Source organism: Variovorax sp. CCNWLW225 (assembly GCF_037204045.1).
Classification (GTDB): Bacteria; Pseudomonadota; Gammaproteobacteria; order Burkholderiales; family Burkholderiaceae_C; genus Variovorax.
Map to the genome: position 1 here is coordinate 1 of NZ_JBBCBV010000014.1, position 56,777 is coordinate 56,777.

Consider the following 56,777-nt stretch of genomic DNA (forward strand, 5'->3'; position numbering starts at 1 on the left):
CTTGCGCAGCGAAATAAAGGAGGAGGCCGCAGGCCGGGGGACATTCGCGGAGTAAGGTACCCCGTCGGCGGGTGCGCGCCCTGAACAACGCTCAGTGCGCACAATCGAAGAAGTCATCTCAGAACTTCTCCGACCACGGCCGCAGATCAAGCTCATGCGTCCACGCATCGCGCGGCTGCGAATGCAGCATCCAATAACTGTCCGCAATGTGCTCAGGGTTCAGGATGCCGTCGCTTTCCTTCAGCGCATAACGCTCGGGAAAATTGGTCCGGATGAACTCGGTGTCGATGGCGCCGTCGACCACCACGTGTGCGACGTGAATGCCTTGGGGACCGAGCTCGCGGGCCATCGACTGGGCCAACGCACGCAAGGCCATCTTCGCGCCCGAGAAGGCGCCGAAGTTCGCGGCACCTCGCAGCGACGCAGTGGCGCCCGTGAAGATGATCGTGCCGCGATGCCCGCCTTTTGGGAGTTCGCGCGCCACCATGCGCTTTGCAACCTCGCGTCCGTTGAGAAAGCCCGAGAAGCAGGCCATCTCCCACACCTTGAAATACTTGCGCGCGGTTTCGGTGAGGATGCTCTCGGGCACGTTGGCGCCGATGTTGAACACCATCACCTCGATGGGGCCAATGTTCGATTCGATCTGTTCGATCAAAGCGACCACTTCTTCTTCCTTGCGCGCATCACAGCCGAACGCATGGGCGCGGCCGCCGTCGGCTTCGATCTGTGCGACCAGCGGCTGCAGTTTGTCGAGGCTTCGTCGCGCCACGCAGGCGGCATAACCTTCGCGCGCGAAGCGGCGGGCAATGGCACCGCCGGTGGCGTCGCCGGCTCCGACGATGAGTGCGGTCTTTTGCATGGGCGTTCTCTCGCTATTCCTTGTAGTAGACGATCTGGTTCGACGTGGCGAGCAGTACGCCCTTCTCGCTCCACAGGTGTGCCGCCTGGTCGAAAAAGCCGTTGAAGAACTGCTGCCCCACCGCGCGGCCCAGCAGATAGCCCGTGCCCACCTCGGCCAGTTGCGCCGGCCCGGCATGGAAGTACGTCGTGATCGACACGGTGCCCGCCGGCACATGCTTGGCGCGGCGCAGCCACACGCGCGGATAGAACATGTCGCTCATCGCGGCGAGCGAGCAGAAATCGAGCGGCCGTTGCTCGGCATCACGCAGCCAGAGCCGGCTTTCGCTGTGCTGCAGGCCGCCGTCCCACTTCGCGGGAATGCCGCCGCTGATCGGGCGCATCTCGTAGCGGTCCAGCCAGGCCACGCCGGCGGGGCCGATGCTGAAGCGCTTGACCGACTCGGGCGGCGGCACCTCGGGCATGGGCATGTCGCTTTCGCCCCAGGTTTCGCGCCGTGCGGCCGTGACCACCGTGGCCGTGGTCGTCATGTTCGGCGTGCCGCCCGCACCCGGCTGGGTGATCTGTACCGTCCAGTGTTGCGTCGACCGGTTGGTGCGCACCGGCGTGGCCTGCACGTCGAACGGGCCGGCCTCGAGCGCCGCCGCAAAGTTGACGGTCAACGCGAGCGGCGTGCCCAGCAGGTCCGGGTGCCGCAGCACCGACTGCAGCGCAATGGCGGCCGTGGCGCCGCCGAACGGCCCGACCATGTTCCAGTAGTCAGGGCTGGTGACGCCGGTGAAATGACCGGCGCGGATGTCGCTGTGCTCAAGCGCCAGGGCTTTGTCGAAGGGATGCGTGCTCATGGTGATTTGCAGTGTGCCTCCGATGCGTGGCGTCACGCAGTCGTGTGCGGGACGCCGGGTTGCTGCACCGCGGTAAGTGCGGCCAGGCGGTGCAGCTTGTCGATGGTGCTCGGCCAGAGGCTGCTCTTGAACTGTTCGCGGAAAAAGCCGAAATGGCCGATGCGCCTCGCCTGCACGTCCGCGGGCGCAATGCGCTCCACGGCACGCGGCGCACCCGCATACAAGCTCACTAGGCTCTCGGTGCCGGCAAGCGTCATGAGTTCATCGTCCGTCATCGACAGTGCGAGCACCGGAAAGCGCACGCGCCCGTAGCTCTGCATCGCGCTCTCGCCTTCGGCACCCACGCTGTAGCGCGGGTGGAGGCACCAGCGGCGCCACTGCAGGATGACCCCGCGTGGCAGGTCACCGACCTTCTTGAGCTTGCGGCCCGGGAAGTAGCCGCAAACCCGCGTGACCAGCGGCACCAGCACGAACCAGAAATAGAGAATGCTGCGCTTGAGCTTCGGCGCGTTCTCGCGCCAGTAGCCGCTGCCCGCCGCGATGCTGACGAGGCCGTCTACCTGCTCCGGCCGCTGCAGAAAACCCGGCAGCTGCGCGCCGAGGCTGTGGCCCAGAAGATAGAGCGGACGCTCAGGCAGCGCGGCCTTCGCCGCGTCGACGACCGCCTCGTAATCGCGCGCCCAATCGAACAGGTCGGCCTCGAAGCCGCGCAGCGAGGCGCCGTTGCGCGAATCGCCGCTGCCGCGGTAATCGAAGGTCCACACGCGCAGGCCCTGGCCGGCGAGCCACTGCGCGAAGGGTTCGTAGAACGGCTGGCGTACGCCCATCGCACCACCGATGACGATGCTGGCACGAGGTTCGCCGGCCGGATCGTAGCGACGCACGGCCACCTGCACGCCGTTGTCGACCGGAAGCTGTTGCAACTGCATGTGAGCGTCTCCTTCGTTCTTTGAAATCACCGACCACAACCTTTCCGGCGTAGCGAGCGGGATGAGATGCAAGGCGCGGGTGGCGGGAAACCGGAGCGACCTTCAAGGTCGTGAGGATTTCCCGACGGGCCCCGCAACGCCGCAGATCGCCCGCGCAGTAGCCGCCCTACACGCGTTCGAAGATGCCGGCTGCGCCTTGCCCCATCCCTACACACATCGTGACCATGCCGTACTTCAGGTTTTCGCGGCGCAGTGCATGCACCACGGTAGCCGCGCGAATCGCGCCGGTCGCGCCGAGCGGGTGGCCGAGTGCGATCGCGCCGCCCACCGGGTTGACCTTGCTCGGATCGAGCCCCAGCGTGTTGATGACTGCGAGCGATTGCGCGGCGAACGCCTCATTCAGTTCGAACCAGTCGATGTCCTCGTGCTTGAGCCCTGCATAGCGCAGCGCCGCCGGAATCGCCTCGATCGGGCCGATGCCCATGATGTGCGGCGGCACGCCCTTGCTTGCAAAGCTCACAAACCGGGCAAGCGGCGTGAGCCCGTATTGCTTCACGGCCTTCTCGCTTGCGAGGATAAGTGCGCCCGCGCCGTCGGAAGTCTGCGAGCTGTTGCCGGCCGTCACCGTGCCGCGCGCGGCGAACACGGTACGCAGCTTGGCCAGGCCTTCGAGACTGGTGTCGGGGCGCGCACCTTCGTCGAGGTTCACCGTGCGTGTCTTCGCGATCGACTCGCCGGTCTCCAGGTTCGGCGTGCGATCAGTCACTTCGATGGGCGTGATCTCGTCGGCAAACTTGCCGGCCTTCTGCGCGGCCAGCGCCTTCTGGTGCGAGGCGAGCGCGAACTCGTCCTGCGCCTCGCGGCTCACCTTCCACTGCTGCGCAACCTTTTCGGCCGTGAGGCCCATGCCGTAGGCAATGCCCACGTCGCCTTCGCGCTCGAAGATCGAGGGCGACAGCGACGGCGAGTTGCCCATCATCGGCACCATGCTCATGCTCTCGACACCGGCGGCGATCATCACGTCCGCCTCGCCGACACGGATGCGGTCGGCCGCCATCTGCACGGCAGAGAGGCCCGAAGCGCAGAACCGGTTCACGGTGATGCCGCCGATGCTGGTGGGAAGGCCCGCCAGCACGGCGCCGATGCGCGCGACATTGAGGCCCTGTTGCGATTCCGGGATCGCGCAGCCGCAGATGATGTCTTCAATGGCCTTGGGGTCGAGGCCGGGCACCGCTGCGAGTGCGGCCTTGAGGGTGGTCGCGAGCAGGTCGTCGGGGCGGTAGTTGCGGAAGTAGCCGCGATGCGACTTGCCAATGGGGGTGCGGGTGGCGGAGACGATGTAGGCGTCTTGGATTTGTTTCATGGATAGCTCCTGGATTTGGCTCCTTCCCCCTCTGGGGGAAGGTTGGGATGGGGGCAAGCGGCCGTCAATTCATCAAGTCGATTGATGACCGCCTGCAACACCCCTTCAAAATTGACAAACGGATCGTTCGACCCGAAGCGCAAGACCTCAAAACCCTGCGCATGCAGGAAAGCGTCGCGCTGCGCGTCGTAGCCTTCTTGTGCCTGATGCTGCGATCCGTCGAGCTCGACAATCAGTTTCGGATCGAGACACGCGAAGTCGGTGATGTAATTTCCGAGCGGATGCTGCCGGCGAAACTTCACTCCCAATTGCTCGCTGCGCAGACCACTCCAGAGCTTTCGTTCGGAGTCGGTCATCTCGCGCCGAAGGGCGCGAGCATTCTTTTGCGCGTTGGGAGTGGATTGGTTTTGCATAGGCCGATGCCCCCATCCCGGCCTTCCCCCAGAGGGGGAAGGAGGAAGAGGAAACCTCGTCAGTTCCGCACCGGCTTCCCCGTGCTCAGCATCCCCATGATCCGCTCCTGCGTCTTCGGATGCACGATCAGCGAGCAGAACGCCTTGCGTTCGAGCGCCATCAGGTATTCCTCCGTTACCAGTGAGCCCGCGTCCACGTCGCCGCCGGTCACCACGTTGGCGATCAGGCTGGCAATGTGGAAATCGTGCGCGCTGATGAAGCCGCCGTCTCGCATGTTCACCAGCTGGCCCTTGATGGTCGCGGCGCCGCTGCGGCCCGCTACGCGGAAGGTGCGGCGCAGCGGCGGGCGGTAGCCGGCGTCGGCCATGGCCTTGGCCTGCCGCAGCGCCACGTACAGCAGCTCGTCCTTGTTCGGCACGATGACGTCACTGTCGAGCAGGTAGCCGAGCTTCTTCGAATCGAGAGCGCCCGTGCCCACCTTCGCCATCGCCGCGGCGGTGAAGCCTTCGGTGAGGAACGGCAGCAGGTCGGTGCCCGTAGAGGCCGCTGCGTTCTCGGCCGCGCGGCGCGCAATGTAGGTCAGGCCGCCCGCGCCGGGGATCAGGCCCACGCCCACTTCGACCAGGCCGATGTAGCTTTCCATTGCCGCCACGCGCTTGGACGAATACACGGCCAGCTCGCAGCCGCCGCCCAGCGCCATGCCGCGCACGGCGGAGACCACCGGCACGTTGGCGTAGCGGATCTTGAGCATCACGTTCTGCAGCTCTTCCTCCGCGCCTTCGACCGCGCCGATGCCCGCGACCACGAAGGCCGGCAGCATTGCCTGCAGATCGGCGCCGACCGAGAACATCTCGTCGGGCGACCATATGACCAGGCCCTTGTATTCGGCCTCGGCCAAGTCGACTGCCGCGCCCAGCGCCTCGGCCACGTCGGGGCTGATGGCGTGCATCTTCGAATGGATGCTGGCGATGAGCACTTCACCGTCCAGCGTCCACACGCGCACATCGCCTTCGTCGCTTATCGTGGTGCCTGCGGTGTTGGCATCGGCCGCGTTCGCGCCGAGCACGCTCTCGGGGAAGAGCTGGCGGTCATGCACCGGCAGCTTGCGCTGCGGCACGAACTTGTTCTGCGATGCGCTCCACGAGCCTTCGGGCGTATGCACGCCGCCGGCCTTGGCCACCGCGCCTTCGAACACCCACTTCGGCAGCGGCACCGTGCTCAGCGCCTTGCCCGCGTCGATGTCTTCCTGGATCCACTTGGCGACCTGCGCCCAGCCGGCTTCCTGCCAGAGTTCGAACGGGCCCTGCTTCATGCCGAAGCCCCAGCGCATCGCAAAGTCGATGTCGCGCGCGCTCTCGGCAATGCTGGCCAGATGCACGGCGGCATAGTGAAAACTGTCGCGCAGAATGGCCCAGAGGAACTGGCCCTGCGGCCCTTCGCTCTCGCGCAGCAGCTTCAGTCGCTCGCCCGCGGGCTTCTTGAGCATGCGGCCGTACACCTCGTCGGCCTTGGCGCCGGCGAGCACGTACTCGCCGCTCTGGAGGTCGAAGCGCAGGATGTCGCGGCCCACCTTTTTGAAGAAGCCGGCCTTGGTTTTCTGGCCGAGGTTGCCCAGCTCGAGCAGCTTGGCAAGCACCGGCGGCGTCGAGAAGTTGGCGTAGAACGGATCGGTTTCGACGTTCAGGTTGTCCTGCAGCGTCTTGACGACGTGGGCCATGGTGTCCAGGCCCACGACGTCGGCCGTGCGGAATGTGCCCGAGCTCGCGCGGCCCAGCTTCTTGCCGGTGAGGTCGTCCACCACGTCGGGCGTGAGGCCGAACTTTTCGACTTCTTTCAGCGTGGCCAGCATGCCGGCGATGCCGACGCGGTTGGCAATGAAGTTGGGCGTGTCATGCGCGCGCACCACGCCCTTGCCCAGCGTGCTGGTGACGAAAGCCTCGAGGTCGTCGAGCACCTTCGGTTCGGTGGTGGGCGTGTTGATCAGCTCCACCAGGAACATATAGCGCGGCGGGTTGAAGAAGTGAATGCCGCAGAAGCGCGGCTTCAGGGCTCCGGGCAGCGCTTCGCTCAGCTTGGTGATCGAAAGGCCCGAGGTGTTCGAGGCCAGGATCGAATGCTTGGCCACGTGCGGCGCGATCTTCTTGTACAGGTCGAGCTTCCAGTCCATGCGTTCGGCAATGGCCTCGATGACGAGGTCGCACTCGCCGAGCTTGGCCAGGTCGTCTTCGTAGTTGGCTTGCTCGATGAGCACCGCATCGGCCACGTCGCCGAGCGGCGCGGGCTTGAGCTTCTTGAGGTTGTCGATGGCGCGCGTGACGATGCCGTTCTTGGCCGCACCTTGAGCGACAGCTCCGGTCGCGTCTTTTGCCGCCAGGTCGAACAGCACGACAGGCACGCGCACGTTGACGAGGTGGGCCGCAATCTGCGCGCCCATCACGCCGGCGCCGAGCACGGCGACCTTCTTCACTTGAAATCGGGACATGTTGGTTGGTATTTCTTGGGTTGAAAACGCGGCGGTTTACTGGACACGATTCCAGGTCTGGGTGCGCCAGAAGGGGCCCAGGTAGCCGCGCACTTCGAGCTTCTTGCCGCCGTCGATGGGCGTGAAGCTCGCGCGGTATTCCTTGCCGTTCTCGGGGTCGAGGATCTTTCCGCCTTCCCAGACGTCCTTGCCTTCGGCCTTCTTGCCGCCGCGGATGATGTCGAGGCCCGTGATGGGCTTGCCCTTGCGGTCATCGCTGCATTCATCGCAGATCGCGTCGGGCTTGGCGTCCTTCCGGAGCGACTTCTCGATGCGGCCGATGAGCGCGCCGTTGGATTCGCCGATGCGGATCTCGGCCTTGGCCTCGCCGGTCTTGTCGTCGACGTTGCGCCACAGACCCACCGGCGTGCTTTGGGCCATGGCTGTGACGGAAATGGCGGCAAGGACGATGGCTGCAAGCGTCGATTTCATGAGCGGCTCCGATTGAACGATGACGAAGAAGGCGATGGCCTTATGCCAGCGCCGCTTCGGTGTCCATCAACACCTTGCTGCCGGCGCGCGCGGTGCGCATCAGCGTCGCGGTTTCGGGGAACAGCTTGGCGAAGTAGAAGCGCGCGGTCTGCAGCTTGGCGACATAGAACGGGTCGGTGTTGCCGGCAGCAATTTCACGCAGGGCCACCTGGGCCATGCGGGCGAACAGGTAGCCGAACACGAAGTGGCCGGCCACGCGCAGGTAGTCCACCGCGGCGGCGCCCACTTCGTCGGGGTTCTGGAAGCCCTTGAAGCCGATCTCGGTCGTGAACTTGGTGAGCTGGTCGCCCAGGCCTGCGATGGGGTTGATGAACTCGGCCATCTTCTCGTTGACGCCTTCTTCTTCGACCAGCTTGGCCACGAGCTTGCCGAACTTCTTGAGCGACGCGCCGTTATTGCCCAGCACCTTGCGGCCCAGCAGGTCGAGTGACTGGATGGTGTTGGTGCCTTCATAGATCATGTTGATGCGGTTGTCCCGCACGAACTGCTCCATGCCCCATTCCTTGATGAAGCCGTGGCCGCCGAACACCTGCATGCACGCGTTGGTCGCAATGTGGCCGTTGTCGGTGATGAAGGCCTTGACGATGGGCGTGAGCAGCGCAACCAGTTCGTCCGAGTCCTTGCGCACCTTCTCGTCGGGATGGTTGTGCGCCTTGTCGAGCAACAGCGTGCAGAAGATCTGCAGCGCGCGGCCGCCTTCGGCATACGCCTTGGCCGTGAGCAGCATCTTGCGCACGTCGGGGTGCACGATGATCGGGTCGGCTTCCTTGTCCTTGGCCTTCACGCCCGAGAGCGAGCGCATCTGCGTGCGGTCTTTTGCGTAGGCCAGTGCGTTCTGGTAGGCCACTTCGGTGAGGCCCAGCGACTGGTTGCCCACGCCCAGGCGGGCGGCGTTCATCATCACAAACATCGCCTGCAGGCCCTTGTTCGGCTCACCCACGAGCGAACCGGTGGCGCCTTCGATCACGATCTGCGCGGTGGCGTTGCCGTGAATTCCCATCTTGTGCTCGAGGCCGGCGCAGAAGATCGGGTTGCGCTCGCCGAGCGAACCATCGGCCTTGACCTTGTACTTGGGCACCACGAACAGGCTGATGCCCTTGCTGCCCTTGGGCGCATCGGGCAGGCGGGCCAGCACCAGGTGAATGATGTTGTCTGTCATGTCGTGCTCACCGGCCGAGATGAAGATCTTGCTGCCGGTGATGCGGTAGCTGCCGTCGGGCTGCGGCTCGGCCTTCGTGCGCAACAGGCCCAGGTCGGTGCCGCAATGGGGTTCGGTCAGGCACATGGTGCCGGTCCACTCGCCGCTCGTGAGCTTGGGCAGGTAGGTCTTCTTCTGCTCTTCGGTGCCGTGGGCCACGAGGGCTTCATACGCGCCGTGCGAGAGGCCGGGGTACATGGTCCAGGCCTGGTTCGCGCTGTTGAGCATTTCGAACAGGCACTGGTTCACCACGAACGGCAGGCCCTGGCCGCCGAAGGCCGGGTCGCACGACAGCGCGGGCCAGCCGCCTTCGACGTACTTGGCGTAGGCGTCCTTGAAGCCGGTGGGCGTCTTCACTTCGTGCGTGGTCTTGTCGAGCTTGCAGCCCTCTTCGTCGCCGCTGATGTTCAGCGGAAAGGTGACTTCAGCGGCGAACTTGCCGGCCTCTTCGATCACCGCGTTGATGGTGTCGGCATCGGTCTCGGCGTGGGCCGGAAGCGCCTTGAGTTCATCGGCGACGTTGAGCACTTCGTGCAAAACGAACTGCATGTCGCGTACGGGCGGGTTGTAGGTAGGCATCCGGGACTCTCCTGGTCGAAACTGAGATGAAAAGAAAAACGGGGAAACGAGAAAAGACGGGCCGCTCAGCGCACGGGCTTGAGTCGGCGGCTGGCGGGTTTGGCCGCCGCGGGTTCCGCGGCAGGCGGCGGCGCATCGGGCGTGGCGCTGCGCGCGAGGATGTTGTCGAAGCCGACGTTCGCGCGGCCGATGGAGCCCGGCACCTGCAGAAAGCGCGCTTCGTAGTGCAGCGCGAGGATCAGGCCGTGGATTTCGAAGGCAACCTGCCGCTCGTCGGCATCGGCGCGCAGATGGCCTTCGCTCTTCGATTGCACGATGGCGCGCAAAACGGCCGCCTGCCAGATGCTGACCGACTCCACGAGTGCATCGCGCACCGGGCCGGGACGGTCGTCGAACTCGGAGGCGCCGCTGATGTAGATGCAGCCCGAGTCGATCTCGGCCGAGGTGCGCTTCATCCAGTTGGCGAACATGGCGCGCAGGCGCGGCAGGCCGCGCGGCGCCTCGAGGGCCGGAAAAAACACTTCCTGCTCGAAACGTGCGTGATACTCACGCACCACCGAGATCTGCAGTTCCTCGCGTGAGCCGAAGTGGGCGAAGACGCCCGACTTGCTCATCTTGGTGATTTCGGCCACGGCGCCGATCGACAGGCCCTCGAGCCCGATCTGCGCCGCCAGCGCCAGCGCCGCGTCGACGATCACGGCCTTGGTCTGCTGGCCCTTCTGGGCGGCGCGGACCGGCTTGGCGGGAACGGCATTGACAGACATCGTGGAAGCTCCGAATAAAACGAACGGTCGTTCTATTTTGCAGGGGCTTTCCGCTTTTCGATGTCAATGCCCTTCCGCGGTTGAAGGTTAATCGATGGGACGGGGGCCGTCACCGGCCCGCCCCGATCAGAACTCCTGCGCAACCGGCCGCAGCACCACCTCGTTGATGTCCACGTCCGCGGGCTGCTCCACCGCATAAACCACGGCGCGGGCCACGGAGTCGGCCGGGATCTGGTTGGCCTCGTAAAAGGCCTGCACGCCGGCGGCGCTCTCGGCGTCGCTGCTGCCGAACTTAAGCTCCGAATCGACCGCGCCCGGCGACACGATGGTCACGCGCACGCCGCTGTTGCCCATTTCCACGCGCAGCCCTTCGGAGATGGCGCGCACGGCGTGCTTGGTTGCGCTGTACACGGTGCCGATGGGCGTGAACACCTTCAGCCCGGCGATGGACGCGACGTTGACGATGTGGCCGCTGCCCTGGGCCTGCATGCGCGGCAGCACCGCGGCAATGCCGTAGAGCACGCCCTTGATGTTGACGTCGATGGTGCGGTCCCACTCGTCGACCTTGAGCTTGTCGATGGGCGACAGCGGCATCACGCCCGCGTTGTTGACCAGCACGTCGATGCGGCCGAAGGCTTCGACCGTTGCGGCCGCGAGCTTTTCCAGGTCGGCGCGCCGGGCCACGTCGGTGGCGACGGCAATGGCTTCGCCGCCCGCCTCGCGGATTTCGGCCACCACCTTGTCGAGCCGGTCGGTGCGGCGCGCTGCGAGCACCACCTTGGCGCCGCGCGCGGCCAGGTGGCGGGCGGTCGATTCGCCGAGCCCGCTGCTCGCGCCGGTGACGATGGCAACCTTGCCGCGGATGTTGTCTTGAACGGATGTCATGGAGGTTCCTTTCGGGGGTGTTGAAGAAAAACAAGAAGTGCATGCAGTGTCGAAAATCCACGCATTCCCGTAAATGAAACTCTTGCGACTTCAGAATTCCTGAAAATGGAATACTCCAACTTTTGAGGTTTTTGAAAGCACCACCATGGCCAACCGCCTTGAAGCCCTGCGCGTGTTCTGCACCGCCGCAGATGCCGCCAACTTCCGCGAGGCTGCCGTGCGCCTGTCGGTATCGCCCCAGGTAGTGACGCGCGCGGTGCGCGAGCTCGAAGAAGAACTGGGCGAGCCGCTGTTCCATCGCAGCACGCGCGGCGTGCAGCTCACCGATTTCGGCCGGCAGCTTGCGGAGCGCGCCCGCGTCGCAGTGGGCGGCGTCGACGAGCTGTTTCACCAGATCGACCGGCGCACGCTGTCCCGCCACGCGGGCACGGTGCGGGTCACGGCGCCGCACATGTATGCGCGGCTCATTCCGCAGGCGCTCGCGCCGTTGCTGGCAGCGCACCCGGGGCTGGTGCTCGACCTGCGCCTGTCCGAGCAGCATGCCGACGTGGTCGACGAGCAGATCGACATCGGCATTCGCGTGGGGCCGATGCGCGACGCGCGCTTTGTTGCGCGCACCGTCGGCAAGATGCCGCTGCATGTGGTGGGGGCGCCGGCGCTCATCGCAAAAGTCGGCGCCCCGCAGAGCCTCGATGCGCTTTCGGAACTGCCGCTCACCGCGCTGATCGACCTGAGCTCGGGCCGCCCCTGGCCGTGGGCTTTCAGCAAGCGGCGGATCGTCACGGTGACGTCGCCGGCCTTCGTGACGGACGACATCGATGCCGAATGCGCCGCCGTACTGGCCGGGGTGGGCTTCGGCCAGCTCATTGCGCCGCTGGCCGAACCCTGGCTGCAAGCGGGCGCGCTGGTGGCCGTGCTGGAGGCCGACGCACCGGAGCCATGGCCGATTAACGTCTACCGGCCCCAACGTGCACCGGTGCCTGCACGCGTGCGGCTGGTGTACGACGAGTTGATTCGGGTACTGCGCTGAGCGTGCCAGGCAGCGCAAATAAAAAAGGCGCGGCAGGCTTTCGCCTACCGCGCCGTTTCTTGTGAGCCTGTTTGCTCAGAGCTTGAAAGGCACCACTTCCTGGCGCTGCTCGCCCAGGCCTTCGATGCCGAGCGTCATCACGTCGCCCTTCTTCAGGTAGAGCGGCGGCTTCATGCCCAGGCCCACGCCGGGCGGCGTGCCGGTGGTGATCACGTCTCCGGGCAGGAGCGTCATGAACTGGCTCAGGTAGCTCACGATCTTCGCAATGCTGAAGATCATGGTCTTGGTGCTGCCGGTCTGCATGCGCTTGCCGTTGAGGTCGAGCCACATCGACAGCTTTTGCGGGTTGGGCACTTCGTCGCGCGTCACGAGCCAGGGGCCGATGGGGCCGAAGGTGTCGCAGCCCTTGCCCTTGTCCCAGGTGCCGCCGCGCTCGATCTGGAACTCGCGCTCGCTCACGTCGTTGATGGTGCAGTAGCCGGCCACGAAGTTGAGCGCGTCCTTTTGCGAGACATAGCGCGCGCGCGTGCCGATGACCGCGCCAAGCTCCACTTCCCAGTCGCTCTTGACCGAGTTCTTGGGCAGCATGACCGGATCGTTCGGGCCCTGGATGCAGCTGGTCGCCTTCATGAAGACCACCGGTTCCGCGGGAATCGGCAGGCCCGACTCGGCCGCGTGGTCGGCGTAGTTCAGGCCGATAGCAATGAACTTTCCGACGTTGGCCACGGGGCTGCCGAAACGCGGCTTGCCCTTGACCAGCGGCAGCTTGTCGATCTTCTGCTTGCGCAGCTTGGCAATGGCGGCGTCGCCGAGTTGCTCTGGCCCGATGTCCTTGACCAGCGCGCTCAGGTCGCGCAGCCGGCCTTCGTCGTCGATGAGGCCGGGCTTTTCCTTGCCGGGGTTGCCATAGCGAACGAGTTTCATGTTGTCCTTTCTTGGGGGAGACTGATTAATTAGTAAGTGGAGCGGCCGCCGGAGAGGTCGAACACGGCGCCGGTGGAAAACGAGCAATCTTCGGTGCAGAGCCAGCCGACCATCGCGGCCACTTCTTCCACCGTGCCGAAGCGGCCCATCGGAATTTTCGAGAGCATGAACGCGATGTGCTCCGGTGTCATCTGGTCGAAGATGGCGGTCTTCACGGCCGCGGGCGTGACGCAGTTGACGCGAATGCCGGTGTCGGCCAGCTCCTTGCCCAGCGACTTGGTGAGCGCAATGACGGCGGCCTTGCTCGCACTGTAGGCGCTGGCGTTGGGGTTGCCCTCCTTGCCCGCCACCGAGGCGATGTTGACGATGCGGCCGTAGCCCTGCTTGCGCATCTGCGCCATCACTTCGCGGCAGCAGAGAAAGACGCCGTTGATGTTGACCTCCATCACCTGCCGCCAATCGTCCACCGGATAGTCCCAGAGCTTGGTGTTGGGGCCGGTGATGCCGGCGCTGTTGACCAGCGCATCGATGCGCGGCGATTGCGCCAGCGTGGCCGCGACGGCGGCTGCCACCGAAGGCTGCTGCGCCACGTCGACCTTCACCGCAAAAGCCTTGGGCCCGAGCGCAGCAGCAGCCTTGTGCGCCGCGGCCTCGTCGCGGTCCCACAGCGTGACGCTGCCGCCCGATGCGATCAGCCGCTCGGCGATGCCGTAGCCCAGCCCCGCCGCGCCGCCGGTCACCACGGCATGGCGGCCGGCGAAGTCGAGCTGGTTCATATGGTGATGCCGCCGTCTACCGTGAAGGCCTGGCCTGTTGCAAACACCGATTCGTCGCTGGCCAGGAACACCACCACGGGTGCGATTTCCTCGGCTTGCGCGAGCCGTCCCATGGGCTGGCGGGCGATGAAGGCCTTGCGGGCGGCGTCCGGGTCTTCGTTGGCGTTGATGCGTTCGCCGAGCGACGGTGTATCGACCGTGCCGGGGCACACCGCATTGCAGCGGATGCCGCGCGCCACGAAGTCGGCCGCCACGCTCTTGGTGAGGCCGAGTACCGCGGCCTTGGTGGTGCCGTAGACAAAGCGGTTGGGCAGCCCCTTCATGCTGGAGCACACGCTCGCCATGTTGATGATGCTGCCGCTTCCTGCGGCCAGCATGCCGGGCAGCGCGGCCTGAATCGTCCAGAACTGCGCGCGCACGTTCAGGTTGAACGCGAACTCCAAGTCCTTGTCGGAGGCGTCGAGCGCGGTGCCGTTGTGCACCACGCCCGCGCAGTTGAAGAGCACGTCGAGCGCGGGAAGACTCTTGAAGAAGGCACCGATGGCGTCTTTGTCGAGCACGTCGAGCCTGGCGGTGCGAACGTTGGCCACGCCGGCGTAGCGCTCGATCAGCTTCTCGTTCACGTCAGTCGCCCAGACCTGTGCGCCTTCGGCGGCCATGGCGAGCACGCTCGCGTGGCCAATGCCCTGTCCGGCTGCCGTCACGAGCACGGTCTTGCCCTTGAGTCTCATGCATGTCTCCTTGAAAGATGGGAACCGGCCCGTTCAGGGTTTGGCCTGATGGCAATGGCGCGGTGCGGATCGTATTCTGAATTGGCCTTACCACTTGTCCAATTCAGGACAACCCTTAAACCCCTGACAACAACCCCGTGCCGCTCCAGACCGTCGAACCGCAGCGCTTGTACCGCCAGATTGCCGACCAGCTCCGTGGGCTGATCGGCGAGGGCGAATTCGCGGTCGGCGCGCGGCTGCCGGCCGAACGCGACCTGGCCAAGCAGCTCGGCGTGAGCCGGCCCTCGGTGCGCGAAGCGCTGATTGCGCTCGAGGTCGAAGGCTGGGTCGAGGTTCGCACGGGCTCGGGCGTGTATGTGCTCGACCGCTCCCACCGCGCCAGCAAGCCGGTGGCGCCCACGGAATGGGGGCCGCTGGAGCTGATTCGCGCACGCCGGGTGATCGAGGGCGAAACCGCCGCCATTGCGGCCACCATCGGCAAGCGCAAGGACATCGACGCCATGAGCCGCGCCATCGAGCTGATGCGCGAACTGGCCGACCGCGAAGTGCTGCCGCTGGACGGCGACCGCGCGTTCCACGTGGCCATCGTCTCGGCCAGCGGCAATGCCGTGCTGGTGGAAACGGTGCAGAGCTTCTGGGATTCGCGCAACGGGCCGATCTTCACGCGGCTGGGTGGCTATTTCGAAACGGTGCCCTCCTGGCGCTCTGCCATTGCAGAGCACGAGGCCATTCGCGACGCGGTGGCCGCGCACGACGCCGAGGGCGCGCGCGCCGCAATGCACATCCACATGGACAACTCGCACCAGAGATTCAGCGCGAGCTGGCGCCGCGCAAAAACTTCCTGAATCGCCAGCAGCATTTCTTTCAGCCACTACAACGGAGACAAACCGATGAACAGCAGCAAACGCAACACCCTGAAAGCCATCGCCGCCTGCACCCTGGCAGCCACCGCGCTGGGCACCGCCGGCATGGCCGGTGCGCAGACCAAGCTCAAGTGGGCGCACGTGTACGAAACCTCCGAGCCGTTCCACAAGTATTCCGTGTGGGCCGCCGAAGAGATAAAGAAGCGCACCAACGGCAAGTACGACATCCAGGTGTTCCCGGCATCGAGCCTCGGCAAGGAAGCGGACATCAACCAGGGCATGACGCTCGGCACGGTCGACATCGTGCTGACCGGCGCGAGCTTTGCGGGCAACACCTACAAGCCGCTGGCGGTCACCTACTTTCCGTTCATCTTCCGCGACGCGGAGCATCTGCTGAAGTACGCCAAGAGCGATGTGTTCAAGGAGCTTGCCAAGGGCTACGACGACAAGAGCGGCAACCACATCACGGCGCTCAACTACTACGGCGCGCGGCACGTTACCTCGAGCGCCGCCAAGCCGGTGACCAAGCCGGAGGACATGAAGGGCCTGAAGATCCGCGTGCCTGACGCGCCGGCCTACCTGGCCTTCCCGAAGGCGCTGGGCGCCAACGCCACGCCCATCGCATTTGCAGAGGTCTACCTTGCGCTGCAGAACAACACGGTCGATGCGCAGGAAAACCCGCTGCCGACCATCGAGGCCAAGAAGTTCTTCGAGGTGCAGAAGAACATCTCTCTCACGGGCCACATCGTCGACTCGCTGCTCACCGTGACCTCCGGCCAGCTGTGGGGCAAGCTCTCGGCCGACGAGAAGAAGATCTTCACCGAGGTGATGCAGGAAGCCGCTGAAAAGACGGGCCGCGACATCATCGCGTCGGAAGCCCGCCTGGTCGAAGAGTTCAAGAAGAAGGGCAACAACGTGATCACGGTCGACAAGGCCGCGTTCCGCGAAGCGGTGCTGAAGAACACCAAGCCCACGGACCACGGCTATCGCCAGCAGGACTATGACCGCATCACGGCTATCAAGTAACCCCCCGAAGCGGCTCACTTCGTGTAGCCGCCTCCCCCTCGAGGGGGCGACACCAGCGGCCCGGCAAAGCCGGTTCCGCGGTGTCTCCCGAAGGGGCTTCGCTTTGCTTGCCGCTGGAGCCGACCAGGAGATTGCATTGACTGATGACAAGAAAATCATTGATGACGAGGGCCACTTCCACGCGGAAGACGAGGTCGTCGACCTTTCCCACACCATCGCCGAAGGCTGGATCTCGCTTGCGATCTTCTGGATGCTCGGGCTCACGGTGTTCTACCAGTTCGTCACGCGCTACGTGATGAACGATTCGGCCGCATGGACCGAGGAAGTAGCGCGCTACATGCTGATTGCGGTGGTCTTCATCGGCGCCGCAATCGGCGTCGCGAAGAACAACCAGATCCAGGTCGATTTCTTCTACCGCCACATGCCCGCGGCCATGGGCCGCTGGATGTCTCGCGCGGTCGACGTGCTGCGCACGGCCTTCTTCGTTGCGGCCGTGGTCATGACGGTGCAGATGATGCTGAAGATCGGCAACAACACGCGCATGACCATCGTCGATGCGCCGATGAACATCGTCTACGCGCTGTGCCTGTTCGGCTTCATCGCGATGACCTGGCGCTCGATCCAGGTGGCGCGCCTTCACTGGAAGCGCGGCTACAGCGTGCTCGAACGACCCGAGTCCACCCTGGCCGACCACTGAGCCCTGAGTCCGACGAGAACAACTGCATGCTGAAAATATTCTTCCTGATCTTCATGGCGGGCGGCATTCCGGTGGCCGTGGCCATGGCCGGCGCCTCGCTGGCCTACATCCTCGTGAGCGGCAGCCTGCCGCCGTTCGTCGTCATCCACCGCATGGTGAGCGGGATCGACAGCTTTCCGCTGCTGGCGGTGCCCTTCTTCATCCTGGCCGGCAACCTGATGAACAACGCGGGCATCACCACCCGCATCTACAACTTCGCGCTGGCGCTGGTGGGTTGGCTCAAGGGGGGCCTGGGGCATGTGAACGTGCTCGGCTCGGTGATTTTTGCGGGCATGAGCGGCACCGCCATCGCCGATGCGGCCGGTCTCGGCACCATCGAGATCAAGGCCATGAAGGAGCACGGCTACTCGACCGAGTTCGCGGTCGGCGTGACCGCGGCTTCGGCCACGCTGGGCCCGATCATTCCGCCGAGCCTGCCGTTCGTGATCTACGGGATGATGGCCAATGTGTCGGTGGGGGCGCTGTTCCTTGCGGGCATCCTGCCGGGCGCGCTACTGGCCATATTGATGATGCTGACGGTGGCCTACTTTGCCCACCGCAACGGCTGGGGCGGCGACGTCAAGTTCTCGAGCACGCGCTTCTTCAAGGCGATGTGCGAACTGGCCGTGGTGGTCGGCTGGCCGCTCCTGATCTGGCTTTTGGTTTCGAAGCTGGGCACACCGCCGCAGCTCACCGTGTTTGCGGGCCTGGCCTCGCTCTTCGTGCTCGACCGGATCTTCAAGTTCGAGGCGCTGCTGCCGATCATGACGCCGGTGCTGCTGATCGGCGGCATGAGCACAGGCCTTTTCACCCCCACAGAGGGCGCAATTGCCGCCTGCGTGTGGGCCATGATCCTGGGCTTTGCCTGGTACAAGACGCTGTCGTGGAAGATGTTCGTCAAGGTGTGCCTCGACACCGTCGAGACCACGTCGACCGTGCTGTTCATCGTGGCGGCGGCCTCGATCTTCGGCTGGATGCTCACCGCCACGGGCGTGACCACCGACATCGCCAGCTGGGTGCTGGGCTTCACCAAGGAAGCCTGGGTGTTCCTGCTGCTGGCCAACCTGCTGATGCTGTTCGTGGGCTGCTTCCTGGAGCCCACCGCCGCCATCACCATTCTGGTTCCCATCTTGCTGCCGATTGCCACGCAACTGGGCGTCGACCCGATCCACTTCGGCCTGGTGATGGTGCTGAACCTGATGATCGGCCTGCTGCATCCGCCGATGGGCATGGTGCTGTTCGTGCTGGCGCGCGTGGCGGGGCTGAGCTTCGAGCGCACGACGATGGCCATCTTGCCGTGGCTCATTCCGCTGCTGCTGGCATTGGTCGTGATTACCTATGTGCCTTCATTGGTACTGTGGTTGCCCAAAATGTTCTTCTAGTCACCACACAACACGAGTTCCACGATGAATCCCTTCATTCGCCTCCATCCGGCCGACGATGTCGTGATCGCGCGCAGCCAGCTGGTCGGCGGCGCCAAGGTCGAAGACTTCGCCGTGCGCGGCCTGATTCCCGCCGGCCACAAGGTGGCGACGCACGCCATTGCCGCGGGCGAGCCGGTGCGCCGCTACAACCAGATCATCGGCTTTGCGAGCAAGCCCATTGCCGCGGGCGAGCATGTGCACACGCACAATCTCGACATGGGCCCGGACAAGGGCGACTTCGAGCGCGACTACGCCTTTGGCGCCGACGTGAAGCCGGCCCCCGCAAAGCGCGAGGCCACCTTCATGGGCATCAGGCGGGCGGACGGCCGCGTGGCCACGCGCAACTACATCGGCGTGCTGACGAGCGTGAACTGCTCGGCCACCGCGGCGCGCGCCATTGCCGACCACTTTTCGCGCAAGACCAATCCGGCTGCGCTGGCGGACTACCCGAACGTCGACGGCATCGTGGCGCTCACGCACGGCACGGGCTGCGGCATGGACACGCAGGGCATGGGCATGCAGATCCTGGAGCGCACGCTCACGGGCTATGCCACGCACCCCAACTTTGCGGGCGTGCTGGTGGTGGGCCTGGGCTGCGAGGCGAACCAGATCAACGCCTGGCTCGCGACCGGCCACCTGGCGGAGGGCGAGAACTTTCGCACCTTCAACATCCAGGACACCGGCGGCACGCGCAAGACGGTCGAAAAAGGCATTGCGCTCATCAACGAGATGCTGCCGCGCGCCAACGCGGTGAAGCGCGAGCCGTGCAGCGCCGCGCACATCACCATCGGCCTGCAGTGCGGCGGCTCCGACGGCTATTCGGGCATCAGCGCCAACCCGGCGCTGGGTGCGGCGGTCGACCTGCTGGTAGCGCATGGCGGCACGGCCATCTTGAGCGAAACGCCCGAGGTCTATGGCGCCGAGCATCTGCTCACGCGCCGCGCGGTGCGGCGCGAGGTGGGCCAGAAGCTGGTGGACCGCATCAAGTGGTGGGAGCACTACACCGAGATCAACGAGGGCGAGATGAACAACAACCCTTCGCCGGGTAACAAGGCAGGCGGCCTCACGACGATTCTCGAAAAGTCGCTCGGCGCGGTGGCCAAGGGCGGCACCAGCAACCTCGAAGCGGTGTACGAATATGCCGAGCCGGTGACGGCACATGGCTTCGTCTACATGGACACGCCGGGCTACGACCCGGTGAGCGCCACCGGGCAAGTGGCAGGCGGCGCGAACATCATCTGCTTCACGACCGGGCGCGGCTCGGCGTACGGGTGCGCGCCCTCGCCTTCGCTCAAGCTCGCGACCAACTCGGCGCTGTGGCAGCGGCAGGAAGAGGACATGGACATCAACTGCGGCGAGATCGTGGACGGCACGTCGTCGATCCAGGAAATGGGCCAGCGCATCTTTGAACTGGTCTTGGCCACTGCATCCGGCGAACCATCGAAAAGTGAGAAACACGGCTACGGCCAGAACGAATTCGTGCCGTGGCAAGTCGGCGCAGTCATGTAGCTCGCCCCCAGGCTGCGCGCACTTCGTGTCGCTTCTCCCTCCCCTTACCGGGGGCAACACCAGCGGCCCGGCAAGCCGGTTCCGCGGTGTTTCACGAACGGGCCTTGCTGCGCGGCCCTTGATCAAACCCATGGAGTCAACTGATGCCCAAGACCCTTCCCGCCGCTACGTTGCGATCGCAATGCGCGCAAATCTTGACAGCCGCCGGCAGCACGCTGGCCGAAGCCGAACAGGTGGCGGCCAACCTGGTGCTCGCCAACCTGAGCGGCCATGATTCGCATGGCGTGGGCATGCTGCCGCGCTATGTGGATGCGGTAGCCGAGGGCGGGCTCGTGCCCAACGCGTCGGTCAAGGTCAATGCCGACATCGGCACGATGCTCGCGCTCGACGGCCAGCATGGCTACGGGCAGATCGTCGGAGTGCAGGCGACGGAACTCGGCATCGCACGTGCGAAGCAGCACGGCAGCTGCATCTTCACGCTCGCGAACGCGCACCACCTGGGCCGCATCGGGCACTTCGCCGAAATGGCGACGGCCGAAGGCTTGGTCTCGATGCACTTCGTCAACGTGCTGTCACGGCCCGTGGTGGCGCCGTGGGGCGGCGGGGACGGACGCTTCGGCACCAATCCGTGCTGCATCGGCATTCCGCTGGCGGGGGCCGAGCCCTTCCTGCTCGACTTCGCGACCAGCCGCGTCGCGCAGGGCAAGATGCGCGTCGCCCACAACAAGGGCGAACGGGTGCCCGACGGCTACCTGATCGACGAGCGCGGCGCGCCGACCAACGACCCCGGGGTGGTGGTGGTGCCGCAAGCCAACGGCCTGTTCGGCGCGCTCATGACTTTCGGCGAGCACAAGGGTTACGGCATGGCGATGGCCTGCGAGCTGCTGGGCGGTGCACTCACCGGCGGAGGAACCTGGCACCGCCCGGCCGATACCGCCCGCACGGTGCTCAATGGCATGCTGACGATACTGATCGACCCTGCCAAGCTGGGAACCCAGGCCAGCTTTGCACAGGAAGCGACGGCGTTCGTCGAATGGCTGCGCCAGAGCCCGCCGGGTACGGGCTTCGACCAGGTGCAGATCGCCGGCGAACCGGAACGCGCCGCGCGCGTGGCGCGGGAGCGCGACGGCATCTGGCTGGACGATGCGACGTGGGGGGAAATCGTCGCGGCCGGGGCCAAGGTGGACGTGACCGTCGCATAAAGACTTGCGCCTCTAGCGGCGCGCGTTGCGCGACTTCTGGCTCAGCACGATCGCAATGCCGCCCAGAATGGCCACCGAGGCGGCCGCGAGCCGCGGCGTGATCGCTTCCGACAGCAGCAGCACCCCGCCGAATGCCGCCAGGAGCGGCACCGACAGCTGCACGGTGGCCGCCTGCATGGCCGAAAGACGGGCCAGCGCCGCATACCAGACCACATAGCCAAGGCCCGAGGTCAGCGCGCCGGAGGCCACGGCAAGCGCGATGCCGGTCGCGTCCGCATGGGCGCGCGCCACAAAAATCACGCTGAGCGCCAGGGCCAGCGGCACGGCCCGCAAGAAGTTGCGTGACGTGGCAGCCAGCGGGTCGGCCACGCCACGGCCGCGAAGCGAATACACGCCCCACGCCACGCCGGCGACGGCCATCATCACGGCACCCAGGAGCGGCGGCGCGGCAACGCCGGGCAGCACCAGGTAGACGAGCCCGCCCGCCGCCAGCAGGAAACCGAGCCATGCGATCGGTCCGAAGCGCTCGCCCGAACCCAGGCCCGCGCCAAGCATCGTGAGTTGAACCGCGCCGAACAGTATCAGCGCGCCCGTGCCTGCGGAAAGGCTCAGGTAAGCAAAAGAAAAGAAAGCCACATAGGCAAACAACATGGCGGCAGCGAGCCAGTCGGCCTGCGCGGCCGAAGGCGGGCGCGACCTCAGCTGCACGACAAGCAGGAGCGTGATTGCGCCGGAAACCAGCCGGATGCTGCCGAAGCTGGCCGGGTCGATGCCCTGCCGCTGCAGTGCGAGCCTGCACAACAGCGAGTTGGCCGCGAACGCGAGCATGGCCACCGCCGTCAGGGCGATGGTCTGCAGGATGGACGGGCCGCGGCGTGCCTCGGACACAACTTCAGACATGGGAGGCCACCATGAAGATAGCCCATCCCAGCAGCGCGAACCCGAGCGGCGCGCTCAGCCGATGGCCCCAGGAAACGTTCTTCTCCAGTGCCATGACCACGGCCAGCAGCAGCATCCAGCCAAGGCTGCCGGTGCCAAGCGCGAACATCAACAGCATGAGCGCCCAGCAGCAGCCGACGCAGAAGAGGCCATGGTGCATGCCCAGCGCGAATGCCTGGCGGGCTTGCGCATGGCCGCGCCAGTGCTCGATGACAAAGCTCAACGGCGTGCGGCACTTCTCCAGGCACTGGTGCTTGAGGCGGCTGAACTGGAAGGCGCCGGCCAGCGCAATGGTTGCGGCACCGATGACCCAGCCATGCCAGGCCAGCGTGGGCGCGCTGGCCAGCAGTGCCAGCACCGCGCTGTGGAGCCCGTGCGCCAGCAGGCCGAAGGCGCCCCACACCGCCATGTAGCCGAGCCCCAGCATGGTGAGCAGGCGTGCATGGTCGGCCCGCCCGGCGGTCAGTCGGTCGAAGGCGTTGAACAGCGGCAGCGTGGTCGGCAGCATCATGGCGGCCGTCATGAGGATCCACGCCGCGGCGTAGAGCACGGCAGGCACGACCACGCCGCCGGCCGGGACGACCTGGCACAGGAAGGCGGCCGGGCCGGAGACGGTCCAGTCGCCATGTTCGAGGTAGCGTCCGTAAGGGCTGCGTGCCCAGGCCCACAACACCAGCCACGCGAGCATGGCGAGTGCGGCAAGAACCGGCAGGAACACGCGGCGGTGCCGGACGGCATTGCCCGGCGTGGCGCTCATGAATCAAAGACGAAGGTGCTCTGCAGCGCGTTGTGGTTCTTGATGTCGAGATCGATGCCGAGGGCGTGGTTCTTCGACCGGTAAGTGGGCGCCTTGCCGACGAACACCGGCGCGCCCGGCACCGTGGAAAACACGGTGTCGGACAGCGTGGTCTGTCCGCCGGTTGCGCCGCGGTAGGGCTCGAGTTCGGCGTAGTAGTCGGTACCGATCTCCAGCTCGCCCTTGCCTTCGTTCACCGTGAAGCGGATGGGCGCCCGCTCGACCGACACGACCTCGCCGATGAGCTGGGCCAGGTCGGCGATCGGCCCGCCGGCTTGCCCGGTGTAGACCTTGAGCAGCGCTTCTTCCTGCTCCTTGGAGGCGTTGTCGTCGACGAAGATCGCCGCCGTCCAGTTGCCTTCGAGGATGTTTCCGGGCACATGCGCCACGGCTGCGATGGTGTTGCCGCCGACGTCGATGCCGTCGATGGTTCCCTTGTCGATGCGCCATGCGACGATGGTGTCGCAGGTGCCGTTGTCGGGGTCCTCGCCAATCCAGCAGGGACACAGGACATTGCAGTTGCAAACCTCGAGCAGGCGACCTTCCAGGTGATAGCTCATACGAACCTCCGTTCAGAAGCTACGCGAACACAGGCTTGTCGCCGCGACTCAGCGGCAAGGGGGCGCTGATCGTACGCCTCGCACCCGGGCAAGTCGAGTGCGCCATCCGGACCCATGCGGCGCCATGGGTACCCTGGGTACCCATGGGCTGCGGCGGATCAGCTCCGGCTTGCGTCGTGCGCCGGCTTGCCGACCTGGACGCTCACTTCCTCGCCCTTGATCTTCGCCTGCACGGCCTTCACGGCTTTTTCGAGCCGCGCGCCGTAGTCGGCGTCGGCCTGGCGGAAGTAACCGATCGAGCGGTCGATGATGTCCTGCCGCGTCACGGCGCCCAGCCCGCCCGCGATGCTGTTCACCAGCCGCTCCTTGGCTGCTTCGTCCATCAGGCGATAAAGGTCGCCGGCCTGAACGAAGTCGGTGTCCTCGGGGTGCTGCTGCCACTGGTGGCTGCCGGTCCAGCCGTGGATCTCGAGCGGCGCATACACCGGCTCGTTGGTCTGCTTGGGCGCGTTGCTGAAGCTGTTGGGCTCGTAGTTCGGGCCGCGGCCGCCGTTGCCGTCGCCACGCATCGCGCCGTCGCGGCCGTAGTTCTGGGCCGTGGTCGCATGGGGTCGGTTCACCGGCAGTTGCGTGTGGTTGATCCCCAGGCGGTAGCGCTGCGTGTCGCCGTAGCTGAACAGGCGGCCTTGCAGCATCTTGTCGGGCGACGGGCCGATGCCGGGCACGAAGTTGGCGGGGTTGAACGCGGCCTGCTCGATCTCGGCAAAGTAGTTGTCGGGATTGCGGTTGAGCGTGAGGATGCCGATGTCGATCTTCGGATAGTCCTTGTGCGACCAGACCTTGGTCAGGTCGAAGGGGTTGAAGCGGTAGGTCTGCGCTTCGGCCACCGGCATGATCTGCACCTGCACCTTCCAGCTCGGGAACTCGCCGCGCTCGATGGAGTGCAGCAGGTCGAGGTGGTGGTGGTTGGGGTTTTCGCCGCCCACGCGCTGCGCCTCTTCGGCCACGAAGGTCTCGATGCCCTGGTTGGTCTTGAAGTGGTACTTGACCCAGAAGGCCTCGCCCTTGGCGTTCACCCACTGGAAGGTGTGCGAGCCGAAGCCGTCCATGTGGCGGTAGCTCTTCGGAATGCCGCGGTCGCCGAAGAGCCAGGTGAACTGGTGCGTGGCCTCGGGCGAATGCGAGAAGAAGTCCCAGGCGTTGTTGGGCTCCTGCACGTGGCTGTAGGGGTCGCGCTTCTGCGAGTGGATGAAGTCGGGAAACTTGAGCGGGTCGCGAATGAAGAAGACGGGCGTGTTGTTGCCGACGAGGTCGTAGTTGCCTTCTTCGGTATAGAACTTGAGCGCAAAGCCCCGCGGGTCGCGCACGGTGTCGGCCGAGCCGAGCTCGAGCGCCACGGTCGAGAAACGGGCCAGCACTTCGGTCTTCTTGCCCACCTGACCGAGGAACTTGGCTTTCGTCCATTTCGACACGTCGGCCGTGACTTCGAAGGTGCCGAAGGCGCCCGACCCGCGCGCATGCACCACACGCTCCGGAATGCGCTCACGGTCGAAGCGCGCAAGCTTCTCGATGAGGTTGTGGTCCTGCATCAGCACAGGGCCGTTGACGCCAGCCGTCTGCGACTGCTGGTTGTTCTCGACGGGCGCGCCGTTTTCGGTGGTGAGCTTGCGGGAGTCGGTCATTTATGGGCTTTCCTCGTGTGTTGTGGAGCCCATGTATTTTGTCAATGAATATGACGGCATCACGTCATATTCAACTATCGCTTCGATAGGAGGCGATTTCAGGAGGCGATCTCTCCGCGACCGGCGGCGCGCCGGCCCTGCTACCTAGACGATCAGCGCGATCGTGGCTTCGAGATGTTCCGACGGCGCGCGGCGGAAGCCCGAGCGCGTGAAGCGCTGCAGCTGGCCGACCACGAAGGCCGTGAGCGCAGCGGCGCGCACCTGCGCGTCGACCGTGGGGGTTGCAGAACCGTCAGCGGCGGCCGTGCCGCGCAGCACCTGGCGCAGCGTGGCTTCGATCTTGTCGAAGAACTGGTTCATGCGCTGCTGGAGCCGTTCGTTCTCGAACACCAGTGCGTCGCCCACCATGACGCGCGTCATGCCCGGGTTGCGTTCGGCAAACTGCACCAGCAGCGTGAGGATTCTTGCGGCCTGCTGCGCACCGGTGGCACCTTCGCGCTCGAGGATCTGGTTGACCAGGGTGAAGACGCTCTGCTCGATGAAATCGATGAGGCCTTCGAACATCTGCGCCTTGCTCGCGAAGTGGCGGTAAAGCGCAGCCTCGCTCACGTCCAGCCGCGCGGCCAATGCCGCGGTGGTCACCCGTTCGGCGCCGGGTTGTTCCAGCATGGCGGCCAGCGCCTGCAAAATCTGCACGCGCCTTTCCCCTGGCTTGGGGCGCTTTCGCACCGGGGCGGCGGCTGCCAGCGTCTCTGTTGGAGTTTCTACGCCGGGATAGCTTGTCTCTTCGTTCTGCATGAGAGCGCGTGCAAAGATGTAATCAATTGATTCTCGCACAGGGGCGCGCAGTGAGCGCGTGCAAACGGGGGCGGGAAAGCTCGTACAGAATCAACTTGTTCAACAAAGTAAAGAGTTTTTCATGGCCAACAGCGTACTGGTGACCGGAGGGGCGGGTTTCATTGGCAGCCACACCTGCGTGGCGTTGGCCGCGGCCGGCTATGTGCCGGTGATCCTGGACAACCTGGGCAACAGCGATGTGCGCGTGCTGGAACGCTTGCGCCAGATCACGGGCAGCGCACCGCGGCTGATCGAAGGCGACGTGCGCGACAGGGCCCTGCTCGACCGCGTGCTGGGGAGCGAACGTTTCTCGGCCGTGATTCACTTTGCCGGCCTCAAGGCCGTCGGCGACTCGGTGGCCGACCCGCTCGCCTATTACGACAACAACGTGCACGGCAGCTTCGTGCTTGCTTCGGCCATGCAGCAGGCGGGCGTGCGAACCCTGATTTTTTCGTCGTCCGCGACGGTGTACGGCGAGCCCGACCATTCACCCATTCCGGAAGACGCGCCCTGCAGGCCGGCCAGCCCCTATGGGCGATCGAAGCACATGGTCGAAGAAGCACTCACCGATTTGCACCGCGCCGAACCGGGTTGGCGCATTGCACTGCTGCGTTACTTCAATCCGGTCGGCGCACATGAAAGCGGGCTCATCGGAGAGCACCCGCAAGGCAAGCCGAACAACCTCATGCCCTTCGTGTGCCAAGTGGCCGTGGGGCAGAGAGACAAGCTCGTTATCCACGGCAACGACTATCCCACGCCCGACGGCACCGGTGTGCGCGACTATGTGCACGTGATGGACCTGGCCGAAGGACACGTCGCGGCCCTGCGGCATGCGGAGGCCCATCCAGGCCTTGTCACGCTGAACCTCGGCACCGGCCGCGGCGCTTCAGTGCTGGAGGTCGTGCATGCGTTCGAACGCGCGAGCGGGCGAACAATTCCTTGCGAGATCGGCCCGCGCCGCGCTGGCGATGTGCCCGCGTACTGGGGCGACCCCTCGCTTGCGCAAGCCACGCTGGGGTGGCAAGCGCATCGCGGGCTCGACCAGATGTGTGCGGACAGCTGGCGCTGGCAGCAGGGCAATCCGAACGGGTACGAGGCATAAGCCCCCATGTTCGATTGCGTCAATCGAGCATGAACAAGCTCAGTATCAATGTCACACTCAGCCTGGACTCATCAAGGCCAAGTAGAAGATTTCACAAGCGGCTCACAACCGTGAACGCGAATCCCAAATGCAAGCCGGACGTCGAACAGGCTGTTACCCTGTAAATCTTCGCTATCGCTAGTCTGAATTGACGGGGGCTTCTGCGTGGCAGACAGCCCGTAGTTGTTGTCTCGTGAAGATCAGGGGAGAATGATTTGCCTATCGACCAAGCGCGATATGCCCACTGGGCCGCAGCCAGCAGGTTCTCCCCTTTTTCTGATGCGGCTTACAGGGATTGGACCGTTACAGAAGCGTCCCGCACGAAGACAGAAGCGCCTGAGATTCATTCCACGTTAGCGAGTCTTCCGTATCGGCATGGCATCACATTCGTCGTTCCCGATAACGGTGATGATGAGGCCCTGCGCTCCACAACAGCCTCTTTCTCGACGCAGATGTGCCAGCGTTTCGATGTAGTCGTCGCCTGTCCACCATGGCGTGCGGACGACGTCACCACTGCACTGCTGTTCGTTCGTGATGCCGTCAATGTTCGCCTTGTCACCTCGCCGGAGTCCTCGACGCGGCTCGAACTGCAACAGCTTGCATTGGAGCACGCTGACGGCTCCTATGTCGGAGCGATTCTCGCTGGGGACCAATTGGCTCCCACCGCCGTTTCCTCCATCCAATTGACGCTGGCGCAATGGCCCGATGCCGTAGTCGTCTATGCGGACGAGGACTGGATGACCCAGCAGGGCGTAACAAGATGCAAGCCCCGTTTCAAGTCTGCCTGGGACCCGGAGGCTCAACTTGGCTTCGATCTACTGGATGGGCTGTGCGTAATGAGGCGTGCCAGCATTTTGGCGGCAGGAGGCCTTCGCGCCGAATTCGAACCGGCCGCGCACTACGATTTGCATTGCAGAGTGGCGATCCCACTGCACTGCGGACAAGTTATCCACATTCCCTCGGTGTTGTATCACCGGCAAATACCCCCAGTCATGGATGCGCTGCGCACCAGGGATGCCATCGCGTCTTATGCCGCGGCAGCCAGACGAGTCGCAGCAGAAGCAGCCGCCCAACAGACGGGGTTGGCGGTGAACGTCGTGCCGTCTCCTTTTGCTGAATTCGTCAATCATGTGCGCCGCTCGTTGCCCGTTCCCATTCCCAAAGTGAGTGTTCTGGTTCCGACTCGCGACCATGCCGCCCTTGTCAGGACATGCCTGAAGGGCTTACTCACGCAAACCGACTATCCTGATTTTGAAGTCATCGTTCTCGACAACGACAGCATCGAGGCGGCGACGATGGCGTTGTTTGCCGAACTGCGCACGGATCCTCGGGCTCGTGTGCTTCGCGTTCCGGGCTCATTCAATTTTTCGGCTATCAACAATGTTGGCGCACAAGCCTCGACGGGAGAAGTGCTGCTTTTTCTGAACAACGATGTGGAGATTTTGGACAGCTCGTGGCTCAGAGAGATGGTCAGCGAAGTCATGCGACCGGACATCGGCTGTGTTGGGGCCAAGCTGCTGTATAGCGACGGTACCGTCCAGCATGCGGGCGTGATCCTGCAGCACGGGCCCTTGGCCATGCACATTTGCCGTATGGACGATGCCGCGGACACCGGGGTAGACGGGCGGCTCGCTGGCACCCGTGACTACTTAGCAGTCACGGGTGCCTGCCTCGCCATCCGCCGCTCGGTGTTTGATCAAGTCGGAGGCTTCGATGAAGAGCACTTGGCGGTGGCTTACAACGATATTGATCTCTGCCTGAAGGTGAACGACGCCGGATACCGCAACATCTGCACGCCGTTCGCGTCATTGTTGCATCTCGAAAGCGCATCGCGCGGCCAAGACCATACATGCGAAGAGAAGCAGAAGCGAGCGCAGCACGAGCAGGATCACGCCAGCGCCAAATGGATCGACCGCTTCGAACACGACCCGTATCACAACCCGAACGTCCGGCTGGACTGGCTCACCGGCGCGCACCTCGCGTTCGGTGTTGGCCAGCAATGGCATCTTGCGCGCTGACCGGGCAGTTCATCGGAATCACGCGGAGACTCGGACTTTTCCGACCAAGACAATGAAAGAACCCACGATCATTCTCCCGACGGTCGACAAGTCTCTGGACGTTCTGACGCACCCCGTACTTGATCCCATCTTCTGGACACCTCACCTGCTTGGCAAGGCGAGCGCATGGTGGGCCCACACGCCTTTTGCTTTCTGGGTCGTCGCGGCATGCAAACCATCGCTTCTGGTCGAGCTAGGCACGCACAACGGAGTCTCCTATGCGGCGTTCTGCGAGGCAGTCGCGCGACTCAAATCGGCGACGCGCTGCTACGCGGTGGACACTTGGGCCGGAGATGGGCATGCCGGACATCTGGACGCCCATGTCTATCACGAGCTTCGGGACTTTCACGATAGGCATTTCAACGCATTCTCGGAACTCCTAAAGTCCACATTCGATGACGCGTTGCCGTACTTCCTTGACGCCTCTATCGATCTGCTGCACATCGACGGCTTCCATACCTATGAAGCAGTCAAGCACGACTTCGAGACTTGGCTTCCGAAGTTATCGGACAAGGCCGTAGTTCTCTTTCACGACACCAATGTTCGAAGCCGCGATTTCGGAGTTTTCCGCTTTTTTGCGGAGCAAGCTGAGAAATATCCTTCTTTCGAATTCCTGCATGGCCACGGTTTGGGCATCTTGGCGGTGGGAAAAACCGCCCCAGCCGCAGCAATCGCTCTGTGCAGCCTCCAATCCGAGCAAGCGGACGCCGCAAGGACCCGATTCGCGCATCTCGGGACACGGTGGTCGATCACGACACGTGAACAGCTTGGGACAGCAGACCTCTATCAGCGAATTCACGATGCCAACGCCTCGCGCGCGCCCATCGAAGCAGAATTGGCCCAAGTGGCAGCGGCTCGCCTCGCCGACGCGGAGGCCCACTGCAATGCTGAATTCAAAGCAAACGAGTTGGCTGGCGAAGTTGCCCGCAAGGTCGCTGAGCTGGAGACTTTGAACAGACTAGCCGGCGATGCCGAAGCCAAGGCCGCACAAGCGGAAGCCGCGGCTCGCGCGACCAGTTTTGCACATGAGCAGGCCAGCAGGCGCGTGGCGGAACTGAGAAATGTCGTAACGCGATTGGCAACCGACCTGAACAAGGCTCGTGAAGATCTGAATCGAACTCAGCTTGCCTGGAAGAACGCCGTCGATGCAAATGAAGGCCGAATCGAGGCGCTGCTGAAAAAATTTGCGCTCCTGCGCGCCGATCCGTTCTTGAGCGTGAAGGCTAAGGTGCGCAGACGTCTCCGCATGCTAGCTTCGCGCTTTCACGGAAGACAAGTCGATCTCGCAGCGATCGAGATCACACGATTTTCACCTTATTTCGATCGAGATTGGTATCTGAGCACATACCCGGACGTTGCTTCAGCAGGAATTGACCCGGCGGAACACTACGTCGCTCATGGTGCATCTGAGGGGCGCGAACCCGGCCCCTGGTTTTCCGGCGCTGCATACGCCGCCCACTACGGCGATTCACGGGGGATGAACCCACTGGTCCACTACATGCTTGTTGGCGCTCAAGAGGGCCGTCAAGCCGGACTGATAGGAGTTGAGAAGACGGGACCGTCTCTTCCGGCTTCATCAGATCGTGCTTTTTCGATTTTCTATGTATCTGGCGAGGCGGATACGCCCGGTCATCTGTATCGGGTGGAGCGTTATATCGAAGCTGCACGCACGAACGGTGTCTTTGCTGAGTGGATTCGGCTCGACCAACTCGAGGCGCAGCTCGACCTGACTTCACGACATGACGTGATGATTCTCTGGCGCACCCCTTGGACTCCAGCTCTGGACGAAGCAGTGCGCAGAATGCACGAGCGGGGTAAGAAGATTGTCTTCGACGTCGATGACCTGATGATCGACCCGGATCTGGCCGACACCAAGGTCATCGATGGAATCAGATCGAATGCGCATCCCGAAGAAGCGGTGCGAGCACTGTTCTCAGGCGTGCGCAGATCCATGCTTGCAGCCGATGTATGCATCGCCAGCACCCAGGAGCTGGCGTATCACATGCGCTGGCCTGGGAAGCCCACCCATGTGCTGTTCAACGGCTTCGACCATCGCACATTCGAGCTGTCCAGGCGCAGCGCAAGGCAATGGCGCAGCGCGCGAACCGACAAGTTGATCCGGATCGGATATGCAGGCGGTTCTCGAACGCACCAGCGCGATCTCGGGCTGGCCATCGAGTCCATTGCACGCGTGCTCCGAGAAAACGAAAGGTGTCGCCTGGTGCTTTTTCAGACCGAGTCCGGAATGCGGCTGATCGATATGGAGGAATACCCGGCAATGGTGGGATTGGAGGATCGAATCGAGTGGCGACCTTTTCAAACCCTTGATACTTTACCTAGAGAATTGGCGCGGTTCGATATCAATATCGCCCCGCTGGAATTCGGAAATCCGTTCTGTGAAGCAAAGAGCGAGTTGAAATTCTTCGAGGCTGCGCTGGTCGACACTCCAACCATCGCATCTCCGACGGGCCCTTTCAGGCGAGCCATTGAGCATGGCGTTTCCGGGTTCCTGGCCACGAACGCCGACGACTGGTATCACTACATCTCTACCCTGGTTGCGGACAAAACGCTGCGAAGCCATATGGCTTCGGCTGCGTTCCTGAGCGCTATGGCCGCTTATGGACCGCTTCAGCGCGCAGTACAGCTGGGCTGCGTCCTCGATCAATTGCAGGGCGGCGCGTTGGCCGCGCGGGCATTCGCCCTGGACGCGAGCCTTCGATCGTCACCGGTGCGACGGCCGAGGCTGATGCCGTCGAAGGTGTTGTTCGAACAATGCGCCGACCATGACGAACTCGCAGAGGTCACTGTCATCATTCCTCTCTACAACTACGAACAGTTCATTGTCGAGGCACTGGAGTCCGTACGGGGTCAAACACTTTCAGTTCTGGATCTGATAGTGGTGGACGACCGTTCGACCGACAACTCACTGAACACTGTGCTGGCATGGATTCGGGAACACGCTGCACGCTTCCACCGCGTGGTGGTGGCGCAGAACGAGTCGAACTACGGGTTGGGCTTGACTCGAAATGCCGCTTTCAACCTTGCCGACAGCCCTTACGTGTTGCCTCTCGACGCGGATAACCGACTGCGGCCAAGGTGCTGCGAAGAACTGCGCCGCGTCATTCGTGCGGAGCGCGTGGCTTTTGTCTATCCCACCATCCAACGTTTCGGTGTGGCCAATACGACAATGGGCGACTCCCCTTACGAGCCGCAGAGATTTGTGGCAGGCAATTATGTCGATGCGATGGCCCTCGTCGCGAAGGAGGCTTGGGCGATCATCGGGGGATACAACCATGTCCGACACGGATGGGAGGACTACGATTTCTGGTGCCGGCTCGCCGAGCAAGGCCAACGCGGGCACTGGGAACCTCAAACACTCGCCGACTATCGCGTACATGCGGGCTCCATGATCAGGACCGAAACAACGGCTTTGGAAAACTACCGTCGCCTGATCGAAAATTTTAAAACTCGGCACCCTTGGGTTTCTCTGCTCGACGAACGACTTGCGAGTAAATCACCGTCCCCGCAGGTGAATTCGAGAGGTGACATACCCAATTCACGGCTTCAAGTGCTCTTGCCGATACTGCGCTGCCCCAAGACGCGGCTCAAGCTGACGGTCGATCCGGAGCGAAACGCCCTGGTCAGTGTGGACGGATGGAGAGCCTGGCCCCTCGTCCAGAGCCGCCCAGTTCTTTGCGAAGGGCTCACCGAACCTGAGATCAAGCCCGCCGACCACGTCAGCAACCAATTGCCTCCCGAAGCCTTGGCACTCGTGAACAGCACGAAAGGATGGGTACTGAATCTTAGCGGCGGGGGCTCGCTCGAAAAATTCGAGAACGTGGTCGAAGTCGAATACAGCCTGTTCAAGCATACAGACGTCGTCGCTGATGCGCATGCGCTGCCATTCGATGACAATGTCTTTGACGTTGCAATCGTCATGAATGCCTTCGAACACTACCGCGAACCTCAAAAAGTGGCCGCCGAGCTCTTGCGAGTGCTGAAACCCGGCGGCCGCGTTCTAATTCGGACAGCGTTCATGCAGCCGCTGCATGAACGGCCGTGGCACTTCTTCAACTGCACCCGGCACGGCCTGGAGGAGTGGTTTCAGCATTTTGAAACTGAACGCCTTCACGTGTCGGACAATTTTTGCCCCAATCACTCCATCGCTTGGTTGGCATCGGAATGCGAACGCGCCTTGCGCTCCACCGTATCTGCCGACGCCGCCGAGCGTTTTCGGAGTGCGCCCGTGGGCGCCCTAGTGGATCTCTGGCGCGATCCTTCACTGCGATCGGCCTCGCTTTGGACCGACTTCGAAAAGCTGCCCCAATCCGAACAGGAAGTCGGCGCTGCCGGATTCGAATTGCTGGGACGGAAACCGTTGCACCCCAAGGTAACCGGCTAGGGCCGCTCGCCCTCTCGTCACTTCACTGTCAGCGGCAAAGCTGGCGTGCTGCGCGCCTTGACTCAGCGGGCGCGGATCATCGTGCCGTAGGCCTGGTCGGTCAGGATCTCGAGCAGCATGGCGTGCGGCACGCGTCCGTCGATGATGTGCACTGCGTTGACGCCGCTCTTCGCAGCATCGAGCGCACCTTCAATCTTGGGCAGCATGCCGCCCGAGATGGTGCCGTCGGCAAACAGGTCGTCGATTTCGCGCGCGCTCAGGTTGGTGAGCAGGTTGCCGTTCTTGTCGAGCACACCGGGCGTATTGGTCAGGAGCATGAGCTTCTCGGCTTTGAGCACGGTGGCGAGCTTGCCGGCGACCACGTCGGCATTGATGTTGTAGCTCTCGTTCTCCTCGCCGAAGCCGATAGGGCTGACCACGGGAATGAACGCGTCGTCCTGCAGCGCCTTCACCACGCTGGGGTCGATGGAGACGATGTCGCCGACCTGGCCCACGTCGTGATGCAGGTTGGGGTCGGCACGGTCGGCCATCTTGAGCTTTTGCGCGCGGATCATGCCGCCGTCGCGGCCGGTCAGGCCCACGGCCTTGCCGCCGGCCTGATTGATCAGGCCCACGATGTCCTGCTGCACCTCGCCGGCCAGCACCCATTCGACGACTTCCATGGTCTCGGCGTCGGTCACGCGCATGCCCTGGATGAAGCTCCCCTTCTTGCCAAGGCGGTTGAGGGCCGCCTCGATCTGCGGGCCGCCGCCGTGCACCACCACCGGGTTCATGCCGACCAGCTTGAGCAGCACCACGTCTTCCGCAAAGTCGGCCTGCAGGGCCGGATCGGTCATGGCATTGCCGCCGTACTTGATGACGATGGTCTTGCCGTGAAACTTGCGGATGTATGGCAGCGCCTGGGCCAGGATCTCGGCCTTGTCGCGCGGGGGAATGTTGAGGACGGGGTCGGTCATGGGCGGGCAGGCTCCAAAACGGTGAGAACGGTGGATAGAGGAAATTGTCGCAACAAGCGGACCGTCTTGCGCGCTGTCACGGGCGCAGCCAGCGCGGCACCTTGAATCGCACGATCATCAGGTACGCGCCCACATAAGTCGTGACGAACAGCAGGCAAAACAGCATCAGCACGATGGTGTTGTTCCAGAACAGCACCGCGGGCACCACAGACAGCGCGGCGAACATCCACAGGTACGGAGAGGTCCTGTTGTTGCGGGCGAGCAATTGGCGGGCCTCGTCGTCCGCGAACGCCACCCGCACGATGCGCCGAAAGATCAACTGGTGAAAGTGCAGCGCGTCGGCCGTGCCGGGCGACTGCCCGCGCGCGAGCTTGCGGTAGATGGAAAACAGCGTCTCCCAGACCGGGTAGATCAGCAACAGCATCGGGAACCACGGCGAGACGACGCGGTGCCGCTGCACGAGCGTGACGCAGGCCACGGCGATCACCATGCCCCACACATAGGCGCCGCCGTCGCCGGCAAATATCTTGCCGCGCGGGTAGTTCCAGATCAGAAAACCGACGGTCGCACCGACCAGGCAGACCATCATCGCCGCGAGCTGGCGGTCGCCCACCTGGAGCGCCACGTGCGAAATGGCAAGGCAGACCAGAACGGCCACGGTGCCCGCGAGCCCGTTGTAGCCGTCGATGATGTTGAAGGCGTGCGGCAGTCCGCCGATGGCCAGGGCTGCGAACAACACAGCGCCGTAAGGAACCATTGCCAGCCAACCGTCGACAGCCTCGATGCCGGTGCGCGACAGGCTGAGCCCCAGCATCCAGCAGGCCAGCAAGGCGGAGCCGATGGTGAGCCCCAGCCGGTAGCGCACCCTCACGTTCTGCGTCACGTCTTCGAGGATGCCGGCGATGACGGCCGGCGCAATGCACAGCAGCGTGAGCATCGATGTCTTGACCGGCCACGACACGTTGAACGGATCGGTTCCCGTGATGCCGGCCGCCAGCCAGGCCACGCCCATGCCGAACATGATTCCGGCGCCGCCAAGGCGCGGCACATGGCCCTTGTGGAAGCGCTGGGGCATGTCCGTGCCATAGAGCCGCGCATGCCGTCGCGCCCGGCGCATGAACAGCTGCACCGCGAAGGCAGAGGCAAAAAAACTGATGACGATCAGAGCAATCATGTGTGGGTGTTGGGGAACTCTAGAATTCCCGAGCGAAATTAGACCATGCCAGCGCCCTCCCCCTCCCTTCCCCCCATCACCGTTTCGATCGTCAGCCACGGTCAGCTGGCGCTGATACGGCCGCTGCTCGGGCAGTTGGACCGCTTCAGCGGTGCATCGACCGCCAAGGTCGTGCTTACGCTGAACATCCCCGAACCCGATGTGCTGGCGGGCCAGGAATGGGGCTTTCCGGTCGAGCGCATCGAAAACGCCCAGCCCAAGGGCTTTGGTGCCAATCACAACCAGGCTTTCCAGCACTGCGAAACACCGTGGTTCCTGGTGCTCAACCCGGACATTCGCTTCGACGGCGACGTGCTGGCGCCGCTGATTGCACAGGCCGCGCCCGACGCCGGCCTGTTGACGCCGCGCATCCTGGAGCCAGGCAAGAGCACGCCCGAGCAGCATCGCGAGATCATCACGCCGCTCGAAATCGTGACCCGCCGGAAGCCGGGCTATGAGCGCCCGGCGGTGCCAGCCTGGATTCCGGGCCTGTTCATGCTGTTTCGCAGCGACGCCTACCGACAGATCGGCGGCTTCGACGAGCGCTTCTTCATGTACGGGGAAGATTTCGACATCTGTGCCCGGACGCAACTCGCGGGCTGGAAGCTGCAGGTGGGGGAAGACCTGCTGGCGCGCCACGAGGCGCAGCGTGCCAGCCGCAGCAGCAAAAAGCATCTGTACTGGCACGTGACCAGCTTGCTGAAGGTGTGGACTTCGGGAGCGTTCTGGCGGTTCAGGCGGCTCAAGGCGAGCATCCGCTGAGTTAGGTCGGTGTGCCGGGCGGCTGGCTACCCGCGCTCGAGCAGGTCCTGCGCCACCGCGTGCCAGCCGCGTCCGAAGCGGTCATAGCGGCCGCGGGCGGCCTCCAGCATCACCGGACCGAGGCGCGCGAGCCTCGAGCGAGGCAACTCGGCCCTGAAGCGCTGGTGCGCCACCTTGGCGCGCTGGGCCTCGAGGTACTTCGGTTGCACCTTCGTGCCGAGGGAGCTCAGCCGGTCCAGCAGCGCCTCTGCCCTGCGCAGCCGCGCCCAGTGCTTGTCGCCGCGCTCGACAAACGCCTTGCCGATCTTTTCGGAGAGCGTTGGCCGGCGCGCGCCGATCTGGTTGCTTGCATGCTGCCGGTAGTCGATGAGCGGCTCCGCCAGCACATCGACACGGCCGGTGGCCGCGGCCACCGCGCCGAGCCACTCGTCGTGCACCCAGCCCTCGGGGAACGGCAACGCGAATTCAAGCAGTTCCTTGCGAAACATGGTGGTGGCACCTGTCACCAGATTGCGCCGCAGCAGGACGTCGAAGGCATTTCCGTTTGCAATGGCGGCCAGTTCGGCGGGTCGAACCTCTAGCGCGTGAAAGAGCGAAGTGCCCAGCGGCGCGAGCTCGGCGTCGACCAGGCGAGCATCGGTGTGCAGCAGCAGCAACTCGGATTCGGCTTCGAAGCGGGTCGCCATGCGGGCCAGCCGCCCGGGGTGCCACACGTCGTCCTGGTCGCTGAGCGCGATGAGTTCGTGGGTGCATGCCCGCACGGCCTGTTCGAAATTGCGGGTGACCCCCAATGCCGGCGAATTCTGGAAAACGGCGAACTCGACGCTTTCGGCGACGCCGCAAGCGGCCATGGTGCTGCGCACCGTGGCAATGGTCTCATCCGTCGAACCATCGTCTGAAAGCACGATCTGGCTTGGCGGCCGGTCTTGCGTGCAGATGCTGCGCACTTGCGCCGCCACAAAGCGGGCGCCATTGCGCGTGCAAAGCGCGACTGAAATACCCTGCATCTTCAAACCGGCGCCAGGCGCGGCGGCCAGGCGTAGCTGAAGTCTTCGCGCGCGAGCATGAGGTTCGGGCTGTAGGCGGGGTCGTTCTTCAGCAACTCGCCCCAGCGTTGCTGCATGTAGGCGGCATCTTCCTGGAACTGGTGTTTTCCGTGCTGGGAGGCATTCCTGGAGTGAATAGCCGGCTGGTGCAGGAACAGTTCCGCATGAGGCGTCCACAGGTTACGCAAGCCCGAAGCGCGCAAGCGGAGACAAAAATCGACGTCGCCAAAAAACTCCTTCAAATGACTCTCATCGAATCCGCCGACCTGTTCGTAGTGGCTTTTCCGGATCACCATACATTCGGCTGAGACGGCCGAGAAAGATTGGATCAGCGCGGCGCGTCCGCCGTAGCCGGGTCTTCCCGCGGGCATTCCGCGATGCGGATGGGTTGCGATGTCCTTCGCGTCCAGGATCAGACCCGCGTGCTGAAGCGTCTTGTCCGGATACCAGAGCCGCGCGCCGACAGCGCCGACGCCAGGCTGCAGTGCGAGGCTCACCATCTCGCTCAGCCAGTCGGGCGAAATGACTTCGATGTCGTGGTTGAGCAGTGCGATCACATCGCCTTGCGCGATGGCTGCCGCACCGTTGTTCAGCGCTGAATAGCTGGAACTCCGGTCGTCGCGCAGCACCCGAATGTTCGGGTGGTCCGCGGCAACGGCCTTCAACCAGGCCAGCGTCGCTGGGTCGTCGGAACCGTTGTCGACGATGATGATCTCGTAGCGCGAGTAACTTGTCTTCTGCAAGATGGAGCCGACGCACTGGCGCACCCGAGGCAGCGCGTCGCGCGTTGGAATGATCAACGAAACTAGGGGCAAGACATCAGGCAAGGCGTAATGCACCCGGTAGCCGAAATCCAGATGCTCGGCAGTGGCGCGCACACCCGTGCGCACAAAGTGCTCATTCAGTGCCCGCTCGCCCGCGATAGCCGCATAGGGCTTGGCCGTCATCGAACGGGCCGTGCTTTCGGCATGCACCCGCCAGTGATAAAGGACACGTGGGATGTGTTGAATCTGCTCGGGCTCCACGCGCTCCATGCAGCGCAGCACCAAGTCCCAGTCCTGCGAACCTTCGAGCCCCGCGCGAAAACCGCCAACCGAGCGCATGAGTTCGGTGGACAGCACGCCGAGGTGGCTGAACATGTTCTGCGAGCGAAAGAGATCGACGTTCCAGTCCGACTTGAAATACGGCCCGAAGCGATGGCCGCCTTCGTCGACCTTGTCTTCGTCCGAATAGATCAGCTGCACGCCAGGGTGCTCGGCAATGCAATCGGCCACCCAGAACAATGCATGGGCTGGCAGCAGGTCGTCGTGGTCCATGAGAGCCACCCACGGTCCGACCGCCAGCTCCAGCGCACTGTTCGATGCCGCAGAGATATGGCCGTTTTCGGGTCGGAACGCCACCTTGATGCGGGGGTCTGTTTCGCAGTACGACTTGAGGATGTCGCGCACCTCGGCCGAAGGCGAAGCGTCGTCGGCAATGCACAGTTCCCAATGCGGGTAGATCTGCCCACGAACCGACTCGATGGCTTCGCGCAGCCACGCAGGGTTAGGGTTGTAGGTCGGCATCAGCACGGAGATCAGCGGGCGGTCTTTCATGGCCGCAACGCGCTGCGAGATCTTTTCGCGCAGTTCAGGCGTGAGCGTGTCGTAGCGCCGCACCCACTTGGAATAATCGTTGTAGCCGCCGAGGCGCCGGCGCAACTCCCATCGAATACCGCGCCAACCTGACTTCTGGAACAACTTCCAGGCCCGCTGCATGCGCCTTACCACCCTGAACCTCGCCAAAGTGCGTCCAAGCCAAGACCGAGCCGATCAAAAGATTTCATATTGCGTGCCCGAAGAAACGGAGTCGGGCTTGTGGGGAATACTGGAACAGGTAAGCGAGGCCGGAGAGGGAATCACCCTCCAGGCACGCGGGCGGCGGACGATTATCTTCGGAACTCTTCAAGGCAAGCGGCAGGACTTGCGGCTGCCATGCCAACAGGCACACAAGAGCTACCCCGTAAAATCGCTCGATCACACTGGCGCCACAGCGCAGAGCACTGGACCGTTGGCGCGGAGGCGTCTGCAAACCGACGTGCCGAGAATGAAGCCGCGTCTGGCAATATTGCGCCAACCCATTGAAGAGAAATAACGCTTGACCAACATCGGCAACGAAGAACTGGTGCTCATCGCAACCCAGTGTGACGGATATCCTGGCGGCGACTATATCGGCCGCCTGGCAGACACTTTCGGAAGCGTATGAGCCAAATTCACTCCAATTTACATCGAAATGCCTGGGCTGATTGGTGGGAAGGCACCCGCCGTACAGACATCTGGTGGACGCTTGCGTGGTTCGACATTGTGCTGCGCTATCGCCGCTCGATGCTGGGCCCTCTGTGGCTCACGTTGAGCATGGGGGCGATGATCGGCGGCATGGGGCCCCTTTATAGCTCGCTGTTTGGCACAGAACTCTCCAAGTTCTTTCCCCACCTTGCACTGGGGATCATCTTCTGGGGCTTTTTCTCCAGCGTGGTGACGGACTCGTGCAACGCCTTTGTGGGCTCGTCCAATTACCTCAAGCAGGGCTATTTTCCAATCAGCTTGTTCGTCTGGCGGAGCATGGCGAGAAATCTGATTCAATTTGCCCATCAAATCGTTTTGTACGTTCCGGTTGCGCTTTGGGCGGGTGTCTCGCTTTCAGCTTCGGCCCTGCTGATCATTCCTGCGATGGTCATCGCCATCATCAATGCCCATGCGCTTGGGTTGCTGCTTGGCCTAGTCTGCACCCGCTTCCGGGATGTGACGCAAATCGTCAGCAGCGTGATGCAGATGCTGATGTTTCTGACGCCTGTGTTCTGGCTCCCCGAAAGTCTTCCTGATCGCGCCAAGTACATCCTCTGGAATCCGTTTGCCCAAATGCTCGACTTGCTGCGGACTCCATTGATGGGAGGAGTCGCCACTTCTCACAGTTGGTGGGGGATTCTGGGGTGGACGGCTTTGACGCTCGTCGCCTCCACGCTCCTGTTCTCGAAATACCGTCGACGTGTCGTCTACTGGCTCTGATACATGGCTTCCATTTCACTAAAAAACGTTGCTGTTAATTTCCCGATCTACGGCGCGGGAGCGGCATCCTTGAAAAAGACACTGGCGGCGTCCGTCACCGGCGGCAGGTTTGGGAAGGAAACCGGCGTCACAGTCGTTCAGGCACTGAGCGACATCAACCTCGAGTTGAAAAGCGGCGATCGGCTGGGGCTGATCGGGCACAACGGCGCGGGCAAATCGACCCTGCTACGCACGTTGGCGGGCGTCTACGAGCCTTCCGCCGGCGAATTCCGGCGCGAAGGCACCGTATCGAGCCTGATTGATCCATCCCTGGGCATCGAGCCCGATGCAACGGGCATCGAGAACATCATGCTGCGCGGCCTCGTCATGGGGCTGAGCAAGAAGGAAATCGACCGACTGACGCCTGAAATCTGCGAGTTCAGCGGACTTGGGCAGTACGTCGACATGCCGGTCCGCACCTATTCGACCGGCATGATGATGCGGCTTGCCTTTTCGATCTCCACCAGCGTGGAAGCAGACATCCTTCTCATGGACGAATGGCTCTCCGTCGGTGATGCCGACTTCACCGAGAAAGCGGAGAAGCGCATGCGAGACGTGGTTTCGAAGTCCGGCATTCTGGTGCTTGCCTCTCATTCGCCGACGCTGATCGCCAAGGAATGCAACATGGTTCTCAAACTCAGCCATGGCCGACTCGAAGCGGCCGATCTGTCGCAGCTCGAGATGTGATCTGAGCCCGCTGGGCTGGCACCTTCACCCGCCCCCTGGACTTTCGTCTTGGAGCGCTATGAAGGCGCTGCGAGAAGACCCAGGCGTAGCGCATTGCGCTTCTCTCTTAATTAGAAGAAAGAATAGCGCACTGTTGATTTGCCGATTTGGCAGAATCCTAGTGCCGCGGCGACTTCTTTCCGCCGCAGAACTTTGTGCGCTTTTCTAATTAGGGGCTTCCATGAAGAAACATGCGGTGGTTACGGGCATTACGGGTCAAGACGGCGCCTATTTGGCTGAACTGTTGCTTGCCAAGGGATACATCGTCTACGGCACTTACCGCCGCACCAGTTCCGTCAATTTCTGGCGCATCGAGGAACTCGGGATTCAAAAAAATCCCGATCTGCATCTTGTCGAGTACGACCTTACCGACCTGGGCAGTTCAATCACACTGATTCGCGACGCCGCGCCGGACGAGGTCTATAACCTTGCTGCACAGAGTTTCGTGGGCGTCAGTTTCAATCAGCCCGTGGCCACTGCACAGATCACGGGGGTAGGCGCGCTGCACCTCCTCGAAGCCATCCGCTTGGTCAATCCGAAAATCCGCTTCTATCAAGCCTCCACGTCGGAGATGTTCGGCAAGGTGCAAGCCATTCCCCAAGTCGAGGAAACGCCTTTTTATCCTCGCAGTCCGTATGGTGTCGCAAAGCTCTATGCGCACTGGATGACCATCAACTACCGGGAAAGCTACGGCATCTTCGGCTGCAGCGGCATTCTTTTCAATCACGAGAGCCCCTTGCGCGGCCGGGAGTTCGTGACCCGCAAGATCACCGATGGCGTCGCAAAAATCAAGCTGGGCAAGATGGACGTACTGGAGCTCGGCAATCTTGACGCCAAGCGCGATTGGGGCTTCGCGAAGGAATATGTCGAAGGCATGTGGCGCATGCTGCAGGCTGAAGAACCTGACACCTACGTGCTGGCAACAAACCGCACAGAAACCGTGCGTGACTTCGTCGGTATGGCATTCAAGGCCGCCGGGATGATCATCGAATTCAGGGGCTCCGGCGACTCGGAGTCCGCGGTCGACATGGCGACGGGCAAGACCGTGATGCGCATCAATCCGAAATTCCACCGCCCGGCCGAGGTGGAACTTCTGATCGGCGACCCCGCCAAGGCCAAGGCCAAACTTGGATGGGAGCCTGCCACCACACTTGAGCAACTTTGTCAGATGATGGTAGAGGCCGATCTTAGACGGAATACCCAAGACTCGTCATTTTGAGAATACTGCTTACCGGCGCCGAAGGTTCACAGGTTAAGTATCTACTGAATGAGCCGCCGCGGCAGGGCTCGACCATCGCGCTCCAGACTGATCCGAGGAGTAGCGAAGCAGTATGGGGCAAGGTCTTGGCGATTGAGTCCGAACGCATGCTAGCTTCAACGCGCGGCTAGTCCAATTGCAGCGCGTTGAGGATGGCAGTCACTTGGTGCTGCCAGCCGAACCTCGATAGCGCATCAGCCCGGGCGTTTACCGCCATAGACTCATACGTTTCGCTGCGATCCAAAGCTCGCAGAATCGCTTCGGTCCATTCATGCGCTTTGGTCAGATATCCATTCTCACCGTCGCGGATTGCTCGCTGATAGGTATAGCTCGGAGAAGCAATGCTCAAAGTGCCCACGCTAGCTGCCTCGAAATACTTCAACTCCGATTTGCAGTCAGTGAAGGCGTTCGATTGCAGTGGCATTAAGTTGAACTCGACCATTCCAAGCAGACGCTGCAGGTTGACATAGTCCTGAAAGGGCTGCCGGCTGATGCGGTCGGAAAATTCGCGCATAGCAGGTCCATGGTCAATGTAGCCAACGACCATGACCTCAACGTCTGGCCGTTCGGCCAGCACTTCGACCAACGCAGGCTCGACGATTGCATAATCAAGACGATGGGACGGCGAGCCACTGAAGTAACCTAGGCATACCCTGCCCTTGCCGGAAAAATGCATTCGCTCCTTCTCAGCAAATACCTTTTCCGCCAGTTCCAATTGCTCCTTGTTCATGAAGTTTGGCACTACGGATACCGGAAGGCCTGAATAGCCCGCAAGCTTCTGCGCAAGAAAATCGTTGGTCGTTATAGCGCCATCGCAGAGCTTCAGCGTCTGCCCCATCCTGGCGATCATTGCAAACCAGTCGTCCCATACGCCCTTCTGCGTCACGTCGATGCCCAGAGTCGCAACCAACAGATGGGCGTAATCCGTATCAAAAACCAGATCGTCGACATCGAACAAAACTCTCTTCCGACGCGCACGGAATTTGGCGATCAGTCCGTTGACCTGATGGCAATAACGCGAGCGACAGATGACCAGCAGGTCCGCCGCATCGGCAATTTCATCGAAACGCCCGCAGTCAGACAAGAAAAAGTAGCTCGCCGAGACATTGCACAAGTAACTCTCGTTCAACACTTGAGCCATGTTGTAGGCGCGATAACGAAACGTGCTGTTGTTCGGCTCTTCGTAAAAATAGGCAACGCGTACTTCTCGGCGACAAAGTATCGCAAGTCGCTTCGAGAGAGGCTGAAGCCAAGGATCAGCGTAGGAAACGAGAGGAATATTCAATTCGAACATCAGCGTGCCATCGAGAGCAACTGAAGAATTGGCTCAAACGATTGAGTCCAGTCCGAGCCCAACCCATTGGCCGCAAAATTGCGCGCGCGCGTTTCCTTATCATCTGCGAGCGCGACTCCAGCGCGAAGTGCGTTGAGTGACGCGTCCGTATTCAGTTCAGCGCAAATGATGTTGCGCGAATAACTCGACAGATCCTGCTTGTTGGCGAACTTATTGGTCACCACCACTGCGCCGCTGGCCGCCAGGTCGAGCGGCGGGTAGCTCGGGTGCGGCGTGTACATCAAACAGAGTCCGAGATCGATTGTTCCGGCAAGCTCCGCATACGCTTCCCAGTCAAGGCCTTCGCAGCGCTGGGGTATGTAGCTACCACCGAACGTCACATTCGGTATGTACTTGCCGACCAAGAGAATGTCCCATTGGTTGAGGTCAAGAATCCCTTCGTCGACGGCCCTATTGATGACATTCAGGCCGAAGTGGAAAAGATTGCGCTCATTGTTCGGCCGCGCGTAAAAAAAGAATCTCTTCTTTCCCCCTGGCTCCCGCTGGCGCTCATGGAATAGTGCCTTGGGAAAGGCCGGTTCGAACCAAGTTCCATTGCGCTTCAGATGACTCAAGCCATCTGCGACCAGGTGGTCGTACAAAAGCCGCGTGTTCACGACGAATCTGATGTCTTGGTTATTCAAGATCCGTTCGCATTGAACTCGATCATCCCCGAACGGATAGAACATCCGCTCGTCCTCTTGAAGCAGATAGATGATCGATGCATGGGGCACGCTGGGCAGCGTTGCGGCAGTCGTCCACCAGGAAGTAGTGATGAATGTCTCATCGGAGTGAATGTCCAAGCCTGCGGTCGCCGTGTCGGTCTCGCAAGCCGAGCCTTCTCTTGCCGCGGGAGAAAACTTCAGTTGGATTTCGTGCCTCAATTGAATTCCGTAGGCACGCAAAATCTGTGCAGCATTCGAAGCCGAGGGGACTTCGGTTCGCGTCACAATCCGCAGCGTGGCGTTCATCCGATTAGCCAACTGTGCAGCGAGCAGCAGCGCCGTACCCACCCCACCGAACAGGCTTCCATCCCCAATGCTGTCGGTCACCAAGCTCACTCTCGGGATCGACGCTTTAGGGATGACGTAGGTCTCCAACGGCTGGAAGGCAAAGAACCTCGCGCGAACAATCTCGCTCGCGGGCGTGGGTTGTCCGCCCGCAATAGCAGCAACATCAACCGGAGTGGTATCGACTGCGATGTTGTCGGGGGCTAATTCATTGAAAATCGGACGCCCCGCAATTGCATCACCCAACTTGGCCCGAATGAGTCGCGCAGCAGCAGCTGTGCCGTGCTCTTTCCAAAATGCCAGGAATCGCCTCCCTCGCTCATTCATCGATATTTCCTTGCACTTTTATCAGTGACACTGTCGCTTGTTATGTACTTTGGTCTTCTTGGAATCACTACAACTCGGCCCGCGGCCAAGCGGTTCGTTAACTATCGAATAGGGCCGCATCGCGAAAGGCCAAACCTTGTTGATCTTTTGCGGAGAGCAAAGGAGCCATGCCGGAGTCCGGCCATTGGATATCGATGTCCGAATCGTTCCAGACGATGCTTCGCTCATGCGCTGGCGCGTAGTAGTCCGTGGTTTTGTACAAAAACTCTGCCGTTTCGCTCAACACCAAAAAACCATGTGCGAATCCTGCTGGGACCCATAGCTGCTTGTGGTTGTCCTCACTGAGCTCCACCCCCACCCATTTCCCGAACGTCGGCGATGACTTGCGGATGTCCACCGCCACATCGAACACCGCGCCTCGAACCACACGCACCAGTTTTCCTTGCGGCTGCTGAATCTGGTAATGCAGCCCTCGCAGCACACCCTTCGCCGAGCGCGAATGGTTGTCCTGCACAAACTCGACATGCCGCCCGACCGCTTGGTCGAACGCCTTGCCGTTGAAGCTCTCGTAGAAGAAGCCGCGCGCATCGCCAAAAACCTTCGGCTCGATGATCAGCACCTCGGGTATTGCAGTTGGGGTTGCCTTCATGAGCGCACCTCCTCGGCCAACAGGTGGTTCAGATATTTGCCGTAACCATTCTTCTGCAATGGCGCTGCGAGCCTCGCCAACTGCTCCCGGTCGATAAACCCGTTGCGCCAGGCAATTTCTTCGGGGCAGGCGATCTTCAGCCCCTGCCGGTGCTCCAGCGTGGCAATGAACTGCCCTGCTTCCAGCAGGCTCTCGTGCGTGCCGGTGTCCAGCCACGCATACCCGCGCTGCATGATCTGCACGTTGAGTTGATCGAGGTCCAAGTAGGCCTGGTTGACGGCGGTAATTTCCAGCTCGCCGCGCGCGCTGGGCTTCACGGCCTTGGCGATATCGATGACCTGGTTGTCGTAGAAATAAAGGCCCGTCACGGCGTAGCTACTCTTGGGCTTGGCCGGTTTTTCTTCGATGCTGCTGGCCTTGCCTTGTGCATCAAAGGCCACAACGCCGTAGCGCTCTGGGTCGTGCACGTGATAGGCGAACACCGTGGCGCCCGCCGATTTCGCATCGGCATCGGCCAGCAGGTGCGCAAAGTCGTGGCCGTAAAAGATGTTGTCGCCCAGCACCAGCGCGCTCGGCGAATTGCCGACGAACTTGTCGCCGATGATGAAGGCCTGCGCGAGCCCGTCGGGACTGGGCTGCACCGCGTACTGCAAGTTGATGCCCCATTGGCTGCCGTCGCCCAGCAGCTGCTGGAAGCGCGGGGTGTCCTGCGGCGTGCTGATGATCAGGATGTCGCGCATGCCGCCGAGCATCAGCGTGCTGAGCGGGTAATAGATCATCGGCTTGTCATACACCGGCAACAGCTGTTTGCTGAGCGCGAGCGTGGCGGGATGCAGCCGGGTGCCCGAGCCGCCGGCCAGAATGATGCCCTTGCGTTGCGTGGTCTTCGTGGTCTTCGTGGTCATCGTTGTATTTCTTTCTTGCTTTCTCTGCTTACTAGGCAACGCGCGTTTAAAGGGTCTCGCGCAGCATGCGGGCGACGCCTTGTTGCCAGTGCGGCAGCACCAGGCCAAAGGTGGATTGCAGCTTGCGCGTATCGAGGCGCGAATTGGCCGGCCGCGTAGCGGGCGTGGGGAAGGCACTCGTGGGTACGGCTTCGACCTGTTCGGGGCCGGCCTTGAGCTCTACGCCGGCTTGGCGCGCCTGCTCAAGCACAAAGCGTGCATAGCCGCACCAGGTGGTCTCGCCGCCGGCGACCGCGTGATACAGGCCGGCTTTGGAAGGGTCTTGCAAGGTGGCACGAATCGCATGCGCCGTGATATCGGCCAGCAGTTCGGCACCTGTCGGGGCGCCAAATTGGTCGTCGATGACGGTCAGCTTTTCGCGTTCCTTGGCAAGCCGCAACATGGTCTTGGCGAAGTTGCCGCCGCGCGCGGCAAACACCCAGCTGGTGCGAAAGATCAGGTGCTTGGCGCAGTGCTTGGCCACCAACTGTTCGCCTTCGAGCTTGGTGCGGCCATACACACTGAGTGGGCCGGTGGCATCGTCTTCTTGCCAAGGCTTGCTGCCGCTGCCATCGAACACGTAGTCGGTGGAGTAATGCACCATGAGTGCACCGATCTGCCCGGCGGCTTCGGCCACCACGCCGGGCGAAGTGGCGTTGAGCTTGCGCGCGAAGTCGGGCTCGCTCTCGGCTTTGTCCACGGCCGTGTGGGCCGCGGCATTGACGATCACGTCAGGCCGCACCTTGAGCACAGTCTCGGCCAACTGGTCGGGACGGCTGAAGTCGGCGTTGAAGTCGGTGCTGTCGAAATCGAGCGCCACCAGTTCGCCCAGCGGCGCGAGGCTGCGCTGCAACTCCCAGCCGACCTGTCCGCCCTTGCCCAGCAGCAGCAGCTTCATGCGGTGGCCTTGGCCGCGGGTGCGGCGTCGTATTGCTTCTCGACCCATGCGCGGTACGCGCCGCTTTGCACGTTGCGCACCCATTCGGCGTTCGCGAGGTACCACTCGACGGTCTTGCGGATGCCGGTGTCGAAGGTTTCGGCGGGCTTCCAGCCCAGCTCACGCTCCAGCTTGCGTGCATCGATCGCGTAGCGCCGGTCGTGGCCGGGGCGATCGGTAACGTAGCTGATCTGTTCCTTGTACGGTTTGCCATCGGCGCGCGGGCGCAGTTCGTCGAGCAGCGCGCACACGGTGTTCACGATCTCGATGTTGGGCTTCTCGTTCCAGCCACCGACGTTGTACGTCTCGCCGAGCTTGCCGGCCTCGAGCACGCGGCGAATGGCGCTGCAGTGGTCCTTCACATAGAGCCAGTCGCGCACCTGCATGCCGTCGCCGTACACCGGCAAGGGCTTGCCAGCCAGGGCGTTGACGATCATCAGGGGGATGAGCTTCTCGGGGAAGTGGAACGGCCCGTAGTTGTTGGAGCAGTTGGTGGTGACCACCGGCAGGCCGTAGGTGTGGTGCCAGGCGCGCACGAGATGGTCGCTGGCGGCCTTGCTGGCTGAGTAGGGGCTGTTGGGCTCGTACTTGTTCTCTTCGGTAAAGGCGGGATCGGTCTTGGAAAGTGAGCCGTAGACCTCGTCAGTCGACACGTGAAGGAAGCGGAAGGCAGACTTTTGCTCAGCCGGCAGTGCGCTCCAGTAGCCGCGCACCGACTCGAGCAGGCGAAAGGTGCCGAGCACGTTGGTTTGCACGAAGTCTTCGGGGCCATGGATAGAGCGATCCACGTGCGATTCCGCGGCAAAATTCACGATAGCGCGTGGCTTGTGCTCAGCCAACAGGCGATCGACCAAAGCGCTGTCGCCGATGTCGCCCTGCACGAAGATGTGGTTCGGGTTGCCGTTGAGCGAGCCGAGCGTCTCGAGGTTGCCCGCATAGGTCAGCTTGTCGAGATTCACGATGGACTCGTCGCTCTGCGCCAGCCAGTCGAGTACGAAGTTGGCGCCAATGAAGCCCGCGCCGCCGGTTACCAGGATCATGAGTCTCCCCGAAGTTTCGAATCAATGACAATTATCCCATTGGTCGAATTGTCAAAAATCCATGGTCGGCTCTTCGCGGTCCCAACCTACAATGGCGTTAATGCAGGAGAGCGAGTAGTTCTTTTTACTACTCCACCGAAGGCGCAAACTCCCATAAACGCTCAGGTTGGCCGAACGGAACTGTTGGAATTCTTTCAAACAGTTTCGGGGCATGTACTGCATCAACTGACACGCCGTCTGGAGAGCCATCACCTCGCGTGATGCACCGAAGGAGCAAACCCGCTGCGGGCGCAATGGGTGAATCTCTCAGGTACCGAGGACAGGGGGAGCGGCAACTTGGACGGCGGTCGTCCGGTTGCTTGCTATTTATTCAATAGCAAACCCCGCCCGCGGTTCAAGCGCTTCAACCTCAAAGGTATTTGAAATGCGCGTGATCGTTCTAGGCGCCGGCTTGCTCGGTGTTACCTCGGCTTACTATCTCCAGCAACTCGGCCATGAAGTGACCGTCATCGACCGGCAGGCCACCCCCGCCGCCGAGACCAGTTTTGCCAACGGCGGGCAAATCTCCGTCAGCCATGCCGAACCCTGGGCCAATCCGAGCGCACCGCTCAAGGTGCTGCAATGGCTGGGCAAGGAAGACGCACCGCTGCTCTTTCGCATTCGCGCGGACATGCGCCAATGGCTCTGGGGCTTGCAATTCCTGCGCGAATGCACCCCTGCCCGTACGAAGCACAACATCGAGCAGATCGTGCGCCTGGGCACCTACAGCCGCGAAGTGCTGCAGCAGTTGCGGCGCGACACGGGCATCGCCTACGACCAGCGCACCCAAGGCATCCTGCACTTCTATACGACGCAGAAAGAGTTCGACAGCGCCCTTGCGCCCGCCGAACAGATGCGCGCGCTCGGATGTGAACGGCAAGTCATCTCCGCGGACGAGGCAGTGAAGATCGAGCCCGCCCTTGCGCACATCCGTCCGCAATTGGCCGGTGCCACCTACACGGCAGAAGACGAGTCCGGCGATGCAAACCTCTTCGCCCGCGAAATGGCACGCCTCGCGGCAGCGGCGGGCGTGAAGTTCCTCATGAGCCACACGGTGACTGCGCTGCGCGAAGCGGGCGGCAGCATCGACCACGTGGAAGCTACCGACAACGAAGGTCGCTTCCAACGCATTCGCGGCGACGCCTTCGTGCTTGCAATGGGCTCATTGAGTCCGCTGTATGCCGCGCCGCTGGGCATTCGCCTGCCGATCTATCCAGCCAAAGGCTATTCGGTCACGCTGCCAGTCAAAGACGCGACGAAGGCGCACCAGGTTTCGCTGACCGACGACGAGTTCAAGCTCGTGTTTTCGCGGTACACGTCGGCCTCCGGCGACCGCCTGCGTATTGCCGGCACGGCCGAGCTCAATGGCTATGACCGCGACTTGAACCGCGTGCGCTGCGAAGCGATCGTGCGGCGCGTTGAACAGCTCTTCCCCGGCGCTGGCGACACCACACAGGCGCAGTTCTGGACAGGCCTGCGCCCCGCGACGCCGAGCAATGTGCCGTTGATTGGCAAGACGAAGCTGCCCAACCTGTACCTGAACACCGGGCACGGCACGCTTGGGTGGACGCATGCGTGCGGGTCGGGCAGGTCGGTGGCGCGGATTGTGAGCGGGCTTGCGCCTGAGGTCGATTTTGCGTTTGCCGGCATGCCTACGCCAGCAGCGCGCCTGCTCCAGCCGGCCTGATCTGGCCGTGGCGGTGGTTAATCGTTGCCGGTAAACACCGTCAACACCCCCGTATACCCATACAAGTGGTGCCGGGCAATCTCCCCCGCCGCAAAGAATCCGACCAGCGGCACGTCGCCGAGCGCGTGCCGCACGATCTGCAGCTCGGCGCCCGGTGCGCCGAAGTGCGGCCCGCCGCGTCCCGAGCAGCTCACGTACACGGCACCCGCAATGCGGCGCGCCGGGTGCGGCGCTGCTTCGGCCTCCCCGGCCGCCACGGCGCGCGCGGTGGCCAGGGTCTGTTCTTCGGGCTCCAGTTCTTCGCGGATTTCCGCGCAGATGCGCATCAGGTCGGCGCGTGCGGCCTGTGCATTGCGCCGGCAGAAGGTCAGGCGCATGCCGGCCTCGGCCACATCGGCAATGGCGATGCCGCGCCGCGTCGGATCCAGGCCGATGATGTGGCGCACCAGCACGTCGGCGCCCAGGTCGCCGGTGCGGCGGATGCCGTCGCTGCCCGCATCGGCCAGGCCCACCAGGGTGGCGCGCACGGCGTCGATGGCTTCCTGCGGGCGTTCGAGCGAGACCTGCAGGTCGGCCAGCAGCACGTCGAGTGCGGGCTCGCCATCGAGCTTGAGCAGCAGGTTGCCGTCGGCCTCGGTGATCTCGCGCTCACGCCCCCCGCCGGAGCGCAGCGGCTGGCAGCCTTGCGTGACGCGCGACACCAGCCGCACGCCCTCGCCGAACACCACGCCCGACAAGCCACCCGAGAACACGCCGCCCGCAGCGCCGTGGCCGCGGATGTTTCCGTTGCCGCCGACCGCAAACTGCAAGGCGCCCGCACGGCCTGACGAGAGGCCGCCGAACAGGTAGCCGGTGTCGGTGCGGCCCGCCATCTCGCCGATCAATTCGGTGAGATCGGGGGTGGCCGGGTCCGCATGCACCAGCGCCGTATGCGCCTCGAAACCGCTCATCTCCGAGTTGCCCAGTGGAGCCACGCCGGAGAACACACGATATTGGTCGCTCGGCAGCGCGCAGAGCATCAGGCTCAGGCCGGGCTCGTCGAAGTATTCGGCATTGTTGGCCGACACGCCGATGCCGACGGTGCCGGACCAGTCGGTCACCTCCGGAAGCTCGGCGCTCAGGTGGTCGAGGATGTCTTGCGCATCGGACGCGTAGTGGTCGGTGATGTAGAGCAGCCCGAGCGTCGGCGCCGACGCGTAGTCGGGCAGCGCCATCTGGGCGCGCAACTGGGCCAGCACAAGGCCGGCCGCCATGCGCCATTGCGGATGGGTGGCGTGACCGGAGGGAAACAACTTCATGATGCGTGCCAACCCGTTCTCTTCAAGATGTGTGTATGTATGACGTCAGCGCCGTCCGGTCGTTCGCTTTCGCGCGGCGGTCGGCGCCTTCTTTTTGGCGGCGGTTGCTGTCGCCTTCCTTGCGGCCGGCTTTGAAGCGGCGGGAGCGGCGGCCGGTGCCGGCACCTTGATCTGGGCCGCGTCGTGCAGGGCCGATGTGGCGATCTGCTGGAACTGCTCGGTCAGCGAACCCCACCATTGCATCGGATCGATCACGCCACCGTCGCCGCCCGATGCGGAAGCAGCCGAGGCCGGCTTGCTGCGGGCTTTTTTGGCGGGTGCCGGCGTTTCCTCCTCCGCCTCGACTTGTGGCTCAGGCTCCGCCGGCGGGGCAGCAACCGGCGCTGCCGGGGCCGCCTGCTTGGTGAACGCGCTCGCGATATCTTCCATCCGCACGTTCATGCCGCGCAAGGTCGAAAGTGTCATCTTTTGCACCTCGAGCGCCTGGATGGTGGCCTTGAGCGCATGGCCGTTCTGCTCGAGCCAATATTGCACGGTCTTGAGCTCCTGGATGCGCTTGTCGACCTCTTCCACGCTGAGCGTGGGCGCCACCCAGCTCGCAAGGCTCGGCAAACCGGGCCCGGCGCTCGTGGCAGCGCCCGATCCGGCGGCGGCACCGCCTGCGAGATTCTTCAGAAAGTCGAATCCGGGGACAAATTGACTGAAGTCAAAAGGCTGGCTGGCGTTGCTCATGCAGGGGTCTCCGGGTTGGGTTTTCTTGTGATGCCAGCTTACTCCAACGCACTGGCGATTTGGGCCCGCGGCCCTCGCGTTTACCTGCCCGGAGCTGTCACAGCTCCGCGCGAACCTTGCTGAACACTTTCCAGAATGCGGCGTCCTGCGAGGTCGCGAAGTTGATGCGCATCATCGTGCTCGGCGGCCTGCGTGCATGGAAGAGCGAACCCGGCGCAAGCAGGTAGCCCTGGTCGAGCATGCGCTGCGTGAGCGCGTCGGTGTCCACGCCCGTATCCACCCAACCGAACAGGCCCGCCGGCTCCGAGGCGAAGGTGCAGCCGTGCGCCATGGCCAGCTTCACCGCACGGCTGCGCGCACCGTCGAGCCGGATGCGTATGCGATCGGCATGCCGGCGCAGTTGCCCCTGGTCGATGCACCACGACAGCGCCCGCTCGAACAGCGTGGGCGTGGTCAGCGTGGCCAGCAGCTTGGTTTCGAGCAGCCGCTCCTTCAACTCGGGCGATGCGGCCAGAAAGCCGATGCGCCAGTTGGGCGCGAGGATCTTTGCGAACCCGCTCACGTAGATGGTGCGCTGCAGCCCGTCGAGCGCGCTGAGCCGCGTGGCGTGCTCGGGCGCGAGATGGCTGTAGGTGTCGTCCTCGACGATGTGAAAGTCATGCTCGTTGGCCAGCTTCAGCACGCGGTGCGCGCTGCCCGGGGTCAGGCTGTACCCGGTCGGGTTGTGCAGCACGCTCACGCTCACGAAGAGCTTGGGGCTGTGCAGCGCGCAGTACTGCGCCATCACTTCCAGGTCGGGCCCGTCGGCACGGCGCGGAACCGGCAAGATGCGCATGCCCAGCGCCTCGAGCCGCGCGAATTCGAGCGCCCACCCGGGCTCCTCCACCATGACCGGATCGCCCGCTCGCAGCAGCGTGCGGCTCACGATGTCCAGCGCGTGCGTGGCGCCCACGGTCGTCACGATCTGGTCGGGCGCGGCCGGCACGTTGATGCCCACGAGCTTGTTCGACAGGCTGCGGCGCAGCGCGGCATCGCCCGAAGGTTCGCCGTACTGCAGCGACAGCTCCTGCAGCGCGGCTGTATTGGTCATGCGGCGCACCGCGGTCGGCATGAAGGTCGACGACATCCAGTCCGGCGGAAACACGCCCATGCCCGGCTGCGGCTTGTCGCTTGGCCTGTGGAACATGCTGCGGATGAGCGAACTCGCGTCAGCCGGTACACGCGACGCCATCATCTGCGCGACCATGGGCGCCGCATTGGCCGGGCGCCCCTCCGGGGCTGGCGCCGCATCGCGCACATAGAAGCCGCGCTGCCGGCGCGCCTCGACCAGGCCCTGCGCCAGCAGTTGGTCGTAAGCCGCCACTACCGTATAGGGGCTCACGCCCTGCTGGCGCGCGCATTCGCGCACCGAGGGCAGGCGCGCGCCGGGCGGCAGCAGCCGGGTGCGGATGCGCTCTGCCAGCCGGTCGGCCAATTGCCCTGTGAGCGACTGGGTGGAGGTTCGTGTCAGCATCGGCCTTGCGCTTCTGTGTCGAGTGGCAGGCCAATACAGTTTTCGAATATGTTCGATCAACTGTATTGGAACTGTAATGGTCTCAAAGTTTAGAGTGTATGCAATGAACTGGCAAGAATTCACCGCGCTGCTGGTGCTGGCCACAGCGATGAGCTTCTCGCCCGGGCCCAACACCACGCTCTCCACCGCCCTGGCCGCAAACGGCGGCCTGCCGCGCGCCATGCGTTTTGTCGTGGCGGTTCCCGTGGGCTGGACGCTGCTGCTGGTGCTGTGCGCGGCGGGTATCGGCGCGCTGGTGGTGGCAGTGCCATCGCTGCGCCTGGCCATCAAGGCGCTCGGCGTGGGTTACCTGCTGTGGCTCGCCTACAAGCTGAGCGGCAGCGCCACGCTCGGCCGTGCGGATAGCGCCAGCCTCCACATCGGCTTCGGACAGGGCGTGATGCTGCAGTTCGTCAACATCAAGGCGTGGCTGCTCGCGCTCACGCTGGTGGCCGGCTGGATTGCGGGGCAGCCCAATGCGCTCGGGCGCTTCGCCATCGTCGCGCCGGTGATGCTGATCTACGCCTTCATCAGCAACTTCACTTATGCGCTGGTCGGCGCGCTGCTGCGCGAATGGCTCTCCAAAGGCAAGCGCCTGCTGTGGTTCAACCGCGCGATGGGGATGGTGCTGGTGCTCACGGCCTGGTGGATGCTGAGCGTATGAGCAGCAGGTTCAACGTCAAGGAAGAAACCCTGGGCATGTGGCTGGGCGTGATCGGCGTGGCGCTTTTCGCCGTCACCCTGCCGATGACGCGGCTGGCCACCGGCACGCAAGACGCGCCGCAGCTTTCGCCCTGGTTCGTCACGCTGGGCCGCGCCGCATTGGCCGGTGTTCTCTCGACGATCTTCCTGGTCGCCACGCGATCGCCTCGGCCCGCGCCGCACCAGTGGAAGCCGCTCGGCATGGCGGTGCTCGGCAATGTGATCGGCTATCCGCTGCTGCTGGGCTATGCCTTGCGCGTGGTCACGGCCAGCCATGCGGCCGTGGTCACCGCGCTGCTGCCGCTGGTGACCGCCGCGGTCGCCGCCCTGGTGCTGCACCAGCGCGCGCGGCTCGGCTTCTGGCTCTGCGCCGTTGCAGGCAGCGTGCTGGTCGTGCTGTTCTCGCTGCTGCGCGCAAGCCAGAACGGCCACGGCTTCGGTTTCGAATGGGCCGACCTGCTGCTGGTTGGCGCGGTGATTGCGGCCTCGTTCGGCTACATCTACGGCGCGCAGGTCACGCCGTCGCTCGGCGCGGAGCGCGTGATCTGCTGGGTGTGCGTGATGGCGCTGCCGGTCACCCTGCCGGCCACATTTGCCTTGTGGCCGCAGGAACCCATCGCCACCACGGCCTGGGCGGGCTTCGTCTATGTCGGCGTGTTCTCGATGTGGATCGGCTTCTTCGCCTGGTACCGCGGCCTTGCGATGGGCGGCGCGCTGCGTGTGAGCCAGACCCAGCTGCTGCAGCCCTTCTTGTCGATACTGGCCTCCATTCCGTTGCTGGGCGAGCCGCTCGATGTGGTTACCCTCGGCTTTGCCGGCGCGGTGGTCTGCACCGTGGTGCTCGGCAAGCGCCTCTCCCAGCCGCAGCCCGCTCCTGCCGTTTCGCCGCGTTCAGCGCGCGCCGAACAATCCTGACATTCGCCCCTCACCTCACCCGCCTGAAAGAAGAACCATGAACTGGAAACTCGCCGCCCGCGCCGCCAAGATGAACCCGTCGGTGCTGCGCGAAATCCTCAAGGTCACCGAGCGCCCCGGCATCATCAGCCTGGCCGGCGGCCTGCCCTCGCCCAAGACCTTTCCCATCCAGGCCTTTGCCGACGCCTGCGCCGAGCTGCTGCACAAGGACGGCCAGGCGGCCCTGCAATACGCCGCGAGCGAAGGCTATGCGCCGCTGCGCCAGGCCGTGGCCGACATGCTGCCGTGGAACGTCGACCCTGCGCAGGTGCTCATCACCACCGGCTCGCAGCAGGGCCTGGACCTTGTCGCCAAGGTGCTGCTCGACCCGGGCAGCAAGGTGCTGGTCGAAACCCCCACCTACCTTGGCGCGCTACAGGCCTTCGGTCCGATGGAGCCTGAACCCGTGAGCGTGGCCAGCGATGACGACGGCGTGATCGTCGAAGACCTGGTGGCCAAGGCGAAGGATGCCCGCTTCATCTACCTGCTGCCCAACTTCCAGAACCCCACCGGCCGCACCATGACCGAAGAGCGCCGCGCCGCAGTCTCCGCCGCGGCCGCTGCTGCGGGCCTGCCGATCGTCGAGGACAACCCCTACGGCGAACTGTGGTTCGACGAAGCGCCGCCGCTGCCGCTGACCGCGCGCAACCCTGAAGGCTGCATCTACCTGGGCTCGTTCTCCAAGGTGCTCGCGCCCGGCCTGCGCCTGGGCTTCCTGGTCGCGCCAAAGGCCATCTATCCCAAGCTGCTGCAAGCCAAGCAGGCGGTCGACCTGCACACGCCCATCTTCACGCAGCGCATGGTTTCGGCGGTGATGAAAGACAACTTCCTCGACAGCCACGTGCCCACGATCCGCGCGCTGTACAAGCGCCAGCGCGACGCGATGATCGCCGCGCTCACGCGCGAGATGGCCGGCCTGGACGTGAAGTTCAACGCACCCAAGGGCGGCATGTTCCTGTGGGCGCGCATGCCCGAGGGCATCGACACCGTGGCGCTGCTGCCCAAGGCGGTCGAGCGCAACGTGGCCTTCGTTCCGGGCGCGCCGT

General features: G+C 63.4%; 49 protein-coding genes and 2 riboswitches (1 of these 51 running past the window's edge). Of the genes, 18 read left to right on the plus strand and 31 right to left on the minus strand.

All coding sequences use genetic code 11. From position 1 onward, the window contains the following. Window positions 1-118 precede the first annotated feature (118 nt). The 10 genes from V9L20_RS20160 to V9L20_RS20205 all read right to left on the minus strand — a co-directional run bounded on the left by V9L20_RS20160 (window position 119) and on the right by V9L20_RS20205 (window position 10,848). Entirely contained in the window at window positions 119-859 is a 741-nt protein-coding gene (locus V9L20_RS20160; protein WP_337297939.1) for an SDR family oxidoreductase, read from the minus strand. Between the two features lie 13 nt (window positions 860-872). Continuing rightward, a complete protein-coding gene (locus V9L20_RS20165; protein ID WP_337297940.1) occupies window positions 873-1,703 on the minus strand; it encodes an acyl-CoA thioesterase in 831 nt (276 codons plus the stop codon). A gap of 32 nt (window positions 1,704-1,735) precedes the next feature. After that, on the minus strand, window positions 1,736-2,632 hold the full coding sequence (locus V9L20_RS20170; protein WP_337297941.1) for an alpha/beta hydrolase family protein: 897 nt from the start codon (window positions 2,630-2,632) through the stop codon (window positions 1,736-1,738). Between the two features lie 166 nt (window positions 2,633-2,798). After that, entirely contained in the window at window positions 2,799-3,995 is a 1,197-nt protein-coding gene (locus V9L20_RS20175) for an acetyl-CoA C-acyltransferase (RefSeq protein WP_337297942.1), read from the minus strand. Then, the gene (locus tag V9L20_RS20180) at window positions 3,992-4,351 is read right to left on the minus strand and encodes an endonuclease domain-containing protein (RefSeq protein WP_337297943.1); all 360 of its coding nucleotides are present in this window, start codon (window positions 4,349-4,351) and stop codon (window positions 3,992-3,994) included. Before V9L20_RS20180 ends, V9L20_RS20175 begins: the two co-directional genes overlap by 4 nt. Window positions 4,352-4,467: 116 nt before the next feature. Beyond that, the gene (locus V9L20_RS20185; protein WP_337297944.1) at window positions 4,468-6,891 is read right to left on the minus strand and encodes a 3-hydroxyacyl-CoA dehydrogenase/enoyl-CoA hydratase family protein; all 2,424 of its coding nucleotides are present in this window, start codon (window positions 6,889-6,891) and stop codon (window positions 4,468-4,470) included. A 36-nt stretch (window positions 6,892-6,927) separates the two neighbouring features. Beyond that, window positions 6,928-7,362 (minus strand): DUF2147 domain-containing protein, encoded by a 435-nt coding sequence (locus tag V9L20_RS20190; RefSeq protein ID WP_337297945.1) that lies wholly within the window; start codon window positions 7,360-7,362, stop codon window positions 6,928-6,930. A gap of 40 nt (window positions 7,363-7,402) precedes the next feature. Beyond that, entirely contained in the window at window positions 7,403-9,199 is a 1,797-nt protein-coding gene (locus V9L20_RS20195) for an acyl-CoA dehydrogenase C-terminal domain-containing protein (RefSeq protein ID WP_337297946.1), read from the minus strand. A 65-nt stretch (window positions 9,200-9,264) separates the two neighbouring features. Then, window positions 9,265-9,963: a TetR/AcrR family transcriptional regulator gene (locus V9L20_RS20200; RefSeq protein WP_337297947.1), complete on the minus strand. Its 699-nt coding sequence runs from the start codon at window positions 9,961-9,963 to the stop codon at window positions 9,265-9,267. 126 nt (window positions 9,964-10,089) lie between these two features. Further along, window positions 10,090-10,848: an SDR family oxidoreductase gene (locus V9L20_RS20205; protein ID WP_337297948.1), complete on the minus strand. Its 759-nt coding sequence runs from the start codon at window positions 10,846-10,848 to the stop codon at window positions 10,090-10,092. Between the two features lie 145 nt (window positions 10,849-10,993). On the opposite strand from V9L20_RS20205, the gene V9L20_RS20210 reads away from it, so the two are divergent. Further along, window positions 10,994-11,878, plus strand: coding sequence for a LysR family transcriptional regulator (locus V9L20_RS20210; protein WP_337297949.1), 885 nt, complete (start codon window positions 10,994-10,996; stop codon window positions 11,876-11,878). Window positions 11,879-11,953: 75 nt separating this feature from the next. Here V9L20_RS20210 and V9L20_RS20215 read toward each other — a convergent pair whose 3' ends face one another. From V9L20_RS20215 to V9L20_RS20225, 3 genes are read right to left on the minus strand one after another with little or no spacing between them, the layout of a single operon-like run. Continuing rightward, window positions 11,954-12,802: a fumarylacetoacetate hydrolase family protein gene (locus V9L20_RS20215; RefSeq protein WP_337297950.1), complete on the minus strand. Its 849-nt coding sequence runs from the start codon at window positions 12,800-12,802 to the stop codon at window positions 11,954-11,956. Window positions 12,803-12,831: 29 nt separating this feature from the next. Further along, window positions 12,832-13,578: an SDR family NAD(P)-dependent oxidoreductase gene (locus tag V9L20_RS20220; RefSeq protein ID WP_337297951.1), complete on the minus strand. Its 747-nt coding sequence runs from the start codon at window positions 13,576-13,578 to the stop codon at window positions 12,832-12,834. After that, complete coding sequence (locus V9L20_RS20225; RefSeq protein ID WP_337297952.1) at window positions 13,575-14,309, minus strand: SDR family oxidoreductase; 735 nt, start codon at window positions 14,307-14,309, stop codon at window positions 13,575-13,577. Before V9L20_RS20225 ends, V9L20_RS20220 begins: the two co-directional genes overlap by 4 nt. A gap of 137 nt (window positions 14,310-14,446) precedes the next feature. On the opposite strand from V9L20_RS20225, the gene V9L20_RS20230 reads away from it, so the two are divergent. The 6 genes from V9L20_RS20230 to V9L20_RS20255 all read left to right on the plus strand — a co-directional run bounded on the left by V9L20_RS20230 (window position 14,447) and on the right by V9L20_RS20255 (window position 21,069). Continuing rightward, complete coding sequence (locus V9L20_RS20230; protein WP_337297953.1) at window positions 14,447-15,154, plus strand: FadR/GntR family transcriptional regulator; 708 nt, start codon at window positions 14,447-14,449, stop codon at window positions 15,152-15,154. Between the two features lie 45 nt (window positions 15,155-15,199). Further along, a complete protein-coding gene (locus V9L20_RS20235) occupies window positions 15,200-16,198 on the plus strand; it encodes a sialic acid TRAP transporter substrate-binding protein SiaP (protein ID WP_157611938.1) in 999 nt (332 codons plus the stop codon). Between the two features lie 136 nt (window positions 16,199-16,334). Next, a complete protein-coding gene (locus V9L20_RS20240; protein WP_337297954.1) occupies window positions 16,335-16,895 on the plus strand; it encodes a TRAP transporter small permease in 561 nt (186 codons plus the stop codon). 26 nt (window positions 16,896-16,921) lie between these two features. Then, entirely contained in the window at window positions 16,922-18,316 is a 1,395-nt protein-coding gene (locus V9L20_RS20245; RefSeq protein WP_337297955.1) for a TRAP transporter large permease, read from the plus strand. 24 nt (window positions 18,317-18,340) lie between these two features. Continuing rightward, on the plus strand, window positions 18,341-19,867 hold the full coding sequence (locus tag V9L20_RS20250; RefSeq protein ID WP_337297956.1) for a UxaA family hydrolase: 1,527 nt from the start codon (window positions 18,341-18,343) through the stop codon (window positions 19,865-19,867). 143 nt (window positions 19,868-20,010) lie between these two features. Beyond that, entirely contained in the window at window positions 20,011-21,069 is a 1,059-nt protein-coding gene (locus V9L20_RS20255; protein ID WP_337297957.1) for a malate/lactate/ureidoglycolate dehydrogenase, read from the plus strand. Window positions 21,070-21,081: 12 nt separating this feature from the next. On the opposite strand, the gene V9L20_RS20260 is transcribed toward V9L20_RS20255, so the two are convergent. The 5 genes from V9L20_RS20260 to slmA form a co-directional block, all read right to left on the minus strand. After that, a complete protein-coding gene (locus V9L20_RS20260; RefSeq protein ID WP_337297958.1) occupies window positions 21,082-21,969 on the minus strand; it encodes a DMT family transporter in 888 nt (295 codons plus the stop codon). Continuing rightward, window positions 21,962-22,765: a DUF2182 domain-containing protein gene (locus V9L20_RS20265; RefSeq protein ID WP_337297959.1), complete on the minus strand. Its 804-nt coding sequence runs from the start codon at window positions 22,763-22,765 to the stop codon at window positions 21,962-21,964. The genes V9L20_RS20260 and V9L20_RS20265 overlap by 8 nt, the downstream gene beginning before the upstream one ends. Next, complete coding sequence (locus tag V9L20_RS20270) at window positions 22,762-23,364, minus strand: DUF1326 domain-containing protein (RefSeq protein WP_258503918.1); 603 nt, start codon at window positions 23,362-23,364, stop codon at window positions 22,762-22,764. Before V9L20_RS20270 ends, V9L20_RS20265 begins: the two co-directional genes overlap by 4 nt. 158 nt (window positions 23,365-23,522) lie before the next feature. After that, entirely contained in the window at window positions 23,523-25,046 is a 1,524-nt protein-coding gene (locus tag V9L20_RS20275) for a catalase (protein ID WP_337297960.1), read from the minus strand. Window positions 25,047-25,190: 144 nt separating this feature from the next. Then, window positions 25,191-25,844 carry a nucleoid occlusion factor SlmA gene (gene slmA / locus V9L20_RS20280; protein WP_337297961.1) on the minus strand — a complete coding sequence of 218 codons (654 nt, stop codon included), beginning with the start codon at window positions 25,842-25,844 and terminating at the stop codon, window positions 25,191-25,193. Window positions 25,845-25,965: 121 nt separating this feature from the next. Here slmA and galE point away from each other — a divergent pair, with 121 nt between their 5' ends. From galE to V9L20_RS20295, 3 genes are all read left to right on the plus strand, one after another. Then, window positions 25,966-26,985 (plus strand): UDP-glucose 4-epimerase GalE, encoded by a 1,020-nt coding sequence (galE, locus tag V9L20_RS20285; RefSeq protein WP_337297962.1) that lies wholly within the window; start codon window positions 25,966-25,968, stop codon window positions 26,983-26,985. 254 nt (window positions 26,986-27,239) lie between these two features. Next, on the plus strand, window positions 27,240-29,042 hold the full coding sequence (locus V9L20_RS20290) for a glycosyltransferase family 2 protein (protein ID WP_337297963.1): 1,803 nt from the start codon (window positions 27,240-27,242) through the stop codon (window positions 29,040-29,042). Window positions 29,043-29,094: 52 nt separating this feature from the next. Further along, window positions 29,095-33,483, plus strand: a complete 4,389-nt coding sequence (locus V9L20_RS20295; protein ID WP_337297964.1) for a class I SAM-dependent methyltransferase — start codon at window positions 29,095-29,097, stop codon at window positions 33,481-33,483. A 62-nt stretch (window positions 33,484-33,545) separates the two neighbouring features. Here the strand turns inward: V9L20_RS20295 and argB are convergent, their stop codons facing one another. Then, window positions 33,546-34,439, minus strand: coding sequence for an acetylglutamate kinase (gene argB / locus V9L20_RS20300; RefSeq protein WP_337297965.1), 894 nt, complete (start codon window positions 34,437-34,439; stop codon window positions 33,546-33,548). Window positions 34,440-34,515: 76 nt separating this feature from the next. Continuing rightward, a complete protein-coding gene (locus V9L20_RS20305) occupies window positions 34,516-35,613 on the minus strand; it encodes a glycosyltransferase family 4 protein (protein ID WP_337297966.1) in 1,098 nt (365 codons plus the stop codon). 45 nt (window positions 35,614-35,658) lie between these two features. Here V9L20_RS20305 and V9L20_RS20310 point away from each other — a divergent pair, with 45 nt between their 5' ends. After that, window positions 35,659-36,414: a glycosyltransferase family 2 protein gene (locus V9L20_RS20310; protein WP_337297967.1), complete on the plus strand. Its 756-nt coding sequence runs from the start codon at window positions 35,659-35,661 to the stop codon at window positions 36,412-36,414. Window positions 36,415-36,440: 26 nt separating this feature from the next. On the opposite strand, the gene V9L20_RS20315 is transcribed toward V9L20_RS20310, so the two are convergent. Together V9L20_RS20315 and V9L20_RS20320 are read right to left on the minus strand one after the other, a co-directional pair. After that, window positions 36,441-37,421, minus strand: a complete 981-nt coding sequence (locus V9L20_RS20315; RefSeq protein ID WP_337297968.1) for a glycosyltransferase family 2 protein — start codon at window positions 37,419-37,421, stop codon at window positions 36,441-36,443. A 2-nt stretch (window positions 37,422-37,423) separates the two neighbouring features. Beyond that, the gene (locus V9L20_RS20320) at window positions 37,424-39,217 is read right to left on the minus strand and encodes a glycosyltransferase family 2 protein (protein ID WP_337297969.1); all 1,794 of its coding nucleotides are present in this window, start codon (window positions 39,215-39,217) and stop codon (window positions 37,424-37,426) included. 483 nt (window positions 39,218-39,700) lie between these two features. Here V9L20_RS20320 and V9L20_RS20325 point away from each other — a divergent pair, with 483 nt between their 5' ends. The 3 genes from V9L20_RS20325 to gmd all read left to right on the plus strand — a co-directional run bounded on the left by V9L20_RS20325 (window position 39,701) and on the right by gmd (window position 42,488). After that, window positions 39,701-40,504: an ABC transporter permease gene (locus V9L20_RS20325; protein WP_337297970.1), complete on the plus strand. Its 804-nt coding sequence runs from the start codon at window positions 39,701-39,703 to the stop codon at window positions 40,502-40,504. A 3-nt stretch (window positions 40,505-40,507) separates the two neighbouring features. Next, window positions 40,508-41,230, plus strand: coding sequence for an ABC transporter ATP-binding protein (locus V9L20_RS20330; RefSeq protein ID WP_337297971.1), 723 nt, complete (start codon window positions 40,508-40,510; stop codon window positions 41,228-41,230). A 220-nt stretch (window positions 41,231-41,450) separates the two neighbouring features. Continuing rightward, a complete protein-coding gene (gene gmd, locus V9L20_RS20335; protein WP_337297972.1) occupies window positions 41,451-42,488 on the plus strand; it encodes a GDP-mannose 4,6-dehydratase in 1,038 nt (345 codons plus the stop codon). A 166-nt stretch (window positions 42,489-42,654) separates the two neighbouring features. Here the strand turns inward: gmd and V9L20_RS20340 are convergent, their stop codons facing one another. The 6 genes from V9L20_RS20340 to rfbB all read right to left on the minus strand — a co-directional run bounded on the left by V9L20_RS20340 (window position 42,655) and on the right by rfbB (window position 48,767). Continuing rightward, window positions 42,655-43,821, minus strand: coding sequence for a glycosyltransferase (locus V9L20_RS20340; protein WP_337297973.1), 1,167 nt, complete (start codon window positions 43,819-43,821; stop codon window positions 42,655-42,657). Further along, window positions 43,821-45,197, minus strand: a complete 1,377-nt coding sequence (locus tag V9L20_RS20345) for a rhamnosyltransferase WsaF family glycosyltransferase (RefSeq protein ID WP_337297974.1) — start codon at window positions 45,195-45,197, stop codon at window positions 43,821-43,823. Before V9L20_RS20345 ends, V9L20_RS20340 begins: the two co-directional genes overlap by 1 nt. Window positions 45,198-45,294: 97 nt before the next feature. Continuing rightward, window positions 45,295-45,846, minus strand: a complete 552-nt coding sequence (rfbC, locus tag V9L20_RS20350; protein WP_337297975.1) for a dTDP-4-dehydrorhamnose 3,5-epimerase — start codon at window positions 45,844-45,846, stop codon at window positions 45,295-45,297. Continuing rightward, on the minus strand, window positions 45,843-46,751 hold the full coding sequence (rfbA, locus tag V9L20_RS20355; RefSeq protein ID WP_337297976.1) for a glucose-1-phosphate thymidylyltransferase RfbA: 909 nt from the start codon (window positions 46,749-46,751) through the stop codon (window positions 45,843-45,845). The genes rfbC and rfbA overlap by 4 nt, the downstream gene beginning before the upstream one ends. Before the next feature lie 46 nt (window positions 46,752-46,797). Beyond that, window positions 46,798-47,688 carry a dTDP-4-dehydrorhamnose reductase gene (gene rfbD, locus V9L20_RS20360; RefSeq protein WP_337297977.1) on the minus strand — a complete coding sequence of 297 codons (891 nt, stop codon included), beginning with the start codon at window positions 47,686-47,688 and terminating at the stop codon, window positions 46,798-46,800. Continuing rightward, on the minus strand, window positions 47,685-48,767 hold the full coding sequence (gene rfbB, locus V9L20_RS20365; protein ID WP_337297978.1) for a dTDP-glucose 4,6-dehydratase: 1,083 nt from the start codon (window positions 48,765-48,767) through the stop codon (window positions 47,685-47,687). Before rfbB ends, rfbD begins: the two co-directional genes overlap by 4 nt. Before the next feature lie 93 nt (window positions 48,768-48,860). Beyond that, a riboswitch (glycine riboswitch) is annotated at window positions 48,861-48,960 on the plus strand. Between the two features lie 34 nt (window positions 48,961-48,994). Next, a riboswitch (glycine riboswitch) is annotated at window positions 48,995-49,100 on the plus strand. A gap of 91 nt (window positions 49,101-49,191) precedes the next feature. On the opposite strand from rfbB, the gene V9L20_RS20370 reads away from it, so the two are divergent. Beyond that, window positions 49,192-50,493 (plus strand): D-amino acid dehydrogenase, encoded by a 1,302-nt coding sequence (locus tag V9L20_RS20370; protein WP_337297979.1) that lies wholly within the window; start codon window positions 49,192-49,194, stop codon window positions 50,491-50,493. 17 nt (window positions 50,494-50,510) lie between these two features. Here V9L20_RS20370 and V9L20_RS20375 read toward each other — a convergent pair whose 3' ends face one another. The 3 genes from V9L20_RS20375 to V9L20_RS20385 form a co-directional block, all read right to left on the minus strand. After that, on the minus strand, window positions 50,511-51,791 hold the full coding sequence (locus V9L20_RS20375) for an FIST signal transduction protein (RefSeq protein ID WP_337297980.1): 1,281 nt from the start codon (window positions 51,789-51,791) through the stop codon (window positions 50,511-50,513). A 45-nt stretch (window positions 51,792-51,836) separates the two neighbouring features. Beyond that, on the minus strand, window positions 51,837-52,523 hold the full coding sequence (locus V9L20_RS20380) for a PhaM family polyhydroxyalkanoate granule multifunctional regulatory protein (RefSeq protein WP_337297981.1): 687 nt from the start codon (window positions 52,521-52,523) through the stop codon (window positions 51,837-51,839). 97 nt (window positions 52,524-52,620) lie between these two features. After that, window positions 52,621-54,036, minus strand: a complete 1,416-nt coding sequence (locus V9L20_RS20385) for an aminotransferase-like domain-containing protein (protein WP_126747656.1) — start codon at window positions 54,034-54,036, stop codon at window positions 52,621-52,623. 103 nt (window positions 54,037-54,139) lie between these two features. On the opposite strand from V9L20_RS20385, the gene V9L20_RS20390 reads away from it, so the two are divergent. The 3 genes in view from V9L20_RS20390 to V9L20_RS20400 are tightly spaced (at most 37 nt apart) and all read left to right on the plus strand, a layout consistent with a single transcriptional unit that may run on beyond the window. Then, entirely contained in the window at window positions 54,140-54,739 is a 600-nt protein-coding gene (locus V9L20_RS20390; protein ID WP_258503895.1) for a LysE family translocator, read from the plus strand. Next, on the plus strand, window positions 54,736-55,692 hold the full coding sequence (locus tag V9L20_RS20395) for a DMT family transporter (protein WP_337297982.1): 957 nt from the start codon (window positions 54,736-54,738) through the stop codon (window positions 55,690-55,692). Before V9L20_RS20390 ends, V9L20_RS20395 begins: the two co-directional genes overlap by 4 nt. Before the next feature lie 37 nt (window positions 55,693-55,729). Further along, window positions 55,730-56,777: the 5' portion of an aminotransferase-like domain-containing protein gene (locus V9L20_RS20400; RefSeq protein ID WP_337297983.1), read on the plus strand. 155 nt of this gene lie beyond the right edge of the window; 1,048 of the gene's 1,203 nt are visible here — the first part of the coding sequence; its start codon is at window positions 55,730-55,732; its stop codon lies off the right edge, out of view.

Bases quoted from the DNA above. Each gene is read 5' to 3' on its own strand.
- V9L20_RS20190 (WP_337297945.1), bottom strand. From the start codon at position 7,362: ATGAAATCGACGCTTGCAGCCATCGTCCTTGCCGCCATTTCCGTCACA.
- V9L20_RS20255 (WP_337297957.1), top strand. From the start codon at position 20,011: ATGCCCAAGACCCTTCCCGCCGCTACGTTGCGATCGCAATGCGCGCAA.
- V9L20_RS20165 (WP_337297940.1), bottom strand. From the start codon at position 1,703: ATGAGCACGCATCCCTTCGACAAAGCCCTGGCGCTTGAGCACAGCGAC.
- V9L20_RS20380 (WP_337297981.1), bottom strand. From the start codon at position 52,523: ATGAGCAACGCCAGCCAGCCTTTTGACTTCAGTCAATTTGTCCCCGGA.
- V9L20_RS20370 (WP_337297979.1), top strand. From the start codon at position 49,192: ATGCGCGTGATCGTTCTAGGCGCCGGCTTGCTCGGTGTTACCTCGGCT.
- V9L20_RS20375 (WP_337297980.1), bottom strand. From the start codon at position 51,791: ATGAAGTTGTTTCCCTCCGGTCACGCCACCCATCCGCAATGGCGCATG.
- slmA (WP_337297961.1), bottom strand. From the start codon at position 25,844: ATGCAGAACGAAGAGACAAGCTATCCCGGCGTAGAAACTCCAACAGAG.
- V9L20_RS20250 (WP_337297956.1), top strand. From the start codon at position 18,341: ATGAATCCCTTCATTCGCCTCCATCCGGCCGACGATGTCGTGATCGCG.
- V9L20_RS20200 (WP_337297947.1), bottom strand. From the start codon at position 9,963: ATGTCTGTCAATGCCGTTCCCGCCAAGCCGGTCCGCGCCGCCCAGAAG.
- V9L20_RS20325 (WP_337297970.1), top strand. From the start codon at position 39,701: ATGAGCCAAATTCACTCCAATTTACATCGAAATGCCTGGGCTGATTGG.
- V9L20_RS20160 (WP_337297939.1), bottom strand. From the start codon at position 859: ATGCAAAAGACCGCACTCATCGTCGGAGCCGGCGACGCCACCGGCGGT.
- V9L20_RS20275 (WP_337297960.1), bottom strand. From the start codon at position 25,046: ATGACCGACTCCCGCAAGCTCACCACCGAAAACGGCGCGCCCGTCGAG.
- rfbB (WP_337297978.1), bottom strand. From the start codon at position 48,767: ATGATCCTGGTAACCGGCGGCGCGGGCTTCATTGGCGCCAACTTCGTA.
- V9L20_RS20330 (WP_337297971.1), top strand. From the start codon at position 40,508: ATGGCTTCCATTTCACTAAAAAACGTTGCTGTTAATTTCCCGATCTAC.
- V9L20_RS20225 (WP_337297952.1), bottom strand. From the start codon at position 14,309: ATGAGACTCAAGGGCAAGACCGTGCTCGTGACGGCAGCCGGACAGGGC.
- argB (WP_337297965.1), bottom strand. From the start codon at position 34,439: ATGACCGACCCCGTCCTCAACATTCCCCCGCGCGACAAGGCCGAGATC.
- V9L20_RS20295 (WP_337297964.1), top strand. From the start codon at position 29,095: ATGAAAGAACCCACGATCATTCTCCCGACGGTCGACAAGTCTCTGGAC.
- rfbD (WP_337297977.1), bottom strand. From the start codon at position 47,688: ATGAAGCTGCTGCTGCTGGGCAAGGGCGGACAGGTCGGCTGGGAGTTG.
- V9L20_RS20305 (WP_337297966.1), bottom strand. From the start codon at position 35,613: ATGATTGCTCTGATCGTCATCAGTTTTTTTGCCTCTGCCTTCGCGGTG.
- V9L20_RS20245 (WP_337297955.1), top strand. From the start codon at position 16,922: ATGCTGAAAATATTCTTCCTGATCTTCATGGCGGGCGGCATTCCGGTG.
- V9L20_RS20260 (WP_337297958.1), bottom strand. From the start codon at position 21,969: ATGTCTGAAGTTGTGTCCGAGGCACGCCGCGGCCCGTCCATCCTGCAG.
- V9L20_RS20340 (WP_337297973.1), bottom strand. From the start codon at position 43,821: ATGTTCGAATTGAATATTCCTCTCGTTTCCTACGCTGATCCTTGGCTT.
- V9L20_RS20220 (WP_337297951.1), bottom strand. From the start codon at position 13,578: ATGAACCAGCTCGACTTCGCCGGCCGCCATGCCGTGGTGACCGGCGGC.
- V9L20_RS20170 (WP_337297941.1), bottom strand. From the start codon at position 2,632: ATGCAGTTGCAACAGCTTCCGGTCGACAACGGCGTGCAGGTGGCCGTG.
- V9L20_RS20315 (WP_337297968.1), bottom strand. From the start codon at position 37,421: ATGCAGGGTATTTCAGTCGCGCTTTGCACGCGCAATGGCGCCCGCTTT.
- V9L20_RS20205 (WP_337297948.1), bottom strand. From the start codon at position 10,848: ATGACATCCGTTCAAGACAACATCCGCGGCAAGGTTGCCATCGTCACC.
- V9L20_RS20310 (WP_337297967.1), top strand. From the start codon at position 35,659: ATGCCAGCGCCCTCCCCCTCCCTTCCCCCCATCACCGTTTCGATCGTC.
- V9L20_RS20265 (WP_337297959.1), bottom strand. From the start codon at position 22,765: ATGAGCGCCACGCCGGGCAATGCCGTCCGGCACCGCCGCGTGTTCCTG.
- galE (WP_337297962.1), top strand. From the start codon at position 25,966: ATGGCCAACAGCGTACTGGTGACCGGAGGGGCGGGTTTCATTGGCAGC.
- V9L20_RS20345 (WP_337297974.1), bottom strand. From the start codon at position 45,197: ATGAATGAGCGAGGGAGGCGATTCCTGGCATTTTGGAAAGAGCACGGC.
- V9L20_RS20210 (WP_337297949.1), top strand. From the start codon at position 10,994: ATGGCCAACCGCCTTGAAGCCCTGCGCGTGTTCTGCACCGCCGCAGAT.
- V9L20_RS20270 (WP_258503918.1), bottom strand. From the start codon at position 23,364: ATGAGCTATCACCTGGAAGGTCGCCTGCTCGAGGTTTGCAACTGCAAT.
- gmd (WP_337297972.1), top strand. From the start codon at position 41,451: ATGAAGAAACATGCGGTGGTTACGGGCATTACGGGTCAAGACGGCGCC.
- V9L20_RS20175 (WP_337297942.1), bottom strand. From the start codon at position 3,995: ATGAAACAAATCCAAGACGCCTACATCGTCTCCGCCACCCGCACCCCC.
- V9L20_RS20215 (WP_337297950.1), bottom strand. From the start codon at position 12,802: ATGAAACTCGTTCGCTATGGCAACCCCGGCAAGGAAAAGCCCGGCCTC.
- V9L20_RS20235 (WP_157611938.1), top strand. From the start codon at position 15,200: ATGAACAGCAGCAAACGCAACACCCTGAAAGCCATCGCCGCCTGCACC.
- V9L20_RS20185 (WP_337297944.1), bottom strand. From the start codon at position 6,891: ATGTCCCGATTTCAAGTGAAGAAGGTCGCCGTGCTCGGCGCCGGCGTG.
- V9L20_RS20390 (WP_258503895.1), top strand. From the start codon at position 54,140: ATGAACTGGCAAGAATTCACCGCGCTGCTGGTGCTGGCCACAGCGATG.
- V9L20_RS20180 (WP_337297943.1), bottom strand. From the start codon at position 4,351: ATGACCGACTCCGAACGAAAGCTCTGGAGTGGTCTGCGCAGCGAGCAA.
- V9L20_RS20385 (WP_126747656.1), bottom strand. From the start codon at position 54,036: ATGCTGACACGAACCTCCACCCAGTCGCTCACAGGGCAATTGGCCGAC.
- rfbA (WP_337297976.1), bottom strand. From the start codon at position 46,751: ATGACCACGAAGACCACGAAGACCACGCAACGCAAGGGCATCATTCTG.
- V9L20_RS20320 (WP_337297969.1), bottom strand. From the start codon at position 39,217: ATGCAGCGGGCCTGGAAGTTGTTCCAGAAGTCAGGTTGGCGCGGTATT.
- rfbC (WP_337297975.1), bottom strand. From the start codon at position 45,846: ATGAAGGCAACCCCAACTGCAATACCCGAGGTGCTGATCATCGAGCCG.
- V9L20_RS20195 (WP_337297946.1), bottom strand. From the start codon at position 9,199: ATGCCTACCTACAACCCGCCCGTACGCGACATGCAGTTCGTTTTGCAC.
- V9L20_RS20395 (WP_337297982.1), top strand. From the start codon at position 54,736: ATGAGCAGCAGGTTCAACGTCAAGGAAGAAACCCTGGGCATGTGGCTG.